The 57033-nt window shown below is 66.2% G+C and carries 52 protein-coding genes and 1 tRNA gene (1 of these 53 only partly in view); 38 read left to right on the forward strand and 15 right to left on the reverse strand.

Features of this window, described 5'->3' with window-relative positions:
* Window positions 1–312: 312 nt before the first annotated feature.
* Window positions 313–747, forward strand: a complete 435-nt coding sequence (locus tag ACH2CY_RS16980; RefSeq protein WP_395020499.1) for a hypothetical protein — start codon at window positions 313–315, stop codon at window positions 745–747.
* 6 nt (window positions 748–753) lie between these two features.
* On the opposite strand, the gene ACH2CY_RS16985 is transcribed toward ACH2CY_RS16980, so the two are convergent.
* Window positions 754–1026, reverse strand: a complete 273-nt coding sequence (locus tag ACH2CY_RS16985; RefSeq protein ID WP_395020500.1) for a hypothetical protein — start codon at window positions 1024–1026, stop codon at window positions 754–756.
* A gap of 278 nt (window positions 1027–1304) precedes the next feature.
* Here ACH2CY_RS16985 and ACH2CY_RS16990 point away from each other — a divergent pair, with 278 nt between their 5' ends.
* From ACH2CY_RS16990 to ACH2CY_RS17085, 20 genes are all read left to right on the forward strand, one after another.
* Complete coding sequence (locus ACH2CY_RS16990) at window positions 1305–2054, forward strand: YebC/PmpR family DNA-binding transcriptional regulator (RefSeq protein ID WP_395020501.1); 750 nt, start codon at window positions 1305–1307, stop codon at window positions 2052–2054.
* Between the two features lie 28 nt (window positions 2055–2082).
* The gene (ruvC, locus tag ACH2CY_RS16995; RefSeq protein ID WP_395020502.1) at window positions 2083–2595 is read left to right on the forward strand and encodes a crossover junction endodeoxyribonuclease RuvC; all 513 of its coding nucleotides are present in this window, start codon (window positions 2083–2085) and stop codon (window positions 2593–2595) included.
* A complete protein-coding gene (ruvA, locus tag ACH2CY_RS17000) occupies window positions 2592–3209 on the forward strand; it encodes a Holliday junction branch migration protein RuvA (protein ID WP_395020503.1) in 618 nt (205 codons plus the stop codon). Before ruvC ends, ruvA begins: the two co-directional genes overlap by 4 nt.
* 11 nt (window positions 3210–3220) lie before the next feature.
* Window positions 3221–4261, forward strand: coding sequence for a Holliday junction branch migration DNA helicase RuvB (gene ruvB, locus ACH2CY_RS17005; protein ID WP_395020612.1), 1041 nt, complete (start codon window positions 3221–3223; stop codon window positions 4259–4261).
* 274 nt (window positions 4262–4535) lie between these two features.
* Entirely contained in the window at window positions 4536–5423 is an 888-nt protein-coding gene (gene ybgC, locus ACH2CY_RS17010; RefSeq protein ID WP_395020504.1) for a tol-pal system-associated acyl-CoA thioesterase, read from the forward strand.
* 124 nt (window positions 5424–5547) lie between these two features.
* Complete coding sequence (gene tolQ / locus ACH2CY_RS17015) at window positions 5548–6270, forward strand: protein TolQ (RefSeq protein WP_395020613.1); 723 nt, start codon at window positions 5548–5550, stop codon at window positions 6268–6270.
* Entirely contained in the window at window positions 6270–6767 is a 498-nt protein-coding gene (tolR, locus tag ACH2CY_RS17020) for a protein TolR (RefSeq protein WP_395020505.1), read from the forward strand. Before tolQ ends, tolR begins: the two co-directional genes overlap by 1 nt.
* 41 nt (window positions 6768–6808) lie before the next feature.
* Window positions 6809–7723 (forward strand): hypothetical protein, encoded by a 915-nt coding sequence (locus ACH2CY_RS17025; RefSeq protein ID WP_395020506.1) that lies wholly within the window; start codon window positions 6809–6811, stop codon window positions 7721–7723.
* Window positions 7720–8103 (forward strand): hypothetical protein, encoded by a 384-nt coding sequence (locus ACH2CY_RS17030; protein ID WP_395020507.1) that lies wholly within the window; start codon window positions 7720–7722, stop codon window positions 8101–8103. Before ACH2CY_RS17025 ends, ACH2CY_RS17030 begins: the two co-directional genes overlap by 4 nt.
* A gap of 209 nt (window positions 8104–8312) precedes the next feature.
* On the forward strand, window positions 8313–9632 hold the full coding sequence (gene tolB / locus ACH2CY_RS17035; protein ID WP_395020508.1) for a Tol-Pal system beta propeller repeat protein TolB: 1320 nt from the start codon (window positions 8313–8315) through the stop codon (window positions 9630–9632).
* A gap of 167 nt (window positions 9633–9799) precedes the next feature.
* A complete protein-coding gene (pal, locus tag ACH2CY_RS17040) occupies window positions 9800–10300 on the forward strand; it encodes a peptidoglycan-associated lipoprotein Pal (protein WP_395020509.1) in 501 nt (166 codons plus the stop codon).
* 246 nt (window positions 10301–10546) lie between these two features.
* Complete coding sequence (gene ybgF / locus ACH2CY_RS17045) at window positions 10547–11656, forward strand: tol-pal system protein YbgF (protein WP_395020510.1); 1110 nt, start codon at window positions 10547–10549, stop codon at window positions 11654–11656.
* 17 nt (window positions 11657–11673) lie between these two features.
* Complete coding sequence (gene tilS / locus ACH2CY_RS17050) at window positions 11674–12987, forward strand: tRNA lysidine(34) synthetase TilS (protein ID WP_395020511.1); 1314 nt, start codon at window positions 11674–11676, stop codon at window positions 12985–12987.
* A gap of 163 nt (window positions 12988–13150) precedes the next feature.
* Window positions 13151–15079 carry an ATP-dependent zinc metalloprotease FtsH gene (ftsH, locus tag ACH2CY_RS17055; RefSeq protein ID WP_395020512.1) on the forward strand — a complete coding sequence of 643 codons (1929 nt, stop codon included), beginning with the start codon at window positions 13151–13153 and terminating at the stop codon, window positions 15077–15079.
* Entirely contained in the window at window positions 15076–16188 is a 1113-nt protein-coding gene (gene folP / locus ACH2CY_RS17060) for a dihydropteroate synthase (RefSeq protein WP_395020513.1), read from the forward strand. Before ftsH ends, folP begins: the two co-directional genes overlap by 4 nt.
* A 15-nt stretch (window positions 16189–16203) precedes the next feature.
* Window positions 16204–17346, forward strand: coding sequence for a hypothetical protein (locus ACH2CY_RS17065; RefSeq protein ID WP_395020514.1), 1143 nt, complete (start codon window positions 16204–16206; stop codon window positions 17344–17346).
* A gap of 136 nt (window positions 17347–17482) precedes the next feature.
* Window positions 17483–18835: a phosphoglucosamine mutase gene (gene glmM, locus ACH2CY_RS17070; protein ID WP_395020515.1), complete on the forward strand. Its 1353-nt coding sequence runs from the start codon at window positions 17483–17485 to the stop codon at window positions 18833–18835.
* Window positions 18832–19257 (forward strand): hypothetical protein, encoded by a 426-nt coding sequence (locus tag ACH2CY_RS17075; RefSeq protein WP_395020516.1) that lies wholly within the window; start codon window positions 18832–18834, stop codon window positions 19255–19257. Before glmM ends, ACH2CY_RS17075 begins: the two co-directional genes overlap by 4 nt.
* 40 nt (window positions 19258–19297) lie before the next feature.
* The gene (locus ACH2CY_RS17080) at window positions 19298–19567 is read left to right on the forward strand and encodes a MoaD/ThiS family protein (RefSeq protein WP_395020517.1); all 270 of its coding nucleotides are present in this window, start codon (window positions 19298–19300) and stop codon (window positions 19565–19567) included.
* A gap of 1 nt (window position 19568) precedes the next feature.
* Window positions 19569–20639, forward strand: coding sequence for a WD40/YVTN/BNR-like repeat-containing protein (locus ACH2CY_RS17085; protein ID WP_395020518.1), 1071 nt, complete (start codon window positions 19569–19571; stop codon window positions 20637–20639).
* Window positions 20640–21346: 707 nt separating this feature from the next.
* On the opposite strand, the gene ACH2CY_RS17090 is transcribed toward ACH2CY_RS17085, so the two are convergent.
* The 3 genes from ACH2CY_RS17090 to ACH2CY_RS17100 are packed head-to-tail and all read right to left on the reverse strand — an operon-like array spanning window position 21347 to window position 23943.
* Window positions 21347–21673, reverse strand: a complete 327-nt coding sequence (locus ACH2CY_RS17090; protein ID WP_395020519.1) for an AzlD domain-containing protein — start codon at window positions 21671–21673, stop codon at window positions 21347–21349.
* A 53-nt stretch (window positions 21674–21726) separates the two neighbouring features.
* A complete protein-coding gene (locus ACH2CY_RS17095) occupies window positions 21727–22527 on the reverse strand; it encodes an AzlC family ABC transporter permease (RefSeq protein WP_395020520.1) in 801 nt (266 codons plus the stop codon).
* A 3-nt stretch (window positions 22528–22530) separates the two neighbouring features.
* Window positions 22531–23943 carry a PLP-dependent aminotransferase family protein gene (locus ACH2CY_RS17100; RefSeq protein WP_395020521.1) on the reverse strand — a complete coding sequence of 471 codons (1413 nt, stop codon included), beginning with the start codon at window positions 23941–23943 and terminating at the stop codon, window positions 22531–22533.
* A gap of 101 nt (window positions 23944–24044) precedes the next feature.
* On the opposite strand from ACH2CY_RS17100, the gene ACH2CY_RS17105 reads away from it, so the two are divergent.
* The 3 genes from ACH2CY_RS17105 to ACH2CY_RS17115 all read left to right on the forward strand — a co-directional run bounded on the left by ACH2CY_RS17105 (window position 24045) and on the right by ACH2CY_RS17115 (window position 25758).
* The gene (locus ACH2CY_RS17105) at window positions 24045–24278 is read left to right on the forward strand and encodes a DUF1127 domain-containing protein (RefSeq protein WP_395020522.1); all 234 of its coding nucleotides are present in this window, start codon (window positions 24045–24047) and stop codon (window positions 24276–24278) included.
* 2 nt (window positions 24279–24280) lie between these two features.
* Window positions 24281–25069, forward strand: coding sequence for a PhzF family phenazine biosynthesis protein (locus tag ACH2CY_RS17110; RefSeq protein ID WP_395020523.1), 789 nt, complete (start codon window positions 24281–24283; stop codon window positions 25067–25069).
* 62 nt (window positions 25070–25131) lie between these two features.
* Window positions 25132–25758, forward strand: a complete 627-nt coding sequence (locus tag ACH2CY_RS17115; RefSeq protein WP_395020524.1) for a LysE family translocator — start codon at window positions 25132–25134, stop codon at window positions 25756–25758.
* Here the strand turns inward: ACH2CY_RS17115 and pstB are convergent.
* From pstB to pstS, 4 genes are all read right to left on the reverse strand, one after another.
* Window positions 25755–26552: a phosphate ABC transporter ATP-binding protein PstB gene (gene pstB, locus ACH2CY_RS17120; RefSeq protein ID WP_395020525.1), complete on the reverse strand. Its 798-nt coding sequence runs from the start codon at window positions 26550–26552 to the stop codon at window positions 25755–25757. The two genes, ACH2CY_RS17115 and pstB, sit on opposite strands and share 4 nt — an antisense overlap.
* Window positions 26549–27397: a phosphate ABC transporter permease PstA gene (gene pstA / locus ACH2CY_RS17125; protein WP_395020526.1), complete on the reverse strand. Its 849-nt coding sequence runs from the start codon at window positions 27395–27397 to the stop codon at window positions 26549–26551. The genes pstB and pstA overlap by 4 nt, the downstream gene beginning before the upstream one ends.
* Window positions 27398–27400: 3 nt before the next feature.
* Window positions 27401–28384, reverse strand: a complete 984-nt coding sequence (gene pstC, locus ACH2CY_RS17130) for a phosphate ABC transporter permease subunit PstC (RefSeq protein ID WP_395020527.1) — start codon at window positions 28382–28384, stop codon at window positions 27401–27403.
* Window positions 28385–28489: 105 nt separating this feature from the next.
* On the reverse strand, window positions 28490–29548 hold the full coding sequence (gene pstS, locus ACH2CY_RS17135) for a phosphate ABC transporter substrate-binding protein PstS (protein ID WP_395020528.1): 1059 nt from the start codon (window positions 29546–29548) through the stop codon (window positions 28490–28492).
* A 340-nt stretch (window positions 29549–29888) separates the two neighbouring features.
* On the opposite strand from pstS, the gene ACH2CY_RS17140 reads away from it, so the two are divergent.
* From ACH2CY_RS17140 to ACH2CY_RS17160, 5 genes are read left to right on the forward strand one after another with little or no spacing between them, the layout of a single operon-like run.
* Window positions 29889–30995, forward strand: a complete 1107-nt coding sequence (locus ACH2CY_RS17140) for an ATP phosphoribosyltransferase regulatory subunit (protein WP_395020529.1) — start codon at window positions 29889–29891, stop codon at window positions 30993–30995.
* A 12-nt stretch (window positions 30996–31007) separates the two neighbouring features.
* A complete protein-coding gene (locus ACH2CY_RS17145; RefSeq protein ID WP_395020530.1) occupies window positions 31008–32297 on the forward strand; it encodes an adenylosuccinate synthase in 1290 nt (429 codons plus the stop codon).
* Window positions 32298–32314: 17 nt separating this feature from the next.
* Window positions 32315–32521 (forward strand): hypothetical protein, encoded by a 207-nt coding sequence (locus ACH2CY_RS17150; protein WP_395020531.1) that lies wholly within the window; start codon window positions 32315–32317, stop codon window positions 32519–32521.
* A 38-nt stretch (window positions 32522–32559) separates the two neighbouring features.
* Window positions 32560–32955, forward strand: coding sequence for a SirB2 family protein (locus ACH2CY_RS17155; protein WP_395020532.1), 396 nt, complete (start codon window positions 32560–32562; stop codon window positions 32953–32955).
* A 43-nt stretch (window positions 32956–32998) separates the two neighbouring features.
* Window positions 32999–34096, forward strand: coding sequence for a hypothetical protein (locus tag ACH2CY_RS17160; protein ID WP_395020533.1), 1098 nt, complete (start codon window positions 32999–33001; stop codon window positions 34094–34096).
* Window positions 34097–34197: 101 nt separating this feature from the next.
* On the opposite strand, the gene ACH2CY_RS17165 is transcribed toward ACH2CY_RS17160, so the two are convergent.
* Entirely contained in the window at window positions 34198–39963 is a 5766-nt protein-coding gene (locus tag ACH2CY_RS17165; protein WP_395020534.1) for a VCBS domain-containing protein, read from the reverse strand.
* Window positions 39964–40266: 303 nt separating this feature from the next.
* Entirely contained in the window at window positions 40267–41889 is a 1623-nt protein-coding gene (locus tag ACH2CY_RS17170; protein WP_395020535.1) for a GMC family oxidoreductase, read from the reverse strand.
* Window positions 41890–41981: 92 nt separating this feature from the next.
* Here ACH2CY_RS17170 and ACH2CY_RS17175 point away from each other — a divergent pair, with 92 nt between their 5' ends.
* The 3 genes from ACH2CY_RS17175 to ACH2CY_RS17185 all read left to right on the forward strand — a co-directional run bounded on the left by ACH2CY_RS17175 (window position 41982) and on the right by ACH2CY_RS17185 (window position 45854).
* The gene (locus ACH2CY_RS17175) at window positions 41982–44000 is read left to right on the forward strand and encodes a hypothetical protein (RefSeq protein WP_395020536.1); all 2019 of its coding nucleotides are present in this window, start codon (window positions 41982–41984) and stop codon (window positions 43998–44000) included.
* Window positions 44001–44007: 7 nt separating this feature from the next.
* A complete protein-coding gene (locus tag ACH2CY_RS17180) occupies window positions 44008–44535 on the forward strand; it encodes a hypothetical protein (protein WP_395020537.1) in 528 nt (175 codons plus the stop codon).
* Between the two features lie 158 nt (window positions 44536–44693).
* Window positions 44694–45854, forward strand: a complete 1161-nt coding sequence (locus ACH2CY_RS17185) for a hypothetical protein (protein WP_395020538.1) — start codon at window positions 44694–44696, stop codon at window positions 45852–45854.
* A 492-nt stretch (window positions 45855–46346) separates the two neighbouring features.
* Here ACH2CY_RS17185 and rpoH read toward each other — a convergent pair whose 3' ends face one another.
* Entirely contained in the window at window positions 46347–47240 is an 894-nt protein-coding gene (gene rpoH / locus ACH2CY_RS17190) for an RNA polymerase sigma factor RpoH (RefSeq protein WP_395020539.1), read from the reverse strand.
* A 222-nt stretch (window positions 47241–47462) separates the two neighbouring features.
* Entirely contained in the window at window positions 47463–48449 is a 987-nt protein-coding gene (locus tag ACH2CY_RS17195) for an RluA family pseudouridine synthase (protein ID WP_395020540.1), read from the reverse strand.
* A 35-nt stretch (window positions 48450–48484) separates the two neighbouring features.
* On the opposite strand from ACH2CY_RS17195, the gene ACH2CY_RS17200 reads away from it, so the two are divergent.
* The 3 genes from ACH2CY_RS17200 (at window position 48485) to ACH2CY_RS17210 (ending at window position 51932) form a co-directional block, all read left to right on the forward strand.
* Window positions 48485–49528: a threonine aldolase family protein gene (locus ACH2CY_RS17200; protein WP_395020541.1), complete on the forward strand. Its 1044-nt coding sequence runs from the start codon at window positions 48485–48487 to the stop codon at window positions 49526–49528.
* Between the two features lie 93 nt (window positions 49529–49621).
* Window positions 49622–49697: transfer RNA gene (locus tag ACH2CY_RS17205), tRNA-Glu, on the forward strand.
* Between the two features lie 330 nt (window positions 49698–50027).
* Window positions 50028–51932 carry a BTAD domain-containing putative transcriptional regulator gene (locus tag ACH2CY_RS17210; RefSeq protein ID WP_395020542.1) on the forward strand — a complete coding sequence of 635 codons (1905 nt, stop codon included), beginning with the start codon at window positions 50028–50030 and terminating at the stop codon, window positions 51930–51932.
* Here ACH2CY_RS17210 and ACH2CY_RS17215 read toward each other — a convergent pair.
* Window positions 51907–52242 (reverse strand): hypothetical protein, encoded by a 336-nt coding sequence (locus ACH2CY_RS17215; RefSeq protein ID WP_395020543.1) that lies wholly within the window; start codon window positions 52240–52242, stop codon window positions 51907–51909. The genes ACH2CY_RS17210 and ACH2CY_RS17215 overlap by 26 nt on opposite strands.
* A gap of 144 nt (window positions 52243–52386) precedes the next feature.
* Between ACH2CY_RS17215 and ACH2CY_RS17220 the strand changes: the two genes are divergently transcribed.
* Complete coding sequence (locus ACH2CY_RS17220; RefSeq protein WP_395020544.1) at window positions 52387–53544, forward strand: YcaO-like family protein; 1158 nt, start codon at window positions 52387–52389, stop codon at window positions 53542–53544.
* A gap of 188 nt (window positions 53545–53732) precedes the next feature.
* Window positions 53733–54614, forward strand: coding sequence for a hypothetical protein (locus ACH2CY_RS17225; protein ID WP_395020545.1), 882 nt, complete (start codon window positions 53733–53735; stop codon window positions 54612–54614).
* Window positions 54615–54632: 18 nt separating this feature from the next.
* Here ACH2CY_RS17225 and ACH2CY_RS17230 read toward each other — a convergent pair whose 3' ends face one another.
* Together ACH2CY_RS17230 and ACH2CY_RS17235 are read right to left on the reverse strand one after the other, a co-directional pair.
* Window positions 54633–54815, reverse strand: coding sequence for a hypothetical protein (locus ACH2CY_RS17230; protein ID WP_395020546.1), 183 nt, complete (start codon window positions 54813–54815; stop codon window positions 54633–54635).
* Window positions 54816–54962: 147 nt separating this feature from the next.
* Window positions 54963–55424, reverse strand: coding sequence for a hypothetical protein (locus ACH2CY_RS17235; RefSeq protein WP_395020547.1), 462 nt, complete (start codon window positions 55422–55424; stop codon window positions 54963–54965).
* Between the two features lie 302 nt (window positions 55425–55726).
* On the opposite strand from ACH2CY_RS17235, the gene ACH2CY_RS17240 reads away from it, so the two are divergent.
* A protein-coding gene (locus ACH2CY_RS17240) for a BTAD domain-containing putative transcriptional regulator (protein WP_395020548.1) crosses the window boundary here: on the forward strand, window positions 55727–57033 show its 5' portion. 718 nt of this gene lie beyond the right edge of the window; only the first 1307 of its 2025 coding nucleotides appear in the window; its start codon is at window positions 55727–55729; its stop codon lies beyond the right edge, outside the window.

Consider the following 57033-nt stretch of genomic DNA (forward strand, 5'->3'; position numbering starts at 1 on the left):
GCGCATTCTTATGCACGTTCATCCGGGCCCCCAGAAAGACGCTGTTTGCTTCGCAACAACCAGCTTCCTCCGGTCGGCCCGGGTGAACAACCTCTATAGCAACGACATCTAGCCCCTGCACAGGTGACTTCGGAGAGCCTGCAGCACGAAGCGGCCAGAGGCATGTGCTATCTCGCCGTCTTGGTTAACTCCGACATTGAAAGCGGTCCATGCCGGGACGCGGCTTCCAGAGCAGAAGGATCGGCGTGTTTCGCGGGCACCAGGAATATGTGGTGCGCAGATGGGCGGATCCCGGTTGCGACGATGTCATGGTTGCTTCTGGCGCTCGCCATGGGGACTGCCTCGATCCGCCTGGCCCGCCAGCCGCGCGTTGCGCGCTCGGCTAAGGAGCGGCATAGCGAGTTGAAGAACGCCTTCGTCGCGGGTGCCTTGGGTGTCTTCCTGCTGATCTGGAGCTACCACGGCCTTCAACTCGATGACGTGGTGATCTTCGATAAGGAGACGGCAGAGGAAGCGAAGCAGTTGAAGAGTGGTCAGTTCGACCAGTCGGCGCTCGACGCACTGCTGAAACGCGGTTGCGCGATCCGCTCCGGACCTTGCGTGTTGAATCTCTCGAGTAAGACGCCGTCCGTCCTGCTGCAGGGGCTGCTAGGCAGTTGGATACTGGTGAACGCGTTGCGGACAGGTGTCCGGAGGCGGCGCGACTTCTCCTATCGGCCGGACACAAGTCCAGAAGAACAGAAATAGCGCGGCTTACGCCGCGTGGCGGCCGTTGGCGATCGCGAGGAAGCGGTCGATCTCGCTCTGCATGACGCTGGCGCGCTCGAGGATCTGGTGCGCGACCTTGTCGGCATCCTTGGGCGCGGTCATCGCGCCCGACGCGGCGACGGCCATAGCGGCATTGATGCCGTCGATCGCGGTCTGGCGCACCACGCCCGAAACCATGTCGGCCATGCGCTGGATCTCGGCGCGCAGCTGCGCCGTCTCGGCATTCTCCGGCAGAATGATCGGGTTCGGTTGGGCCATGATCGTCATCCCAGATTTGGGAGCGTTGAGCCGCTCCATGCGGAGGATACTCCTCCGGAAACCGTAAAGGATCGGTAAATCCTAACCCTTTCTCACGGCGGAAACCCCCGAATTGCAGCGTTTTCGAGGCTGGTCGACGCGGGGACATATGTTAGAAGGCGTCAAAATGCTGCCATATTTGCGGCCCAGCCTCCGCCTGCGCGCGAGGCGGCGAAATCCCCTAGATATGGTAGGATTTAAACGAGAGTCGTCAATTTCTAGGGTATCCGAGGCCGACCATGGCTGGTCATTCACAGTTCAAGAACATCATGTACCGGAAGGGCGCGCAGGATGCGAAGCGCGCCAAGGTCTTCACCAAGATCATCCGTGAGTTAACGGTTTCGGCCAAGTCCGGCCAGGCCGACCCGGCCGCCAACCCGCGGCTGCGGGCCGCCATGATCGCGGCGCGCCAGGCGAACATGCCGCGCGACACCATGGAACGCGCGATCAAGCGCGGCGCCGGCGGCGAGGACAACAACAACTACGATGAGGTCCGCTACGAGGGCTACGGCCCGGGCGGCATCGCCGTCATCGTCGAGGCGCTGACCGACAACCGCAACCGCACCGCCTCGGAAGTGCGCACCCTGTTCGCCAAGGCCGGGGGCAATCTCGGCGAGACCAATTCCGTCAGCTTCATGTTCGAGCGCAAGGGCGTGATCGTCTATGCGGCAAAGGCCGCTTCCGCCGACGCGATGTTCGAGGCCGGGCTCGAGGCCGGCGCCGACAATGTCGAGAGCGATGCGAACAGCCACGAGGTCACCTGCGCGGTCGATGACTTCTCCACCGTGCGCGATGCGCTGGAGAAGAAGTTCGGCGAAGCGCAGGAAGCCAAGCTGCAATGGCGCCCGCTCAACACCACCCTGGTGGATGACGATATTGCCGAATCGCTCATGAAGCTGATCGACGCGCTGGAAGACAACGACGACGTCCAGAACGTCTATGCCAATTACGAAGTCTCCGAAGCGACGCTGCAGCGTCTCTCGGCGTAACCGACTCCGAAAGGACAGCCCGAAAGGGATGCGCATCATCGGCCTCGACCCCGGCCTGCAGCATACCGGCTGGGGCATCATCGACCAGGACGGGTCGCGGCTCTCCTTCGTCGCGGCGGGGCGGATTTCGTCCATCGCCAGCCAGCCCCTGGCCGAGCGCCTGGTCGAGATCCACACCGGCCTGGTGGCGGTGATCGACGCGCATCAGCCGGACACCGCTGCGGTCGAGGAGACCTTCGTCAACAAAAACCCGACCTCGACCCTGAAGCTGGGTGTGGCGCGCGGCGTGGCGCTGCTGACCCCGGCCCTGCACAAGCTCAAGGTCTACGAATACCCGGCCAACCTGATCAAGAAATCGGTGGTCGGCGCCGGCCATGCCGGCAAGGAGCAGGTGCAGATGATGGTGCGCGTGCTGCTGCCGGCCTCGCAGGCCGAAAGCCCGGACGCCGCCGACGCGCTCGCCGTCGCCATCTGCCACGCCCATCACATGGGCACGCTCAATCGCTGGGGTGCGAAGGACTTCCGCGAGGCCCTGCGGTGATCGGCAAGCTGACCGGTGTCATCGACAGTCTCAACGAGGACGGGCTGCTGCTCGACGTCAACGGCGTCGGCTACGTCGTGCATGCCAGTTCGAAGACGATCGGGCGCCTCGGTGCCGCGGGCGCGAACGCCAGCATCCTGATCGAGACCCAGGTGCGCGAAGACGCGATCACCTTGTTCGGTTTCGCCGATCATGCCGAGCGCGACTGGTTCCGCCTGTTGCGCAGCGTGCAGGGTGTCGGCGGCAAGGTCGCGCTGGCCATTCTTTCGACCCTGACGCCGAACGACCTGGTCCATGCGGTCGCATCGCAGGACAAGGCCTCGGTCTCGCGCGCCAACGGTGTCGGGCCGAAGCTGGCGCAGCGCATCGTCAGCGAGTTGAAGGACAAGGCCGCGGGGCTCGAGCTCGGCGCCGGCGCGAATGTCGTGGCGCTGCCGGCCGGCAAGGCAAGCGAGGGCGGCGATGTCGTCAACGACGCGGTCTCCGCGCTGGTCAATCTCGGCTATCGCCGCGCCGAGGCCTATGGCGCGGTCTCGAAAGCGCTCGCTTCCAAACAGGCGCGGGCTGAATTGAATGACCTGATCGTCCACGGCCTGCGGGAGCTCTCGCAGTGACCGAGAACCGGATGATCGCCCCCGAGCAGAAGCCCGAGGATTCGCCGGATCTCTCGCTGCGCCCGCTGCAACTCACCGAGTTCATCGGCCAGCAGAAGCTGCGCGAGAATCTCGCGGTCTTCATCCAGGCCGCGCGCCATCGCGGCGAGGCGCTGGATCACGCGCTGTTCTATGGCCCGCCGGGCCTCGGCAAGACCACGCTGGCGCAGATCGTGGCGCGCGAGCTCGGCGTCGGTTTCCGCGCGACCTCCGGTCCGGTGATCGCGCGGGCCGGCGATCTCGCGGCGCTGCTCACCAACCTGCAGCCACGCGACGTTCTCTTCATCGACGAGATCCACCGCCTGTCGCCCGCGGTCGAGGAAATCCTCTATCCGGCGATGGAGGATTTCCAGCTCGACCTCATCATCGGTGAAGGGCCGGCGGCGCGTTCGGTCAGGATCGACCTGCCGAAATTCACCCTGGTCGGCGCCACCACCCGGCTCGGCCTCATCACCACGCCGCTCCGTGAACGCTTCGGCATCCCGCTGCGACTCAATTTCTACAACGCGATGGAATTGGAAGAGATCGTGCGGCGCGGGGCCAAGCTGCTGAACTTCGATCTGACCTCGGAAGGTGCTGGCGAAATCGCGCGGCGCTCGCGCGGCACGCCGCGCGTCGCCGGCCGCCTGCTGCGCCGGGTGCGCGACTTCGCGGCCGTGGCGAAGAACGGCCGCGTCGATGCCAAGCTCGCCGACGAGGCGCTGAACCGCCTCGAAGTCGACAAGCTCGGCCTCGACGCGATGGACCGTCGCTATCTGAAGGCGATCGCCGACGACTACAACGGCGGTCCGGTCGGCGTGGAAACCCTGGCCGCGGCGCTCTCGGAGCAGCGCGACACCATCGAGGACGCGATCGAGCCTTTCCTGATCCAGCAAGGCCTGCTGCAGCGCTCGCCGCGCGGCCGCCTGCTGACCCTCAACGGCTATCGCCACCTCGGCCTCACGCCCTCGAAAGCGACCGAGGCGCAGCTGGAATTGCTGGCCGCCTCGAGCAGCGAGGACGGCGACGCATGATCAGGGTTGTCAATGCCACCACGCCGATCCCCTCTCCCCTCGTGGGAGAGGGTTGCGCAGGCTTAGCGAGCTTAAGCGAGCTTAGCCGGAGCTGGGTGAGGGGGCGCGTGCCGGAAGGCACGCAGCGCGTAAGCGCTCCCCTCTGCGCTCTGGCGAGCGCGCGCACCTCGCGGTGCGCACCCCTCATCCAACTTCGGCTAGGCTCGGCTGCGCCTCGCCAAGCCTGCGTATCCTTCTCCCACAAGGGGAGAAGGGGTAGCGTTGGAGCGCGGCAATGAGCATTGCACGCGCTAGAGAACTCAGAGCAAGTTCGACAGATGCAGAGCGGCTTCTGTGGCTCAAGCTGCGCGATCGACGCCTGGTGGGCGCGAAGTTTCGGCGTCAGGTTGAGTTCCCGCCGTACACCGTCGACTTCTGCTGCTTCGAAGCGAAGTTGATCGTTGAAGTTGACGGCAGTCAGCATGCTGAACGCGCGAAGCAAGATGCAGTTCGCACGCGTCGTCTGGAAGGTGACGGCTTCTCGGTCATCCGCTTCTGGAACAATGACGTACTGACCAATACCAATGGCGTCCTGGAAGCGATCTTGACCGAGTTGAATCAGCGTGGCGCCCCGTTCGTAACGCCGCTGCCTCGTACTAGACCCGAGCCGGAACGTGCGAAGGCGCAGCCCCGCCGTCGTGTTATGGCTGCAAGAAGCAGCGTCCCCTCTCCCCTCGTGGGAGAGGGACAGGGTGAGGGGGCGCCAGCCAGCGGAACCTCAACCCAGCCGGCGCATGTCCATCCGATCCGTGTCTATTTCGAGGATACGGATGCGGGCGGGATGGTTTACTACGCCAACTACCTGAAATTCGCCGAGCGCGCCCGGACCGAGATGCTGCGCGCGGGCGGGATCAACCACGCCGAGATGGTGGCGCAAGACGGGTTGATGCTGGTGGTGCGACGCTGCACCGCCGAGTATCACCGTTCGGCACGCCTCGACGATGAACTCGCGGTCGAGACGCGGGTTTCTGCCCTGGCTGGGGCATCAATTCTGCTTGATCAGGTCGTCCGTCGCGGGAGCGAGGTCCTGGTCGAGATCACGGTCACGATTGCCTGCGTGACGAAGGAAGGGCGAGCGACCCGCCTGCCGGAACGGCTGCGTGCTGCTATCGCCATAAACTGACCACAATGTTGCGCAAGTTGAAGCAGAAGCGAGACGAGACATGAACGAAGACACACCACCATCAGCCGTTCCGGTGGCGCCGGTCGAGGGCGGGGCGCTGGATCCCGCCGCCGCCGCGGCCGCCATGGAGCAGGGCGCGACCGGGTTGCCGAGTGCCGCGGGCATGCACGACCTTTCGGTCTGGGCCCTGTTCCTGCAGGCCGACTGGATCGTCAAGGCCGTGATGATCATGCTGCTCCTGGCGTCGATCTGGAGCTGGGCGATCATCTTCGACAAGGCGATCCGCCTGCGCGGGCTGCGCGCCAAGGCACGCAAGTTCGAGGAGGCCTTCTGGTCCGGCGGTTCGCTCGAAGAACTGTTCGACCGCATCGCCAACCGGCCGACCGATCCGATGGCCTCGATCTTCGTCGCGGCGATGCGCGAATGGCGCCGCTCCGCCGCCAAGGGCCTGCTCACGACCGACTCCCTCAAGGAGAGTCTGCAGGACCGCATCGAGCGCGTCATGAACATCACGCTCGGCCGCGAGATGGATCAGCTCGAACGCTACATGGGCTTCCTGGCCTCGGTGGGATCCGCGGCGCCCTTCGTCGGCCTGTTCGGCACGGTCTGGGGCATCATGAACAGCTTCGCCGCGATCGCCGGCTCGCAGAACACCAGTCTCGCGGTGGTCGCACCGGGCATTGCCGAAGCCTTGTTCGCGACCGCGCTGGGCCTGGTCGCGGCCATTCCCGCGGTGCTCGCCTATAACAAGCTCTCCGGCGATATCGGCCGCTACGGCAACCGGCTGGAAGCCTTCTCGGGCGAGTTCGGCGCCATCCTCTCGCGGCAGCTCGAGGAGAAGCACTGATGGCCGTCAAGCTCGGCCACGCCGGACGGGCGCGGGGCTACGCGGCGCGCCGCAAGGCGCACCCGATGTCCGAGATCAACGTGACGCCCATGGTCGACGTCATGCTGGTGCTGCTGGTCATCTTCATGGTGACGGCGCCGCTGCTGACGGTCGGCGTGCCGGTGCAGCTGCCGAAGACCAAGGCGGCGGCGATGACCAATCCCGACGAGCCGATCGTCGTCAGCGTCGAAAAGGACGGCAAGGTCTTCCTGCAGGAGACCGAGATCCAGCTCGACGAGCTCGGCCCCCGTCTCGGGGCGATCACCGCCAACAAGCCGGACACCACGATCTATGTCCGCGCCGACCAGGACACCAACTACGGCATGTTCGCCCAGGTGCTGGCCGAGCTGCAGGCGGCCGGCTTCAACAAGGTCGGCCTGGTGACCGATTCCAAGGCCCCCGGCGACACGACGCCTGCCAAGCCGGCCGCCAACACGGACAAGTCCAAGCCGAAATGACCGTCGGAAACGCGCCTTATCGTCTGGGGTTCATCTAGACCATGCAACTGGTCTGGGCCGAACGCAGCTACCCGATCACCGGCGGCATTCTCGCGTCGGTGGTTTTCCACGTCTTGCTCGCGCTGCTGATCGTGCTCGGCGTGCCGTCCTTCTTCGAGCCGGAAGTGCTGGAGGCGCCGCCCACCATCGAGCTCGCGACCCTGGCCGACATCACCGCGGCGCCCAAGGTCGACAAGGCCGGCAAGCCGATGGACAAGCCGAAGCCCCAGCCGCCGGCGCCCGAGACCAAGAAGGAGACCAAGCCCGAGCCGCCGAAGCCCGCGCCGCCGACGCCGTCCACGCCGCCCCCGCCGGCGCCGGAGGAGCAGGCCGCGGTCATTCCCGACAAGCCGATCGAGAAGGCGCCGGACCAGAAGAAGCCCGAGCCGAAGCCGGAAGAGAAGAAGAAAGAGGAAAAGAAGACCGAGAAGCCGAAGCCGGAGAAGAAAGAGCAGAAGAACGACATGGACGCGCTGCTGAAGAGTCTCTCGACCGAGACTCCGGCGCCGGAATCCGAAGAGAAGCCGAAGAAGAAGGCGGCGCCGGCCCCGGCCGAGCCGACCACCGGTCAGCAGGCCGCGCTCACTAACGACGTGCCGCTGACCATGGCGGAGACCGACGGCATCCGCACGGCGATCGAGAAGAAATGGTCGATTCCAATCGGTATCGCGAACGCGGAGAGTTATACGGTGAGCCTGCGTCTCTATCTGACGCCGGATGGCGTGGTGACCAAGATCGAGGTGCTCGACGACACCGGCGACAAGGGTTTCCGGACCATCGCCGAGAGCGCGCGCCGTGCAATTCTGATAGCGCAGAACGAGCTCGGCCGCCTGCCGATTCCGAAGGACAAATACAACCCGACCATCGTCGTGCGCTGGCCGATGAAGCTGATCTGTGAGCAGCGGGGCGGTTGTTGACTCGGCTCTGGCTTGCCGCGTTCTTGCTTCTGGCGGTGGCGTCGTGTGCGAGCGCCCCGTCCGCGGACGATGGCGCGAAAGACGACCTGCGCGCCGCGATCGAGAGGAACTGGAACATTCCAATCGGTGTGTCCGACCTGGAGAAATGCACCGCCAGCCTGCGTCTGCACCTGACGCCGGAGGGCGTGGTGACCAAGATCGACGTGCTCCAGGAGAATGATGATCCGGACTGCAACGCCGTTGCGGAGAGTGCGCGGCGCGCGGTTCTGATGACCCAGAATGAACTCGGCCATCTGCCGATCCCGCCCGACCAATACAAGCCAACCATTACGGTGCGTTGGCCGATGAAGCAGATCTGTGAGCAGCGGGGTGGCTGTTGACCTTGCGGAACCTTAAGGCGCGCTGCGCCATTGCGTCCGCACGGGGTTTTGAATTGTTGCGATTGGACGACAGGGCTCACCTTGCGATGTGAGGTGTTCATACATGGCGGCCGGTGGCAGGAATCAACGATTAATGCTAGGGAATTCGCCCAATTAAGCCGCGCGCCGTCGACTCGGGCCGTGGTGTTCTGGAGGGAAGGTTGAAGCTCATGAAGCGTTTGACTGGATTGTTCGCCGCGATCTTGGTCGTCGCGGTGTCGTTCGGCGCCCGGGCCGAACAGACGGCGGAACTGACGATCGACATCACCGGCGGCCAGGTGAAGCCGATGCCGATCGCGATCCCGGCGTTTTCCGGCGCGGGGCCGGATGCCCAGATCGGCGCCGATGTGGCGCGCGTCGTCTCCGACGATCTCGAGCGCTCCGGCCTGTTCGCGCCGATCGATCCCAAGGCCTTCATCCAGGACAGCGCCTCGCTGCAGAGCGGGCCGCGCTTCCAGGACTGGAAGCTGATCAATGCGCAGGCGCTGGTCAGCGGCCTCGCGCAGTCGCGCGGCAACGGCCAGGTCAACGTGCAGTTCCGGCTCTGGGACGTGTTCGGCGGCCAGCAGATCGCCGGCTTCCAATACACCGCCGCTTCCAACAACTGGCGCCGCGTCGCGCACAAGATCGCCGACGAGATCTACAAGCGCATCACCGGCGAGGACGGCTACTTCGACACCCGCATCGTCTACATCTCGGAGACCGGGCCGAAGGACAAGCGCGTGAAACGCCTCGCCATCATGGACCAGGACGGCGAGAACCATAAATATCTGACCGACGGCGCGGTGCTGGTGCTGACGCCGCGCTTCTCGCCGGCGGCCCAGGACATCACCTACATGTCCTACTTCAACAACAAGCCGCGGGTTTATCTCTTCAACATCGACAGCGGCCAGCAGGAAGTGCTGGGTGATTTCCCGGGCATGACCTTTGCGCCGCGCTTCTCGCCCGACGGCTCCAAGGTGATCATGAGCATGGCGCAGGGCGGCAACACCGACATCTTCGTCATGGACATCCGCACCCGCCGCTCGCAGAAGTTGACGGACAGCCCGGCGATCGATACCTCGCCGTGCTACTCGCCGGACGGCTCCAAGGTGGTCTTCAACTCCGACCGCGGCGGCGAGCAGCAGCTCTACGTGATGGGCGCCGACGGCGGCAACGTCCAGCGCATCAGCAAGGGCCAGGGGCGCTATGCCACCCCGGTGTGGTCACCGCGCGGCGATCTCATCGCCTTCACCAAGATGGCCGGTGGCCAGTTCCAGATCGGCGTGATGCGACCGGATGGCTCAGGCGAGCGCATCCTCAACACCGCCTGGCTGGTGGAAGGCCCGACCTGGGCGCCGAACGGGCGCGTCCTGGCTTTCTTTTCCCAGGACCAGCGCGGGGTTACCAAGCTCCACAGCATCGACCTGACGGGCTATAACGAGCGCATCCTGAAGACCCCGGTGGATGGCTCCGATCCGGCCTGGTCTCCCTTGCTTGACAATCAATAATCCACTATGTTCCGCGCCGATTCAGAGGGTTTTACGGCCCGAAATCGAGTACAATCACCTGTAGAATCGGCGAATCAGGCGGGGGATAGCCCGGAACCCGGCGGGGGTAGGGGGTTTATCCGTGATGCGGCCTGTGGAATTAAAAAGAGGATGAGAGGATAAAGAAAATGCGTCTCCAGATCTTGTCGGTCCTGGCTGCGGGGCTGTTCTTGGCGGCCTGCTCTTCGGACGAGCCGGTCGAAACGGCTTCGACCCAGGGTGCGGGCAGCACCACCCAGACCGGCGCGGCTTCCAGCGGAGCGGTGACCCCGGGCAGCGTTGAAGACTTCAACCAGAATGTCGGCAACACGGTCTACTTCGGCTTCGACCGCTACGACCTGACCGCCGAGGCTCAGTCGCAGCTGCAGAAGGAAGCGGCCTGGTTGCAGCAGTATCCGCAGCACACCCTGACCATCGAGGGTCACGCCGACGAGCGCGGCACGCGCGAGTACAACCTGGCGCTCGGCGAGCGCCGTGCGAACTCGATCGCGAATTACCTGACGGCTCTGGGCATCGACAAGTCGCGGATCAGCACGATTTCCTACGGCAAGGAGCGTCCGATCTGCACCGAATCCAACGAGGCCTGCTACTCGCAGAACCGTCGCGGCGTCTCGGCGATCAACCAGTAATCGTCTGACGTCCGGTTTGCGGAAATGACGCGCCGCCGTCGCCCCGGAAGGGCGGCGGCGGCGCTTGTCACATCTGGGCCGGGCGTTGGCGGGGGTGGAACCGGCCCAAGCGCGGTCGGGTTTTCCCCGAAATGTGTGGAGGCGGTGCCATATTTCCGCCCAGAAGCGACCCAACTATCCTTCGCAGGGTTTCCTGACAGGCGACGCGCCGACCTGGCGGCGTCCCGCAGTTTGAGGCAGCGATCCATGACCAGACTTGAGAATGCTTTCCCCGGTTCCAATTTCGCCGCGCGTCTGCTGGCGGGCATCGCCCTGGCCGGCGTCCTCGCCGTCGCGCAGGCCGTGCCGCTCCACGCCGACGAGGTCGATGACCTCCGGGCGGAAGTGCAGCAGTTGAAGCAGCAGATGAACTACCTGCAGAACCAGATCCCGGGTGCCGGCGCCGCCGGTGTGTCGGGCGGCGGGACTATCGCCGCGCAGCAGGAAGTGCGGATGCAGCAGCTCACCAGCCAGATGAGCCAGCTCCAGGGCCAGATCGAGCAGCTCGGCATCAAGGTCGATGACCTCGCCACCCGCTTGGAGCAGATGCAGAAGGACACCCAGTTCCGCCTCGGCGAGCTGGAGAGTGGCGGCGCGACCGGCGCCATGGCCGCCGGCACCGCCGCTTCAATGCCCGCGGCGGCACCTGCCGCGGCGCCCGCCGCCACGACACCGGCGCCGCTGCCCACGACCGCGGATCAGATGAACGCCGGCGCCGGACTGCCGGGGCCGGAAGGCACCACCCAGGTGCCGGAGCCGACCGCGCCGGGCACGCTCGGCACCATCGCCGCCGGTACCGAATTGCCGGTGGCGCCGGCCGGCGCCGCCGAGGCCGCGGCCGAAGCCGCCGCCCAGAGCCAGGCCACCCAGAACCAGGCGGCCGCCGCCGCCGTCGACCAGGACCCGAGCACCATCCAGCTTCCCGGCAACTCGCCGCAGGAGCAGTATGAATATGCGACCGGCCTCTTGCAGCGCGGCGCCTATCCGGAAGCGGGCCTCGCCTTCAAGGCCTTCGTCGCCCAGCATCCGAAGGACCCGCTGGCCGGCAACGCGCAATACTGGCTGGGCGAGACCTACTACGCCCAGAGCGACTACAAGAGTGCCGCGATCGCCTTCGCCGAGGGCTATCAGAAATACCCGAAGAGCGCCAAGGCGCCGGACAACCTGCTGAAGCTCGGCATGTCGCTCGGCCAGACCGGCCGCAAGAACGACGCCTGCACCGCGTTCAAGCAGCTGGCCTCGCAATTCCCGAAAGCCTCCGCGGCGATCAAGGACCGCGCGTCGCGCGCCCAGCAGCGCTACGGCTGCACCGGCTGATCCAAGCGGCGCCGGCCGTGCTGGCTGCCGCGGCCAAGCCCGCATTCTCGCCGGAGCGTTTCGCCGGATTGATGGCGCGGCTCGGCCCGTTCGAGCGCACGCCGCATCTCGCGGTCGGCGTCTCCGGTGGCCCCGACAGTATGGCCTTGACCTTGCTGCTCGCCGAATGGGCGGCCAGCCGCAACGGCCGGATCGCGGCGCTGACCGTCGATCACCGGCTGCGGCCGGAATCCGCGGCGGAAGCGCAGGCGGTCGGGCGCTGGCTGAAGCCGCTGCCGCACGTCACCCACCACATCCTCCCCTGGACCGATCCGAAGCCCGCGGCCGGCATCCAGGCCGCGGCGCGCGAAGCCCGCTATCGCCTGATGGCCGACTTCTGCCGCGACCAGGCGATCCTGCATCTTGGCGTCGCGCACCATCGCGACGACCAGCACGAGACCCATCGCCTGCGCGCCGGGCACGGCAGCGGCGCGATCGGCCTGGCGGGGATGAGCGCGGTCCGTGCGCTGGACGATGTGCGGCTGCTCCGGCCCTTGCTCGGCGTCGCCAAGGCCGAGCTGATCGCGCTGCTCGAGGCGCGCGGCCAGGCCTGGATCTCGGATCCCAGCAACGACAACCCCGGCTTCGAGCGGGTGCGCCTGCGCGGCTCGGCGACGCCGGAAACCGCAGCGCGCGATGCCGCCGCGCTGCACCGCCTGGGTCTGGAACGGCGGCGCCTCGAGGAAGAGGCCGCACGCCGGCTCGCCGCCGGCCTGGTGATCCAGGACGCCGGCTGGGCCGAGCTCGATCTCAATGACCTCGGCCCGGATGATCTCAGCGAGGACGCCGCATCCAGCCTCGCCTTCGGCGGCCTGCTGCAGAGCATCGGCGGCAACGACTATCCGGTCGCGGAGGATCGGCGGCGGGAAGCCCTGGCGCGGCTCCGGGCCGAAGCGGGTGCCGATTTCACGTTGGGTGGCTGTCATCTGCGCCGGCAGGCCGGGAAGCTGCAGGTCTTCCGCGACTGGGGCGTCATTCGCGACCGCCTGGTCCCGGTCCCGGGAACTTCCGCGCTCTGGGATGGTCGTTTCATGGTCACGGTTGCGCCCGGCCTGCCGCCCCATTCGGACTTCACGATCGGGCGATTGGGCGAGCATGGCCTGCGCCTGCTGGGCGGCCTCGGGCATCCCCAGGCGGCCTCCGGGGTCCCGGAGCCGGCCCGGAAGGCACTGCCGGCCCTCTGGGATGAGGATCGGTTGATCGCGGTGCCCCACCTCGGCTTTGGAGCCGGCCTCGAGGCCCGGTTCAGGCCGGCCCGGGGCGCGGCATCTGGTGGCTTTACAGTTGCTTAATTACGGACGCACACTATGTAAGGTCTTGGCAAAGGACCGCGGAAATTGGCTTCTGGGCGTGCGGAAAAGCCCGCTTCGCCGGGAGCCGATTGGCGTTTAGAAGCCTGATGCTCAAGCTGGGCCGTACCGACTGGACCCATACCGACTGGACGAGGACTGAAAAGTGAATTTGGGCAAGAATCTCATCATCTGGGCGGCGATCATGGTGCTCCTGATCGTCCTCTTCCAGGTCTTCCAGAGCGGCAGCAGCCGGAACGGCCGCACCGAGACCGCCTACAGCGATTTCCTCGCCCAGGTCCAGCAGGGCCAGATCTCCGACGTGACCATCTCGACGTCGCAGAACCAGGGTCGCGCCATCAACGGCCACACCACCAACGGCACCGCCTTCTCGACCTATGCGCCGGAGGATCCCAAGCTGGTCGAGCTGCTGACCGCCAAGAACGTGAAGATCACCGCCAAGGCCGAGGATGATTCGATGAATCCTCTGCTGGCCATCCTGATCAACTGGGCGCCGCTGCTGATCATCGCCGGCGCCTGGATCTTCGTGATGCGCCAGATGCAGGCCAATGGCGGCAAGGCCATGGGCTTCGGCAAGTCCAAGGCGCGCCTGCTGAACGAGCGCGCCGGCCGCGTCACCTTCGACGACGTGGCGGGCATCGAGGAAGCCAAGGGCGAGCTGGAAGAGATCGTCGAATTCCTGAAGGACCCGCAGAAGTTCCAGCGCCTCGGCGGCAAGATCCCGAAGGGCTGCCTGCTGGTCGGCCCCCCGGGCACCGGCAAGACCTTGCTCGCCCGCGCCATCGCCGGCGAAGCCAACGTGCCGTTCTTCACCATCTCCGGCTCGGACTTCGTCGAGATGTTCGTCGGCGTGGGTGCTTCCCGTGTCCGCGACATGTTCGAGCAGGGCAAGAAGAACGCGCCTTGCATCATCTTCATTGACGAAATCGACGCGGTCGGCCGCCATCGCGGCGCGGGCCTCGGCGGCGGCAACGACGAGCGCGAGCAGACCCTGAACCAGCTGCTGGTCGAGATGGACGGCTTCGAGGCGAACGAGGGTGTCATCCTGATCGCCGCCACCAACCGTCCCGACGTGCTCGATCCCGCGCTGCTGCGCCCGGGCCGTTTCGACCGCCAGATCACGGTGCCGAACCCCGACATCAGCGGCCGCGAGCACATCCTCAAAGTCCATATGCGCAAGGTCCCGCTGGGCCCGGATGTGGACGCGCGGGTGATCGCCCGCGGCACGCCGGGCTTCTCCGGCGCCGATCTCGCCAACCTGGTGAACGAGGCGGCACTTCTGGCCGCCCGCTTCGGCAAGCGCGTCGTCACCATGTCCGACTTCGAGCAGGCCAAGGACAAGGTGCTGATGGGCGCCGAGCGGCGCTCCATGGTGATGACCGACGAGGAGAAGCTGGCGACGGCCTATCACGAGACCGGCCATGCGATCGTCAACATCGAGCTGCCCGAGTGCGACCCCTTGCACAAGGTGACGATCATCCCGCGCGGCCGTGCGCTCGGTGTCACCATGGCTCTGCCGGAGAAGGACCGCTACAGCTACACCAAGGGCTGGATGGAGAGCCGGATCGCCATGTGCTTCGGCGGCCGCATCGCCGAGCAGCTGATCTACGGCGAATCGCATCTGAATTCCGGCGCCTCCGACGACATCCGCCAGGCCACCGGCATGGCGCGCCGCATGGTGACCGAGTTCGGGATGAGCGAGAAGCTTGGGCCGCTGCGCTACAGCGAGAACGAGGAAGAGGTCTTCCTCGGCCACTCGGTGACCCAGCGCAAGAATGTCTCCGACGACACCGCCAGGCTGATCGACCAGGAAGTGCGGCGCATCGTCGAGGAAGGCGAGCAGAAGGCCCGCGAGATCCTGTCGAAGAATATCGACGGGCTCCACGTGGTCGCCAAGGCGCTGCTGGAATACGAGACGCTCTCCGGCGACGAGGTCCAGGCCTTGCTGCGCGGCGAGAAGATCCGCCAGGCCAACAGCGATTCCGACAAGCCGAAGCCGCGCTCCTCGGTGCCGACCGCCGGCGCCACGGTGCAACGCCCGACCGGTCTTGACCCGCGGCCGGGTACGGCGTGAGCACGGAAAGAACGGACACGATCGTCCCGAGCCCCGCCGAACGGCGGGGCTTTTCCGTTGCAGAAGGCGGGCGGCGCCGCTACCTGCTGCCGCGCGGGCTGCTGCGCGGTCCCGCGGCCGAGCGCGTGATTGAGGCGGGCGCCGCCTTGCCCCTGGCCGGCGGCGCCTTTGCCTTCTGCTTCGCCGAAAGCGCCGAGCGCAAGCCGGGCGAGGCCGGCATCCGCAAGCCGGTCTGGCTCGGCGATCTCGCCGCGCCGGATCGCGCGCTGCTGGACGGCCTGCTCGAGCCGCGCATGATCTGGGCGGGCTTCGATCTCCTGCGCCCGCTGATCATGGGCGTCGTCAACGTGACCCCCGACAGCTTCTCCGACGGCGGCGATTTCGCGCATGCCGACGACGCGATCGCCCAGGGCGTTCGCCTGGCGGAGCAGGGCGCCGACATCATCGACATCGGCGGCGAATCCACCCGCCCCGGCGCCCAGGAAGTCTCCGCCGAAGAGGAGATCCGCCGCGTCGTCCCCGTCGTCCGCGCCCTTTCCGAGCGCGGCCTCTGCGTCTCGATCGACACCCGCCATGCCGGGGTGATGGCGGCGGCGGTCGCGGCGGGTGCCCGCATCATCAACGACATCACCGCCCTGACCGGCGATCCGGACAGTCCCAAGGTCGCGGCCAAGTCCGGCGCGGCGATGGTGCTCATGCACATGCAGGGCGAGCCCCGCACCATGCAGGCCGACCCGCATTACGCCGACACGACCCTCGATCTCCTCGACTACTTCACCGAGCGCCTGGCCGATCTGCGCAACCTCGGCGTCGATCCCGCCCGCATCGCCCTCGATCCCGGCATCGGCTTCGGCAAGAAGGACCCGCACAACCTGCTGCTGCTCCAGGAGCTGGCCGCCTTCCAGGTCTTCGGCTGCCCGGTCCTGCTCGGCGTCTCCAGGAAGAGCTTCGTCGGCCGGCTCTCCCGCAAGGAGCCGCCGAAAGAACGCCTCGCCGGGTCCTTGGCCGCCGGCCTCGCCGGCCTCGACCAAGGCGTCCAGATCCTCCGCGTCCACGATGTGGCCGAGACCTACCAGGCCCGGGCGATCTGGGTGGCGATGGGCAGGTGACCGAACGAGGTCAACATGAAACGAAGCTTCTGGATGGTCTTGAGTTTCGTGATGCTGGGCCTGATCGTCCAGGTGCACCCGGTAGCCGCACAAGATCCGCCCAACGGGTTCTCGAAGGCGTTCTTCGAAGATATCGAGACGCCCTCTGAGATGACCGGCTTGTGGAATCGCGCTTTCGATCGGTGCGAAGCAGCCGCTCAGCAGCCGGTGGAAGATTGCATACTCGATCGTGCCGCGAAAATCATCGGCCACGGGAGTTTGACGGGTCCTCGCTGTGCGCACGTGTCTTATGCCATTGCCAGGCACTACTGCATCGTGATCGGATCAATCGCCGCGGACCTTATCGTCAAGTTTGAGCTCGATAGCGCTGACGGCTTCATCGAGGCGCAGGGCGATAGGTTGGAATTGGATCCCGCCGGCACGCAGGTGTGGTCATACTTGAACCGGAAGTGCCCAGCGCCCGCAGCTCCTGCCGGTTGTCACTTCGATGAGGTGTCACGCCGTTTAGATCCCGGCGCCAAGGATATTGCCTCGTGCAAGTCCATTGTCGAAGCGCATGGTCAGGTTGACTGCCTGATTGCGCACTGGTTCGCCGCACAAGTGCGCTCTGCCGAGACGGCGGAGAAAGTTGGCATTTCCGGCGACTTCTTCTTTCATCGAGGCGTGAAGCCGGCGATCAACGATCTTGCGCGGCATGCTCAGGCCAATTGCGCCCGGGCAGGGGCCGCCAGTGGCTCGGATTGCCTCGTCTCCAGCGTTGCCGCAGTTCTGCCTTACGGCAACGAGATGATGCCGTACTGCAGAGACATCGCAGACGACGTCGATCGCTATCTTTGTGTCTTGACCGGTGCCCTGGCGACCGACCTTTACGCAAGGATCGGCGTTGGACCTGCCGGCACCTTCTTGACGCAGTATGGGAGCGACCGGGAGCGAACGATTGACCGGGCAGATGCGGAAGTGGCGGTTTTCCTGGCAGAGAAATGTCGGAAGACCACCGACGGCACCCGATGCGGCCCCCAGGAACTGGCGCGCCGGCTTGAAGTCGCGCCCGACGCCCTGAAACAGTGCGATTTTTTGACCGAGGATCGGCAAAGCATAAACTGTCTCATGGCCAGCCATGTGGTCCAAACACTCCAGGCGGCCGACGGCCAGCTATGACGGCGAACCTGCGGTTTCGAATCTCGGAACGCCTAGCAGGGCCATTCGTCCGCGGTGGCAGCCATCGAAACCCCGCCCAAAAACCGCCATCCCCAATGCTATAATCCCCGCCAGGAACTCGAATCGGACCTAACCTATGACGCGCAAACTCTTCGGCACCGATGGTGTCCGCGGCCTCGCCAACAGCGAGCCGATCACCGCCGAGACCGCCCTCAAGCTGGCCTTGGTGGCCGGCGCCCATTTCACCCGCGGCGACCACCGCCACCGGGTGATCATCGGCAAGGACACCCGCCTCTCCGGCTACATGCTGGAGACGGCGATGACCTCCGGTTTTCTCTCGGCGGGAATGGACGTCATCCTGCTCGGCCCAATGCCGACCCCGGCCGTGGGCATGCTGACCCGCTCCATGCGCGCCGACCTCGGCGTCATGATCTCGGCCTCGCACAACCCTTATGAGGACAACGGCATCAAGCTGTTCGGCCCGGACGGGTTCAAGCTCTCCGACGAGATCGAAGCGGCGATCGAGGCGCGTCTTGCCTCGGGCGATCTCGCCAAGCTGCTGGCTCCTTCCGCCGAGCTCGGCCGCGCCAAGCGCGTGGATGACCCCGGCCGCTACATCGAGTTCGTGAAGTCGAGCTTTCCGAAGGGTCTCAGCCTCGCCGGCTTGAAGGTCGTTATCGATTGCGCCAACGGCGCCGCCTACAAGGTCGCCCCGACCGTGCTCTGGGAGCTGGGCGCCGAGGTGATCCCGATCGGCGTCGAGCCCAACGGCACCAACATCAACCGCGACTGCGGCGCCATGCATCCCGATCGCCTCAAGGCCTTGGTGCGCGAGCGCGGCGCCGATCTCGGCATTGCCCTCGACGGCGACGCCGACCGGGTCATAGTGGTCGATGAGCGCGGCCATGTGGTCGATGGCGACCAGCTGATGGGTGTCATCGCCCGGTCCTGGGCGGTGGCTGGCCGGCTCAAGGCCGACTGCGTCACCGCGACGGTCATGTCCAACCTCGGCCTGGAGCGATTCCTCCAGGCCCAGCGCATCGCCTTGAAGCGCACGCCCGTCGGCGACCGCTACGTGGTCGAGGAGATGCGCCGCAACGGCGGCAACCTCGGCGGCGAGCAGTCCGGCCATATCATCCTCACCGACTTCGCCACCACCGGCGACGGGCTGATGGCGGCGCTGCAGGTCCTGGCGGTCCAGGTCCAGGCCGACAAGCCGTCGAGCGAGACCCTCCGGGTCTTCGCGCCGCTGCCGCAGCTCCTGAAGAACGTGCGCTACCGCGCCGGCGCCGGCCTGCCGCTGGAGCAGGCCGCGGTGAAGGCCGCGATTGAGGCCGGCGAGGCGGAGCTCATCGGCAAGGGCCGGCTGCTGATCCGGAAGTCCGGCACCGAGCCGCTGATCCGCGTCATGGCCGAAGGCGAGGACGAGGAACTGGTGGCAAGGGTCGTCGCCGACATCGTGAAGGCGGTCGAAGCCGCCGCCGCATGAGCTTGCTCCGGCGGCTGGTCGTCCTCGCCTTGCTTCTGGCCAGCCCGGCGATCGCCGCCGACCCCCAGCCGCAGCTTCTCCAAGCCGGCTTCGCGGAAGAACGCCCCTGGCCCGAGGCGGCCCGCCGCGGCGGCTATGACCAGGCAGCGCTCAGCCTCACCAGCCCCGGCCTCGCCTTCTGGGTCGACGTCGCCCATCTCCAGCAGGGCGACCATCTGGTGCTCAGCCTGAAGAGCCCAGACCGCGGTATCATGGCGACGCGCGACATTCCTTTCAGTCGACCGACTGATCGCTTCTTCGCCTTCGCCGGTGCCAACCACCCGCAGCGCGGCTGGCAGTCCGGCCCCTATGTCGGGCGGGTTCAAGTCATCCGCGGCGACCAGATTCTCATCGAAGCGACACGCCAAATCGCCTTGCCATAGATCAATCGGTGAATAGAGTCCGCGGGCAGGGAGTGCCGCCATGCCTTCGGTCCAGTTCACGTCGCATCTCAGGAAGGTCGCACCGACCGGCAGCATGACGGTCGGCGGCGCGACCCTGCGCCGGGCGCTCGACGAAGTCTTCGCGCTGCATCCCAAAGTGAAGTCCTACGTGCTCGACGACCAGGAACGTCTGCGCAAGCATGTCGTCATCTTCGTCGACGGCGAACGTATTTCCGGCGGCAGCGACTTGATGCGGCCGGTCAGTCCCTCTGCCCAAATCTATGTTCTTCAAGCATTGTCGGGAGGATGAGATGGCGTCGCGTTTGCTGGTCGGCAGCCGCAAGGGACTCTTCGTCCTGGAACCGAAAGGCAGCGAATGGAAGATCGCGCAGCAGGCCTTCATCGGCCAGCCGGTCTCCCAGGTGCTCCACGACCCGCGCGACGGCAGCCTCTACGTCGCGCTCAACCTCGGCCATTTCGGCGCCAAGTTGCACCGCTCCGATGACCAGGGTACCACCTGGACCGAGGTCAGCGCGCCGGCCTTCCCCAAGCAAGAGGGGAAGGAAGATGCACCTAGCGTCGCCATGATCTGGGCATTGGAAGCGGCGGGCCTGGACATGCCCGGGGTGATCTGGGCCGGCACCATGCCGGCGGGCGTCTTCCAGTCCAAGGACAAGGGTGTCACCTGGACCCAGAACACTGCTTTCGACGCGATCCCCGGCAAGGCTGAGTGGTTCGGCGGCGGCAACGATGCGCCCGCTTTGCATTCGATCTCGATCCACCCGAAGGACAGCCGCAAGATGGTGGTCGGCATCTCCTGCGGCGGCGCCTGGGTCACCGAGGATGCGGGACTCACCTGGGGCAATGGCTGCAAGGGCATGTGGGCGGCCTATATGCCGCCCGATCAGAAACAGAACCCGGCCGCCCAGGACCCGCACCGGATCGTCCGGTGCCGCGACCATCCGGAGACGCTCTGGACCCAGCACCACAATGCCCAGTTCCGGTCCACCAATGGCGCCGCCGAGTGGAGCACGATCTCCGAGACCTTCGGCTTCGCCGTCGCCGCCCATCCGCGGAATGCCGAGACCGCCTGGTTCGTCCCCGCGCAGAAGGACGAGTTCCGCATCCCCGAGAACGGCGACTTCTGTGTCCTCAAGACCGAGGACGGCGGCAGGAGCTTCCGCCGCATCACCGCCGGCCTGCCGCCGAAACCCTGCTACGACCTCATCTACCGCCACGCCCTCGACGTCGATGAAGAGGGCCGCGCGCTCGCCTTCGGCTCGACCACGGGAAACCTTTGGGCAAGCGGGGATAGCGGCGAAAGCTGGCGCGTCGTCTCAAACCATCTGCCGCCGATCTACGTTCTTAAGTTCGCGCTTTAGGACGGAGCTGAGTCTCCACGTGAACTGCAAGAGATGCCCCTAAGAATCTGAAATTGAATTAATTTATCCTCTCTCCTCGTGGGAGGGGGTTGCGCAGGCTTATCGAGGCGCGGCCGACCCCCGGGTCGAAGAGCCGGGGGCGCAGCTGGGTGAGGGGGGGGGCGCCGGCAGGCGCGCAGCGCGTAAGCGCTCAGGGACGTGTTTGCTATCCAGGCGCTCTGACCATCGCGCGCGCCGGCGGCGGCTCTATGGTCCCGAGCAAATGAATCGCGCCGCCGAGATCGCGAGCCTGCAGCGCTTGGTCTCGGTATCGCGGAGATCAGCCGGAGCCGCGCCGCGGGGTTGGAGTTGGCGCTTGCCGTCCAGCAGGACACGCTCCAATCCCGCAACCGCTATCTGGCGAAGACGTCGGCAAAATTAGAACTCTGCGCCGCGGCCGGCCCAGTCCGGCGCTGGGCCGGCGAGCGCTTGGAGTTCCGTGACCTACCGGCTCGCACCTACATCACGGGTCGCTTGTCTTGGAACAAAAAGTGAACTATACCCGTCGCTTCGCTGCAGACACTCGCGTGTGTAAGTGAGATCTAGCCTCTGAACCCCGACGGGACCCCGACAGAATCAGCGGACCCCGACGGGACCCCGACGTCAACCAACCCCCACGGGACCCCCACGGAACCCGTCGACCCGGACGGAGACCGGCGGGACTGCTTTCAGACCGGCAGCAGCCAGCGCAGCAACAGGAAGGCGACGACCCCGGCGCCGATCGTGGCGAACAGGTTCTTGGCGAGATAGCTGACCGCGCAGGCGACCAGGGCGGCGAGCAAGGCCGGGTTGCTCCAGCTGATGTCGAGCTTGGTGCCGTCTCCCGGATAGAGCACGGTCGGCACGATGATCGCCGTCAGCACCGCGACGGGCACGAAGGCCAGCGCCCGCTCGATGATCGGCGGGAAGCGGAAATGGTTGGCGAAGAGATAGACCGGCCAGCGGATCACCAGGTTGATCAGCGCCATGCCGGCAATCATGAGTGCGGTGTTCATGCCCCAACCCTCATGCCCCAACCCTCATGCCCCAACCCTCATGCCCCAACCCCTCATGCCCAGGTCTTCTTTTCTTCAGGCGCGAGGTGGGCGGCATCTTCCTCGGTGGTGAGCCTGAGGCCGCGCTTGCGGATATCGAGGACCACGCCGACCACAATCCCGGCCAGCGCCGCCAGCATCAGGCCGAGCTTATAGGGCAGGGGATTGGCGATGACCGCCACCAGCCCGGCGGTGACCGCCGCGGCGAAGTAGGGCATCGAGGTCAAGAGCGGCACGACGATGCCGATGAAGGTCACCACCATGGCGAACTCTAGGCCCCAGTTCTGCACCTGCGGGAATCTTTGGCCGATGGTGATGCCGAGGAAGGTCCAGGTCTGCCAGTTGAGATACATGCCGATGCAGGAGGCTATGTAATACCAATGCGCATTAGCCCCACCGCCTTGCGTCCGGTACCGGCGCTCCATCACCGCGAAAGTTTCGTCGGTCAGGAAGGCGGCGAGCGGGAAGCGCCAGGCCTGGCTCAAGTGCCGCACGTGATCGACCAGGGTCGCGGCATAGAGCAGGTGCCGGAGGTTCAAGACGAAAGTCGCGAACCAGACGACCCAGATCCCCGATCCCGCACCCAGCAGCACGACGGCGATGAACTGCGCCGAGCCGGAGAAGACGAACAGCGACATCGCCATGGTCGCGAGCGGGCTCAGACCCTCGCCGGTCGCCAAGGTTCCGAACAGCAGGCCGAACGGAATCGAGCCGAACATGAAGGGCAGGGTATCCCTGAGCCCATGCCAGGCCTCGTCCAGCGGCGTCTGAGACTTCGGCGCATCGCTGCGCTCGAGCACTTCGGTCGCGGTCATGCGTTAGACCACGCCCATGTCGGCGCCGACGCTCACCCCCGGTGCCGAGCGTGCCGTCTGCGCGATGATGTTGAGACCCCGCTCCAGCACGCTGCGCTCCGGCGGTTCGCAGAGGCAGAGCCGGACCGCCGCCGGTGCGGTGCGGGTGGTGGCGAAGGCGCCGGCCGGCGTCACCGCCACGCCGCGCATCCGGAGCTCGAGCGCGAAGGCTTCCGCCGACCAGGGCTCGGGCAGCCGCATCCAGAGATGATAGGCCCTGAGCTCGGCCGAAAGATCATGGCCGGCCAGGATCTGCCGCGCGATCTTCTGCCGCGCGATCGCCTCTTCGCGATGCCCGTCGGCGAGCTCGCGGCCGATGCCGTTGCGGATCCAGTCGGCGCCGATCTCGGCGGTCAAGGGCGTCGCCATCCAGGTGGTCGAGCGCACGACCTGGGTGAAGTCGTCGCGGCTGCCCACGGGCAAGGCGAGGTAACCGACCCGGAGGCCCGGCGCCATCGACTTCGAGAGCGCGGTGAAATAATGGCCGAGCTCCGGCGCGAAGCTGGAAAGCGCCGGCGGCGTGTCGGCGCCCAACAGGAATCCGTAGACGTCGTCCTCGACGATCTTCACGCCATGGCGCTGGCAGATCGCCGCGATCTCGCGGCGGCGTTCGGCCGGCACCACCAGGGCAGTCGGGTTCTGCAGGTTGGTGACGCAGTAGAAGACCTTGGGATTGAGCGTGCGGCAGGCGGTCTCAAAGGCCTCGGGCTCGATGCCATGCTCGTCCATGGCGACGCCATGCAGGCGCACCCGCAGGAAGTCGGCCAGGCGGCGCAGGCCCGGATAGGTGAGGCACTCGGTGATCACCACGTCGCCGGGTTCGGTCAGTCCGCCGAGCGCCGCGGTCATGGCATGCTGGCCGCCGGCGGTCACGATCAGCCGCTCGGGCTCGATCGGGAAGCCGCACTCCGTCAGCCACTGCGCGCCGGCCGCGCGATGCGCCGCGACGCCGGCATGCGGGTGATAATCCATCAGCCGCGCGATGCCCGGCCGCGCGACGATGTCGGACAGCGTCTCGGCCAGAATCGAATCGCTGGTCATCGGCGTCGGGATGTTGACCGAGAGGTCGATGATCTGCGGCACGCCCAGCGGCGCCTCGATGTCGATCACCGATTGCGCCTTGCGGCGCCGCGCATCGGGACGCACGAAAGTGCCGCGCCCGACCTCGCCGCCGATCAAGCCGCGGCGCTCGGCCTCGGCGTAGGCGCGGCTCACTGTGCCGACCGTCACACCCAGGCGATATGCGAGATCGCGATGGGTGGGCAGTCGATCTCCAGGATTGAGATTTCCGCCCCGGACATCGACCGCAAGCGCTTCCGCAATCGCCAGATAGCGCGGTCCTTGGATTGATTCTATTTCAGGTCGCCACATTGTCATGGTGTCAATGTACCGATTGACTTCATCTGGCGTCAAGACATTATGACGTCAATCGCGACATTGAATCGGAAGTCGCGGGATTGCTCAGGAAAATGTCACAAATGGAGATCCAAATGTATCGATACAATTCTGAACACGGCAGCTTTCGACCGACCACCGGCGAGCGGCTGTCCACTTCCGGAATGCTCGTTCGCCTCGCGGAGACCATCGCCGTCGGGCTCGAGCGCCGTCGGCAGCGACTTGCTCTCGGCCGCCTGGATGACCGCATGCTCCGCGATATCGGTCTGACCTCGGCGGATGTGGAGGGCGAGGTTTCAAAGCCGTTCTGGAAGTAAGCATGCAACTCGACGTGTACCAAATCGACGCCTTCAGCGACCGGCCCTTCGCGGGCAATCCCGCGGGGGTCGTGCCGCTGAAGTCGTGGTTGCCCGACGCCACGCTCCAGTCGATCGCGGCCGAGATCAACCAGGCGGAAACCGCCTTCTTCGCGCCCGAAGGCGACCACTACCGCATCCGCTGGTTCACGCCGACCACCGAGGTGAAGCTCTGCGGCCACGCGACGCTCGCCAGCGCGCATGTCCTGCACTCGCTCGGCCAGGCGAATGGCAAGCTGGTCTTCGACAGCCTGTCCGGACCGCTCTCGGTCACGAAGTCCGGCGACAAGCTGGAACTGGATTTCCCGCGCCATGACGTCCGCCCGCAACCCGAAGCGCTGGCCAAGGTCGCCGCCTGTTTCGACGTGAAGCCGGTCGAGATGCATGTCGCCGAAAGCTACGACGCCTATCTGGCGCTCTACGAGAAGGCCGCCGATGTCGCGCGCCTCGTGCCGGATTTCGCGCGTCTCAACCAGGTCGACCGCACCGTGCTGGTGACCGCGCGCGGCGAGAACGGCATCGACTTCGTTTCCCGCTATTTCGCGCCCACCGCCGGCATCCCCGAGGATCCGGTCACCGGCTCGACGCATTGCGTGCTCGCCACCTTCTGGTCGCGGCTCCTGAACAAGAACACTTTCCACGCCAGGCAAGTCTCCAAGCGCAGCGGCGACCTCTGGCTGAAACTCGAAGGCGACCGCGTCAAGATCGCCGGCTTTGCCACCGCCGTGATGAAGGGCCAGATCACGGTCTGATCTCGGTGCGCCCCTCCCCCGACTTCGGGGGAGGCTGGGAGGGGGCCACAAACTCGCTACCCATGTTGATCGACCCCGAAACCTTCCTGCTCTTCCTCGGCGCGGTGATGATCCTGATGATCACGCCCGGCCCCAACATGGCCTTCGTGCTGACCAGCGGCGCCGCCTATGGCTGGCGCGGCGGGGTCGCGGCGGCCCTGGGCATCGGCGTGGTCGATCTCATCTTCACGCTGGTCTGCGCCTTCGGCCTCGCCGGCCTGCTTTCTGAATATCCCGATATGTTCGATGCGATCCGCTGGGCGGGTGCGGCCTACCTCATCTATCTCGCGATCAACTGCCTGCGCAGTGCCGCTGAAAAACCCGCGACGGCGGCGGTCCGCGCCGAGCCTTCGCGCTGGGCGATCTTCGTGCGCGGCCTCGCCTCGAACATCGCCAACCCCAAGGCGATCCTGTTCTTCCTGGTCTTCATCCCGCAATTCATCGATGCCGGGTCGGGCTCGGTCTTCGTGCAGTTCGTGGCCCTGGGTTGCGCGCTCGCCGTGATCGGCACGCTGTTCCACGGCTCATTGGGCGCGCTCGGCGCTGCGGGTGCCGCGCTCGCCGGGCAGGGCGCCAAAACAAAACGCGGCCTGCACTATCTGCAGGCCGCGGTGTTTCTCCTGATCGCCGGTCGCTTGCTGCTCGGTTAGCCGAAGCGGCCGGTGATGTATTCCTGGGTCTTCGGCATCGAGGGCGAGGTGAACAGCTTCTCGGTGGTGTCGAACTCGATCAATTCGCCCAAAAACATGAAGGCGGCGAAGTTGGTGCAGCGCGCCGCCTGCTGCATGTTGTGGGTCACGATCGCGATCGTGTAATCGACCTTCAGCTCGTCGATCAGCTCTTCGATCTTCGCGGTGGAGATCGGATCCAGCGCGGAGCAGGGCTCGTCGAACAGGATCACCTCGGGCTTCACCGCCACGGTGCGGGCGATGCAGAGGCGCTGCTGCTGGCCGCCGGAGAGGCCCTGGCCGCTGGTGTGGAGCTTGTCCTTCACCTCGTCCCAGAGGGCGGCGCGGCGCAGCGCCGATTCCACCCGCTCGTCCATCTCTGCCTTCGAGAGCTTCTCGTAGAGCCGGATGCCGAAGGCGATGTTCTCGTAGATCGACATCGGGAAGGGCGTCGGCTTCTGGAACACCATGCCGACCCGGGACCTGAGGCTGTCGGCGGATTCCTTCGAGGTCAGGATGTTCTCGCCGTCCATCAGCACCTCGCCCTCGGCGCGCTGCTTCGGATAGAGCTCGTAGATCCGGTTGATGATGCGCAGCAAGGTGGACTTGCCGCAACCCGACGGGCCGATGAACGCGGTCACCGCCCGGTCGTAGAGCGGCAGGTTGATGTTCTTCAGCGCCTTGGTCTGGTCGTAGTAGAAGTTGAGGTTGCGGATCGAGATCTTTTCCTTGCCGGCCGCGTTGCGGACGGTTTCGGGGAGAAATTCGGCGTTCATCGCTGCGCCTTCTTTGCAGTGAGCATGCGGGCAAAAACACTGAGGGTCAGCACCGAGAGGGTGATCAGCAGGGCGCCGGTCCAGGCGAGCTGCTGCCAGTCCTCATAGGGGCTGAGCGCGAACTGGAAGATCACCACCGGCAGGCTGGCCAGCGGCTGGTTCAAATTGGCGCTCCAGAACTGGTTGTTGAGCGCGGTGAACAGGAGCGGCGCGGTCTCGCCGGAGATGCGGGCGACCGCCAGCAGCACGCCGGTGGTGATGCCGGTGCGCGCCGCCCGATAGGCGATCGAGACGATCATCTTCCAGCGCGGCGTGCCGACCGAGGCAGCGGCTTCGCGGAGCGTATCCGGCACCAGCCGCAGCATGTCCTCGGTGGTGCGGACCACGATCGGGATCACCAGGATCGCCAGCGCCAGCGCGCCCGCGATGCCGGAGAAATGTCCCATGGTTGTCACGAGGAGTTCATAAACGAACAGGCCGACCACGATCGAAGGGGCCGAGAGCAGGATGTCGTTGATGAAGCGGACGATATGGGCGAGACGGCGGTAGCGGCCGTATTCGGCGAGGTAGGTGCCGGCCAGGATGCTGATCGGCGTGCCGATGAGGATGCCGATCACGGTCATCACCACGCTGCCGAAAATCGCGTTGAGCAAGCCGCCTTCCTCGCCCGGCGGCGGCGTCATCTCGGTGAAGACCGCGAGGCTGAGGCCGCTGATGCCGTTGTAGAGCAGGGTGCCGAGGATGATCGCCAGCATGGCGAGGCCGAGCAGGGCGGAGCCGACCGAGAGGCCCATCATGAGCCTGCTGCGGGCGCGGCGGCGGACGGGGAGTACAGCGTTCGCCATGGCTTACTTCCCCTGCTTTTCCATGCGGTGGAGCATCCAGCGCGCGGCGGCAAGCACGATGAAGGTGACGACGAAGAGGATCAGGCCGAGGGCGATCAGCGACGAGGTGTAGATGTCGCCGGTCGCCTCGGTGAACTCGTTGGCGATGGTGGCCGAGATCGTGGTGCCCGGCGCCATGATCGAGGCGGCGATCTTATGCGCGTTGCCGATCACGAAGGTGACCGCCATGGTCTCGCCGAGGGCGCGGCCGAGCGCCAGCATGACCGCGCCGATGACGCCGGCCCGGGTATGCGGGATGACGACCCGGCGCACCACTTCCCATTTGGTGCAGCCGAGGCCGTAGGCCGCTTCCTTCAGCACCGACGGGACGGTCTCGAACACGTCTCGGGTCACCGAGGAGATGAAGGGCAGGATCATGATTGCCAGGATGAGCGCCGCGGTGAACACGCCGATGCCGTAGGGCGGCCCGGCGAACAGGCTGCCCAGCACCGGCACGCCGTGGAAGAAGTCGATGACGGCAGGCTGGAAATTGCGCTGCAGGAACGGCGCCAACACGAACAGGCCCCAGATGCCGTAGATGATCGAGGGAATGCCGGCCAGGAGCTCGATCGCGATCGCGATCGGGCGCGCCAGCCAGGCCGGGCAGAGTTCGGTCAGGAAGACCGAGATGCCGAGGCCGACCGGCACCGCGATCAGGAGCGCGATCGCCGAGGTCAGCAGGGTGCCGTAGATCGGCGCCGCGGCGCCGAACTTGTCGGTCGCGGGATTCCAGCTCTGGCTGACCAGGAACTCGAAGCCGAAGGTCTGCAAAGCCGGGATCGAGCCGTGGATCAGCGAGACGAACACGCCGCCGAGAACGAGAAGCACCAGGCACGCCGAGCCGAAGGTCAGGGCGTGGAGCACGCGGTCGCCCATCGGACCGGGGCTGGTTCTGGGTCTGGTTTCGCCGGTCGCAGTCAAGGTTCCGCTCAGGGACATCTCGGTCATCTCGACGCTTGATCCATAGCAGGTTGGAGGTGAGGCGGGTAGCGAACGAAACGGGGAGCCGGTTGGCCGACTCCCCGCGCGTTTGTCTTCCTGCGGGCGGTGGACTTACATCCCCGCGTAGACCGGCTTGCCGCCGGAGGTCACGTTCTCGGACCAGCTCTTCTTGATCAGGTCCACCAGGCTGTCCGGCAGCGGCACGTAGGCGAGCTCGTCCGCCATGGCGTCGCCGTTCTTGTAGGCCCAGTCGAAGAACTTCAGCGCTTCGGCCACCGCGGCCGGATCCTTCGGCTCCTTGTGGACCAGGATGAAGGTCGCACCCGAGATCGGCCAGCTCTCGGCGCCGGGCTCGTTGGTGAGGATCATGTAGAAGCCCTTCGCGTTGGCCCAGTCGGCCGCACCGGCCGCCGCCTGGAAGGCCGCCGCCGACGGCGCAACCGCCTTGCCGTCCTTGTTGACCAGCTTGGCGAAGGTCATGTTGTTCTGCTTGGCATAGGCATACTCGACGTAGCCGATCGAGCCGGCGGTCTGCGCGACGTTGCCGGCGACGCCTTCGTTGCCCTTGGCGCCGATGCCGGTCGGCCATTCGAGCGCCGAGTTCGCACCGACCTTGTCCTTCCAGTCGCTGCCGACCTGCGCAAGATAGGTCGAGAAGATGAAGGTGGTGCCCGATCCGTCGGAGCGGTGCACGACGGCGATCGCCTGGTCGGGCAGCTTCAGCGACGGGTTGTGCGACTGGATCTTCGGGTCGTTCCAGGTCGTGATCTTGCCCTGGAAGATGTCGGCCAGGGTCGCGCCGTCGAGCACCAGGTCACCCGGCTTGATGCCTTCGAGGTTGACCACCGGCACGACGCCGCCCATCACGGTCGGGAACTGGGTCAGGCCGGCCTTCTCGAGCTCTTCCGGCTTCAGCGGCATGTCGCTGGCGCCGAAGGTCACGGTGTCGGCTTTGATCTGCTTGATGCCGCCGCCGGAACCGATCGACTGGTAGTTCAGGCCCACGCCGGTCTCCTTGTGGTAGGCGTCAGCCCACTTGGCGTAGATCGGATACGGGAAGGTCGCACCGGCACCCGAGATGTCGGCTGCGGTGGCGGCCGCCGGGATGGCGAGCGCCGCGGAGCTGAACAAAGCAGCTGCCGCGATAAAGCGGGTCAAATCCAGTTTCATAGGAGCCTCTCCTCCGTTTCGGAACGCAGAAATCTGCGCGCCGGTCCCCATCAACGACCGTCGTTTTCCTACGACGTTGCTAAAAAGCGACCCACGCGATGGGCTGGAAGCTAGGCAGGATCGGTTGCACTTTGATGACAGTGATCGAACGGAAATATGTCAAATCGGGGAAGGTTGGGTGTTGGCTGGGGATGCCCAGGGGGATGGCCCGGCTTGCCGGAGGGCGGGAAATCGGCTACCACCCAGCCGATATCCACCGGCCCATAATATTGGGCATTAATGCCAACCCCTGACCCCAGAGATCGGGCGCCCGATGTCCTCACCCGGCGAAAGATTCCTTTTGCCTGCAGGCCTTTCCGACGGCCTGCCGCCGGAAGCCGGCTTCGAGGCGGCGATCGTCGAACGGTTAATGGCGGCCTTCGCGGCCTGGGGCTACGAGCGCGTCAAACCGCCGCTGATCGAGTTCGAGGACAGCCTGCTCTCCGGCCCGGGCGAGGCCATGGCGGCGGACACCTTCCGCCTGATGGACCCGGTGTCGCAGCGGATGATGGGGCTCCGGGCCGACATCACCCCGCAGGTCGGCCGAATCGCCGCCAGCCGCCTCACCAACGCGCCGCGGCCGATTCGCCTCTCCTATGCCGGCCAGGTCCTGCGGGTGAAGGGCGAGCAGATGCGCCCCGAGCGCCAGATCGGCCAGGCCGGCGTCGAGTTGATCGGCACCACCGCCGCCGCGGCCGATGCCGAGGTGATCCTGCTTGGCGCCGAAGCGCTGAACGCGGTCGGCGTGAAAGAGCTGGTGGTCGATCTCAACGTGCCGACCCTGGCGCCGGCGCTGCTGTGGGAAGCCGGCATCGGCGATGCCAGAAACCTGATCGCGGCACTGGATCGCAAGGACATGACCGCCGTGCGCCAGGCGGCCGGCGAGCTCACGCCCTTGCTCGAGGCGCTGATCCATGCGGTCGGTCCGGCGGACACCGCCATCGAGGCGCTCGACGCGCTGCCGCTGCAGGGCTCCGCCGCGAAGCAGCGCGAGCGGCTGCGCGAAGTGGTGATGCTGATCCGCGCCGCGCGGCCCGACCTCACGCTCACCATCGATCCCACCGATCACCGCGGCTTCGAGTATCACACCGGCGTCACCTTCTCGCTGCTGGCGCCGGCGGTGCGCGGCGATTTCGGGCGCGGCGGCCGTTATGTGAACCAGGCCGGCGAACCTGCGACCGGCTTCACGCTCTATCTCGATACCCTGCAGCGGGCGCTGCCGGCGCCGGCGGCGCCGAACCGCGTCTTCGTGCCGAACGGCACGCCGGCCACGCAGGCGCAGAAGCTGCGCGGCGAAGGCTGGGTGACGATCCAGGGCCTGGAAGCGGTGAAGGATGATGCGGTGGAAGCGTGGCGGCTCGGCTGCACGCGGCTCTGGCGCGACGGCGAGTTGGCCGAACTGAAGTAGGAGTTTAGAGGCGTGGCGAATGTTGCAGTGATCGGCTCCCAATGGGGCGACGAGGGCAAGGGCAAGATCGTGGACTGGCTCTCGGAGCGCGCCGACGTGGTGGTGCGCTTCCAGGGCGGCCATAATGCCGGCCACACCTTGGTCATCGGCAACCAGACCTACAAGCTCTCCTTGCTGCCCTCGGGCATCGTGCGCTCCAAGCTTTCGGTGATCGGCAACGGCGTCGTGGTCGATCCCTGGGCGCTGCTGAAGGAGATCGACACCCTGCGCGGCCAGGGCGTCACCGTGACGCCCGACAATCTCGCACTCGCCGAGAATGCCGCCCTCATCCTGCCGCTGCATTCCAAGCTCGACATCCTGCGCGAGGAAGCGCGGGGTGCCGCCAAGATCGGCACCACCGGCCGCGGCATTGGCCCGGCTTATGAGGACAAGGTCGGCCGCCGCGCGATCCGCGCCTGCGACCTCCAGGATCTCGACAGCCTGGCCCCGAAGGTCGAGGCCCTGCTGCTGCACCACAACGCGCTGCTGAAAGGCATGGGTGCGCCGGAAGTGGACGGCCGCGAGCTCATCCAGCAGCTCCGGGAAGTGGCGCCGAAGATCACGCCCTTCATCCGCGTGGTCTGGAAGGAGCTCAACGACCGCCGTCGCCGCGGCGACCGCATCCTGTTCGAAGGCGCCCAGGGTGTCATGCTGGACATCGACCACGGCACCTCGCCCTACGTGACCTCGTCCAACACCGTGGCCGGCCAGATCGCCGCGGGTGCGGGCATCGGCCCGCGCGCGGTCGGCTATGTCCTTGGCATCACCAAGGCCTACACGACCCGCGTCGGCTCCGGTCCCTTCCCGAGCGAGCTCTTCGACAAGATCGGCGAGACCATCGGCGAGCGCGGCCGCGAGTTCGGCACCGTCACCGGCCGCCGCCGCCGCTGCGGCTGGTTCGACGCGGCCTTGGTGCGCCAGTCGGCGAAAGTCTCGGGCATCGACGGCATCGCGCTCACCAAGCTCGACATCCTCGACGGCTTCGAGGAATTGAAGATCTGCACCGGCTACACTATCGACGGCCAGGAAGTCGATCACCTGCCGGCGGCGACCCAGCTTCAGGCCAAAGCGAAGCCGGTCTACGAGAGCATCGAAGGCTGGAAGGAATCCACCAAGGGCGCCCGTTCCTGGGCGCAGCTCCCGGCGCAGGCGATCAAATACATCCGCCGCGTCGAGGAGTTGATCGAGGTGCCCGTCGCCCTGCTCTCCACCAGCCCGGAACGCGACGACACCATCCTGGTGACCGACCCCTTCGCGGATTGAGGCGAAGGCGGTGGATCATGGATGATCCGACCCATTCGCTCTTCTTCTACGCTGCAGTCGCGGCGATTGTGCTGCTGGCGCTGTCGCTCTGGTCGCTCAAGCAGCGCGGTCGCATTCCGATTCCGCGGCTTTCTCCGCGCGGCAAGCTGTTGCTGATCGCCGGAGCGTTCCCCCTCACGGTTCTCATAGCGCTCCTCCTGCAGTTCCTTCAACGATACCGTTGAGCGTAATACCGGCCATGGAGGTGCCGCGAGGAGAGGACGTGACGGAGCTCTATCCCTGGATCAAGCTGGTGCACATCGCCGCGGTCGCGGCGAGCGGCAGCCTGTTCGCGCTGCGCGGCTTGCTGCTGATCCTCGATCGACCCTGGGCGATGGCGCGGCCGGTCCGCACCTTGAGCCAGGCGATCGACACCCTGCTGCTGGCGGCGGCCATCACGCTGACCGTCATCATCGGCCAGTATCCTTTCGCGGACGCTTGGCTGACGGCGAAGGTGCTGCTGCTCGTGCTCTATATCGCGCTCGGGGTGATCGCCTTCCGCAAGGAACGCAGCAAGGCCGCGCGTATCTTCTATTGGCTGGCGGCGCTCGCCGTCTTCGGCTTCATCGTCTCCGTCGCCTTGACGCACGACCCGCGCGGCCTGTTCAGCTTGCTCTAGTCTAGCATTTGGCTGCCATCACAACCCCGGCTAGAATGCACCGATGAGACTAAGGTCGCGCCAGTACTTCTTAGGCGCGCTTGCCGTCGGGCTGCTGGCGGCCAGCGCCTATTGGTATGCCCTCATGCACCAGGACAATGTAGCTCTGGCGCAGAGATGGATCGACGCGGGCCGATCGCTCCAACTGCTTGCGGCGGAGGCCAACGAAACCTCAGTCGGCCCGGATCGGTTGAGTTACTTTCGCACGGCCTATCTGAATGCCCTCGATATCTATCCCGGGCTGGCTTTCGCAGACCGCAAACTCCTCAAGGATGCGCACACGGAGGCGGAGCGAATTGGGACGACAGGGCACCACTTCGTCGTTGGAATCGATTCCACGACGCTCGAACTGCGCAGTGGCCAATTCTTCCGAAGGGCCTTGGAAATTGATCCGAACAATTCTGCGGCAAAGGCCGGCTTGCGTGAAGCGGTGGGTTACCTGCTTGCCGTCACTCGAGGCTGTGGCGAGCTATGCGGTCCAAGCCTGATCTATCAGCGCATCCTGGAACTGGACCGAGAACAGGTCGAGGCGGACCGGCGGGATCCAGAGGCGCAGTTCGCTCGGGATGCCGAAGTCCTGATCCGGAACGGCGCAGTATATGATGCCGCCGTGCTGCTGCAGGTCGTGCAAGAGCGGGCTCCGGGCAACAGCGAGGCTGCCGTGCTCCAGCCCGAGATATTGCGCCGCGTGCTCGAAAGGGGATGGCGCGAGATCAAGCTCGGAGACTCTGGATATGGAGCTTTGCAGTGGCTGAAACAGGCAAGGGCGCTGGACCCGGCTGGCGCCGAGACGAAGCAGCTCGGTGTTGCAGTGGCCGACAGCATCGCCGTGGCGGGCGATCGGAAATTCTTGCTGCATATTCGCGGGCGGGGCGGCGATCCGCTGATGACCTATCACGACGCGCTGGAGATCGACCCAGACAACGCCAATGCCAACGGAGGCATCGCCGCGCTTCTGCTCTATTGGGAGGTCAGCCGCGACATGGATAATGGCGCGACTGCCGACATCAAGCGGGCGCTCGAAACGGTGGCCGCCGAAGATCCCGAGCGGCCAGGCTTGGCGAAGCTGCGTCAGCTCATGGGGCAATCGGCCGCAAACTAGCCGGCATCCTCCAGGAAGCGGGTTGACGGCGGAGGTTCTGCTGCTCGTCCTCAATATCGCGCTCGGCATTCGCGCCTTCCGGAACGAACCACGCGCGGGCGTTAGACCGCGACGTCGGTGTCGACCGCCAGCACGGCTTGGCCCTGGGTGTAGAGCTGATAAAGCTGCCCTTCCAGGGTGGTCGTGCCGTCGCCGTTCGAGCCGCCGGCACCGGCTTCGGTCCAGCCGTCGCCGAAGACCAGGGAGTCGCCGGCGTCGCCGGCGACGATCAGCGCGTCGCCCGCGCCGGCCGGGTGCGGGCTTGCGCCCGGGTCGACATCGGAATGGTGCAGAGTGCCGATGCCCAGCACATCCGACGCATGCAAGGTGAGGGTGTTGTCGCCGGAGCCGGTGAGGTCGATCTTCTCGATGCCCGTGACCCGGATGCCCGCGGTCAGGTCGAGATGCAACCCCGCGCCGTCGATGAACAACGTGTCGAAGCCGCCGCCGCCATCGACCTCGAGGGATTCGGTCGTGGCGACATGGAAGCTGTCGTTGCCAGCGCCGCCCTGGAAGACGTTGTCGCCGTCGTCTTCGCCGAAGAAGAGATCGCTGCCGCCGGCACGCCCTGCCAGCAGCAGCTCGTCGCTGCCGTGGATGGAGATCTTGACCTGCTGGCCGTGCCCGTCGGCGGTCATGACGGCGAAGCTGTCGGCGAGCGTGCCGCCGGCGCCGAGCGCCTGCACGTCGGGATCGGCGTTGTTGAGCACATAGGTCCAATGGCCGGCGCCGTCCACCGACCAGCTGCCGTGCAGCGCGGTGCCGGCGGCGTTGGGCTGGGTCCCGGACTCCCCGTTGTCGAGATCGGACACAACGAGCGTGCCGGAAACCGAGGAGAGACTGCCGCCGTCCTCGGTCACAGTGCCGAAGATGTCGCCGGACACGCTGGGGACGTCGTTGACGCCGTGCAGGGTGATGGTGACCGCCTGGCCGGCCGAGCCGTCGGCGCTGGTGACGACGAAGCTGTCGGTCGCCGTGGCGCCGGCGGCGAGGGCCTGGACGTCGAGCAGGAAGTCGTTGCGCGTGTACGACCAGAATCCATCGGCATCGACCGTCCAGCTGCCGTATTTCGCGGACCCGCTTTCCGCCTTGGTCCCGGAATCGCCGAGGTCGGGGTCGATGACGATCAGCGTGCCCGAGGCGGTCTTGACGGCGGCATCCTCGGTGAGGTCGCCGGTCGAGACTCCGAAGAAGAACGGCACGCGGTTGCCGTCGATGGTGATCGAGACGGTCTCGCTCGCGGATCCGTCCAGGCTCTTCACCACGAAGCTGTCGCTGAGGGTCGCGTCCTTGGCGAGGATCGCAACCGCCGGATTGGTCTGGTCGACGGTGTAGCTCCAATGCCCGTCGGCATCGACCGACCAGCTGCCATAGGTCGCCGTGCCGCTTGCCGCCTGGGCGTGCGACTGGTCGTGGTCGAGATCGGTCACGGTCAGCGTGCCGGTCGCCGCCACGCTGCTGTCCTTCGTCACCTCGCCCGCCTTGTCGCCGGAGATCGCGGCCAGGTCGTTGATGCCATCGACAAACACGTTCACGTCAACGACGTTGCTGTAGGCCTCGCCGTCGAACACCTTGTATTTCAGGCTGAATGCCGCCTCCTCGCCTGCCGCCAGATAATCGAGGCTCAGGCCGGGGTCGAAATGCATGAGGCCATCCGGATCCAAGATGAGCCCGGCCGAGGCCGTTCCTTCGACGACGAAAGTGAAGCTCGTATTGTCCGGATCGCGAAGCGTCGGCCCGATCTTCGTAAGATCGAATGAATTTGCAGCATCCTCAAAGGTGCCGATGTTGATGCTCTCGAACAGCTTTCCGGTCGGACCGACAAGCGCCGGCGCGTCGTTGTGGCCGTGGATGGTGACGGTGACCTCCTGGCCGGCGGTGCCGTCCAGGCTCTTGACGACGAAGCTGTCGGTCAGCGTGCCGCCGGTCGCCAGCGCATTGACCGTCGCGTTGCCGTCATCGACCGCGTAGTTCCAATTCCCGTCGGCATCGACCGACCAGCTGCCGTAGGTCGCCGTGCCGCTCTGCGCAAGCGCCTGCGATTGGTCGTGGTCGAGATCGGTTACCGTCAGCGTGCCGGTCACCGCGATGCCGCTGTCCTCCGTCACCGCCCCGGTCTTGTCTCCGGTGATCGAGGCCAGGTCGTTTATGCCCCCGATAGCGAACCTGATGGTGACGATGTTGCTGTCCGCCTCGCCATCGGAAACCTTGTAAGGCAGACCGAACTCTACGGTCTCTCCGTCGGCCAGGTAGTCGTAATTGCCTGCAACATTCACATGCCAGGTGCCGTCCGGATCCAAACTGAGCCCGACCGGCCAAGTCCCTTCCTCGGCAAAGGTGAAACTTGTGCTGTCCGGATCGACGATCGAGGTGGACGCCGCCAAGTCGTCCGAACCCGCGATGTCCTCGCTGATTCGGATCGCGAGCAAGCTCGTCGAAATCACCGGCGCGTCGTTGTGGCCGTGGATGGTGACGGTGACCGCTCGGCTCGCCGTGCCGTCCAGGCTCTCGACGGTGAACGTGTCGGTCAGGGTGTCGCCGGTCTTCAGCGCGTTGACCGTGGCATCGCCGTCATCGACCGCGTAGCTCCAGTTTCCGTCGGCATCGACCGACCACTTGCCGTAGGTCGCGGCGACGTCGTTCGCAGCCTGGGTATGCGCCTCGCCGTTGTCGGGATCGATCACCGTCAGCGTCCCGGTCGCCGCCGCGCCGCTGTCCTCGGTCGCATCGCCGGTCTTGTCGCCGGAGATCGAGGCCAGGTCGTTGTCGCCGTGGAGCGTGATGGTGAGTTCCTGGGTGGTGCTGCCGTCCAGGCTCTTGGCCGTGAAGGTCTCGACCAGCGTTTCGCCGGCCCCCAATGCCACCAGCACCGGGTCGCCGCTGAACGGAACATAGGTCCAGCCGCCGTCGGCCAGCACCTGCCAGGCGCTGTGCGCGCCGATGAAAGTGTCCGCCTGGAAGGAGGACTGGCCGGGATCGGGATCGCTGATGGTCATCTGCCCGAAGAACACGCCCTCATGGACCGCAAGCTCGCCCGTGGTCGTTCCACCGATCGTCGGCACGCCGTTGAGGTGATGGATCGTCACCGTCACCGTCTGGCTGGCGCTGCCGTCCAGGCTCTTGACCTTGAAGCTGTCGGTCAGCGTGTCGGTCTCGCCCAGACCGGCGACGGCGGGATTGCCGGCATCGACCGCGTAGGTCCAGTTCCCGTTCTTGTCGACCGCCCAGCTGCCGTAGGTGCCGAGGCCTGAGGTCGCCTGGGCAAAGGCCTCGTCGTGGTCGGGATCGGTGACGGCCAGCGTCCCCGCGGTGAAGGGCAGCAGTCCCACGTCGCCGGTCTTGTCGCCGGAAATGCTCGCGGCGTCGTCATGGCCGTGGATGGCGATCTGGATGATCTTGCTCGCCGTGCCGTCCTTGCTCTTGACCGTGAAGCTGTCGGTCAGCTTCTCGCCGTCCTTCAGCCCGTTGACCGCCGCGTTGCTGTCGTCGGCGGTGTAGCTCCAGTGTCCGTCGGCATCGACCGACCAGGAGCCGTAGGTCGACGTGCCGCTCTCCGCGAGCGTCTTCGATTGGTCGTGGTCGAGATCGCTCACCGTCAGCGTGCCGGTCGCGGCGCTGCCGCTGTCCTCGGTGGTCTCACCTTCCACGTCGCCAGAGATCGAGGCGGCGTCGTTGGCGCCCAGCACCAGAACCGAGAAGGTCAGTGTATTGCTGTCCGCTTCTCCGTCGGAAACCTTGTATTGCAGCACCGCGTGCGTGGTCTCCCCGCTCGCCAGGTAGTCGTAGTTTCCCGCCAGGTTGATGTGCAGGGCGCCGCCGGGATCGAGCGTAAGGCCGGCCGGCGCGGTGCCGTCGACTTCGAAGGTGAAGCTGGTGCTGTCCGGATCGACCACCTTCACTTCGTTCGAAAGATCGAGTCCGGAGTTCAGGTTCTCGTCGATAACGGCGCCCCCGGCTTGCGTCGTAATCACCGGCGCGTCGTTGTGGCCGTGGATGGTGACGGTGACCGCCTGGCCCGCCGTGCCGTCCAGGCTTTCGACGGTGAAGCTGTCGGTCAGGGTGCCGCCGGTCTTCAGCGCGTTGACCGTGGCGTTGCCGTCATCGACCTGGTAGCTCCAGTGGCCGTCCGCATCCACCGACCACTTGCCGTAGGTGGCGGCGACGTCGTTCGCAGTCTGCGTATGTGCCTCGCCGTTGTCGGGATCGATCACCGTCAGCGTCCCGGTCGCCGCCAGGCCGCTGTCCTCGGTGGCATCGCCGGCCTTGTCACCCGAGAGCGAGGCCAGGTCGTTGTCGCCGTGCAGCGTGACGGTGATCTCCTGGGTCTTGCTGCCGTCCAGGCTCTTGGCCGTGAAGGTCTCGACCAGCGTGTCGCCGGCCCCCAATGCCACCAGCACCGGGTCGCCGTTGAACGGAACATAGGTCCAGCCGCCGTCGGCCAGCACCTGCCAGGCGCTGTGCGCGCCGACCACGCTGTCCGGCTGGAAGGAGGACTGGCCGGGATCGGGGTCGCTGATGGTCATCTGCCCGAAGAACACCCCGTCATGGACCGCGAGCTCGCCGCTGGTCGTGCCGCCGATGGTCGGCACGCCGTTCTGGTGATGGATCGTGACGGTGACCGTCTCGCTGTCGCTGCCGTCGAGGCTCTTGACCGTGAAGCTGTCGGTCAGGGTGTCGGTGGGGCCGAGATTGGCGACGGCGGCATTGCCGGCATCGACCGCGTAGGTCCAGTTGCCGTCGGCATCGACCGACCAGCTGCCGTAGGTCGCGAGGCCCGAGGCGGCCTTGGTGTGGGCCTCGCCCGCATCCCGGTCGGTGACGGTGAGGGTGCCGTGGACCGGCTCGCCGGCATTGACGGCGCTGCCGCTGTTCTGGCCGGCGATCCGGGCGAGGTCGTTGGTGCCGTTGATGGTGACGCTGATGACCTTGGAGGCGCTGTGGTCCTGGCTGAAGATGGTGAAGCTGTCGGTCAGCTTGTCGCCGACCCCCAGCGCCTGCACCGCCGCGTTGGCATTGTTGAGCTTGTAGCTCCAATGGCCGTCGGCATCGACCGACCAGGTGCCGTAGGTCGCGGCCGCGTTGTTCACGACCGCGGTGTGGGACTGGCCGGGATCCTTGTCGACCACCGTGACGGTGCCGGTCGAGGTCAGGACTCCGTCTTCCTTCACCGCCTTCACGAAGGTCACGCCGGTGAAGCTGGCGCCGCCATCGCCGTGGATGGTGATGGTGACGGTCTTCGACGCGCTGCCGTCCTCGCTGCTGACCACGAAGCTGTCGGTCAGGGTCTGGCCGCCGTCCAGCGCGATGACCGCGGCATTGGCGGAATCGAGATTGTAGGTCCAGTGACCACCGGCATCGACCGACCAGCTGCCGTAGCCGGCGCTGCCGGCCGCCGCCTTGGTGTGCGCCTCGCCGGCGTCCTTGTCGCTGACATCGAGCATGCCGGAGGCGCTGAACGTCGTGGTCTCGGTGACGTCGCCGCTGCTCTGCCCGCTGATCGAAGCGAGGTCGTTGGTGCCGTTGATGACGATAAGGACCGTCTTCGACGCGCTGCCGTCCTGGCTGGTGACCACGAAACTGTCGAAGAGCTTGTCGCCGGCGCCGAGCGCCTGGATCGCCGGGCTGGCATCGTTGAGCCTGTAGCTCCAGTGGCCGTCGGCATCGACCGACCAGCTGCCGTAGGCCGTCGTCGCGTTGGTCACGACTATGGCTTGCGCCTCGCCCGGATCCTTGTCGCTGACCGTCAGCGTCCCGGTCGCCGTCAGCGCCCCGTTTTCCTTGACGTATTTCGACGCCGTGCCGCTGATGCTCGCCTTGCTGTTCGCCATGTCGCTCCCCATCCTGGTCGCTAATGAGGCGAAGGCTTGGCGCCCTTCTTCAACCTCCGGCCGCAGCCGTCATCATCCTTGCAATGGCCGCCGCTGTCATCCTGTCTTTGGCCCCGCGGGCCCCATTTAACCAAAGAAGCTTCCACGACAGCGGCCCGGGAACCGGCCTGCTGTGGAAAAACGGAATCCAATCCTTGCCGGGCTGGCAACGCTGACCGCAAATCGGATCCGCTCCGAGCGCAGCCGGCCGCGCTCCGGTTCAGCGGCGCCGAAGGCGACGGCGTCCTCTGCGACGGAAGCGGCCTAGCCGGCGGCATCCTCCAGAATCATCGCCGCCGCCTTCTCCGCGATCATGATCGTGGGCGAGTTGGTGTTGCCGGAGGTGATCGTCGGCATGATCGACGCATCGGCGACCCGCAGGCCCGCCAGCCCGCGCAGCTTGAGCCGCGCATCGACCACCGCCATCGGGTCGTCGCCCATCCGGCAGGTGCTCACGGGATGGAAGATCGTGGTGCCGATCTGCCCGGCGGCATGCACCAGCTCGTCATCGCTCGCATAGCTCGGACCCGGCATCAGCTCCTTCGGGCGATAAGGCGCGAAGGCGCGGCTCTCCAGCACGATGCGGCGGGTCAGCTTGATCGCATCGACCGCGACGCGCCGGTCGGCCTCGGCGGTGAGATAGCGTGGCTGGATCGCCGGCGGCTCCATCGGATCGGCGCTCTTCAGGCGGATATGGCCGCGGCTCTGCGGGCGCAGATTGCAGACCGAGGCGGTGAAGGCGGGGTAGGGATGCAGCGGCTCGCCGAACTTGTCGAGGCTCAGCGGCTGGACGTGATACTCGACATTGGCGGTGGCATGCTCTGGCGACGATTTCGCGAAGGCGCCCATCTGCGACGGCGCCATGGTCATCGGCCCGCGGCGGAAGGCGGCGTATTGCAGCCCCATGCCGAGCTTGCCCAGCAGCTTGTTGGCCGTGTCGTTCAGGGTCGGCAATCCGGTGACGCCGAAGATCAGCCGGAGCTGCAGGTGATCCTGCAGGTTCTCGCCGACGCCCGGCAAAGCATGCAGGACATCGACGCCATGGCGCTGCAGCAGTTCCGGCGCGCCGATGCCGGAGACCTGCAGCAGATGCGGCGAGTTGACCGCGCCGGCCGAGAGCACGACCTCGCGCGCGGCGCGGACGCGGTGGACCTTTCCTTGATATAGAATCTCCGCGCCGACCACGCGCGCCCCCTCGACCAGCAGCCGCAGCACCTGCGCATGGGTCCAGAGCGTCAGGTTCGGGCGCTTCAGCGCCGGTTTCAGGAATCCCTTCGCCGCCGACCAGCGGATGCCCTTGCGCTGGTTGACCTCGAAATAGCCGACGCCTTCGTTGTCGCCGGTGTTGAAGTCGTCGACCGGCGGGATGCCCTGCTCGCCGGCGGCGTCGCGGAAGACGTCGAGGATCTTCCAGGAGAGGCGCTGGCGCTCGACCCGCCATTCGCCGCCGCGCCCATGTTTCGGATCGGCGGGCGAGCCCTCGCGATGCTCGCTCTTGATGAAATAGGGGAGCACGTCGTCCCAGCCCCAGCCGGGATTGCCGAGCTGGCGCCAGTGGTCGTAATCCGCGGCCTGGCCGCGCATGTAGATCATGCCGTTGATGGCCGAGCAGCCGCCGATCACCTTGCCGCGCGGATAGTTGAGCGCGCGGCCGTTCAGGCCTTCCTCCGGCTCGGTCTTGAAGCACCAGTCGGCCCGGGGATTGCCCATGGCGTAGAGGTAGCCGACCGGCACGTGGAACCAGATCCAGTCGTCCTTGCCGCCGGCCTCCAACAGCAGCACCCGGTGCCGGCCGGACTGGGTCAGCCGGTTGGCCAGGGTGCAGCCGGCCGAGCCGGCGCCGATGACGATAAAGTCGAAGGGGGAGGCGGGGGATTCGGGCGGCACGGGGTTCCTTTGGCCCAGGATCATAGGGTCATAGTTACCCCCTGTTAACCATCACCGGTCAAGATGTCCGCTGGATTCGATAGGCGTGGACGATGGCGGAAGACAGCGACTTGGTGATGCTGCGGGACCGGTTTGAGATCAAGCCGGGCACCCGCTTGTCCCAATTCGACCAGGGCGCCGCGCTGGCCTACGCGGCCGAGGATCACAGCCAGACCGGCCGCAAGCTTTTTGCGCTGATCTGCCCCGGCACCGTGCCTTGCCGCGGGTTGAACCTGCCGGAGCGCCGTTCGCAGATTCCGATGCTCTGGCCCGAGGCCTCCGGCGTGGTCGATTGGCCGGTCCCCGTTCAGGGTGGCGGGACCGTTTGGGGCCGGCGGCCGGTCCTGGTCTATCCGCAGCCGGCCGGCGAGCGGATGCTCAAGGACCCGAGCCTGCCGCTGCCGACGCTGACCGAGCAGCTGATCGCCCGCAACATCATCAAGCCGGCGCTGGCGGTGCTGAAGGAGCTCAGCAATCTCGGCGTCGCGCACCGCGCGATCCGGCCGAGCAACATCTTCTACGCGCTGGGCAGCAGCGGCGAGATCGTGTTCGGCGAGTGCTTCGCCACGCCGCCGGGCAGCGAGCAGCCCGCCGTCTACGAGACGGTCGAGAACGGCCTCGCCAATCGCATGGGCCGTGCCAGCGGCAGCCAGGCCGACGATCTCTATGCCTTGGGCGTGCTGGTGCTGTTCCTGCACATGGGCAACCCGCTGCACGCGATGAACGACGAGCAGGTGCTCGCCGCCAAGATCAACTTCGGCACCTTCTCCGCGCTGGCCGGTGGCGAGAAGGTCTCGCCGACCATGGCGGAGATGCTGCGCGGCCTCTTGTCGGACAAGGTCTCCGACCGCTGGACCCTGAAGAATCTCGAGATGTGGATGCTGGGCCAGTACTTCAATCCGGTGCTGCCGAACCTGCCGCAGCGCGCGACCCGCCCGATCCGGCTGGGCGGCGGCGAGCATATGAACCGGCCCGCGGCGGCCAACGCCATGGCCTGTCATTGGGACGATGCGCTGGCCAACCTCGACAACGGCACCTTGGAGAGCTGGCTGAAGCGTGGCTTCAACGACGACAAGGTCGCCGAGCCGCTGCACCTCATCAAGGGCCTCTCGATGAGCTACGGCCCCTCGACCGGCGCCAAGCACCGCATGGTGTCGCGCCTGATCCAGTTCATGGGGCCGAACCTGCCGATCTGCTACAAGAGCATCCGCGTCAATCCCGCGGCGATGGGCAACATGCTGGCCGCGGTGATCGACCAGCCGCCGCTGCGCACCGAGTTCGTCGAGATGCTGCGCGGCCGCCTGCCGCAAGGCTGGCTCGACCAGCAGCCGAAGCTCACCTCGGAGCTGGCCTCGCTGCGCCGTACTCTCGACAGTATCGAGAAGGTGGTCGAGCGGCCGGGGCCGGGCTACAGCGTCGAACGCGTGCTCTACGACCTCGACCCCGCGATGCCCTGCCGCAGCGAATTGATCGGCGACTACTACGTCACCAGTTTGAAGGACCTGTTGCCGGCGATCGACGCGGCGCTGCCCGGTGCCGAGGCCGGCACGCTGCCGATGGACCGGCACATCGCCGCCTTCGCCGCCGCGAAGATCGCGCGGCCGGTCGAGCGCGAGCTGACCTTGATCGGCAATCCCGCCGACCAGTCCGGCTATCGCATGGGCATCCTGCGCCTGATCGCCGCCGTGCAGCGCCAGCACCCGAGCCACGACCTGCCGCGCCTCGCCGAAACCCTGCTGGAGCTGACGAAGCCGGTGGTGGAGAGCTTCCACCGCATCCAGGCGCGCAGCGATCTCAGGGTCAAGCTGGAGCGGCTGGCCGCGCAATCGGACTTCGTCGAGATGGCCGACCTGCTCGACGAGGACGGCGCGCTGCGGCAGAGCGATATCCAGGGCTTCGACCAGGCGCAGCAGGCCTATGCCGCGCTGGAGAAGGAAGCGCAGTGGCTGGAGGGCGGCGGCCTCACCGATCCCGCCAAGGTCCAGGCCTCGGCGCGGGTCAGCTCGGCGATCACCTCGGCCTTCATCGCCAGCGGCGCGGTGGCGGCCTTCACCATCGCCATGGTCCTGTGAGGCGCTGATGGCCGCATCCAACGCCGCCGCAAAAGCCGGCGCCAAACCGAACGCGAAGGCCGCCGCGGCTCCGCCGGCGCCGAAGAAGCGCGGCCCCTGGCTCTATATCTGCCTGGCGATGCCGCTGGCCCTGGTGCTGCTGCCCTCTACTCTGGTCATGCTCGCCGCGATGGTGCCGACCTTGGTCGCGCGCATCGTCGATCCGGCCCCGGGTCGCCAGCTCACCGTCACCGTCGGCAGCCTCAATTTCGCCGGCGCGCTCTGGTTCATGCACGACCTCTGGTCGGCCGGGCAGAGCTTCTCCGCGATCATGCCGACCCTGAGCGACATGATCGGCTGGCTGGCCGCCTTGGTCGGCGCCGGCATGGGCTGGGCGCTCTATTCGCTGATGCCGATCGTCACCCGCTCGATCGCCACGACGAAAAGCAACCTGCGCCTCTCCCGCCTGCGCAAGAGCCAGGAAGCATTGGTCGAGGAGTGGGGCGACCCGGTGCGCGGCGGCCTCACCCTGCCGACGACGACGCCGGGGCCGTGAGGCGCCGCCGCCGCTGCGCCATCGAACCCCTTCCCCCTCGGTGTCCGCCGAAGCCTTGGCGAAGGCGGATCAGGGGGAAGCGGCCATCTAACTCCTTCCCCCTTCAGGGGGAAGGTAGGGATGGGGGGACGTGCCGCCGGTGATGCAACAGAAAAGGTATGCTGGGCGATCCAGCGCGCCATTCGTTCAATCCGCCGCGCATTCTCCGCACTGGTCGGAATTGCGGTGCCAGTTTACCAAATGCACCGATTGATCGACGCTCCGCGCGGGTCGATAAATGCCGCCGAACCGGGGCCGAAGCCCGCAGCGCGGTGCGTGATGGTTTCGTGTATCTGGTAAACTGGCACCGAAATTTGGACTGTCACTGCAATCTTGATGTGGATGAAGGACGAGTCAGGAAGGGATCGGTGAACAAACTGAGTTATGTACGGCTCGTGAAGGGGCGGGGGCTTTGGCTCGGAATCATTCTTGTGATCGCGCTCGCAACGCTTGCGATCAGCCTTACTGGTTCCCGAACTATCCCTCGGAGCTGTTTCGATCATACCCCATCAATTTCCTGCCTAGAGGCGTTGAGTGAAGAGTATTCGCTCGAAGCCATGCCATCGGATCAGAGCGCTACTGAGGACTCCGGTGCGCAAAAGGAGCTGCTTATCCAGCTATCTTCCAGGAAACTGAACATTCGTTTGTCCAGGCGTGCCACCGTCGACAAGGAGCAGGCGCTTGAAGCAGACATACAAGCGCGCGCAGCCGAGATAAGTGCGCGATGGGAAACCTCACTGAACAAATCGGCACCCGAATCCGGGCTACCCGACGCTGTCATCGACCTGGACTATTCGCGAAGCAAGGAGATGCCGACGACCGGTGTCGCCCCCCTTATGATTGATCCAAGCGCCTCGCCCTTGCCACAAGATGGAGCGCTATCGCTGGACCCAGTTTGGATCAAGATCCGTCCAGGAGACCAGGGTGTCGGTCTTCTTGCCACGCCGAGCATGCTCTTGTGCCAGCCACAAGTCCTCTATTCAGGGCCTACTGTTGTCGGCGTTGTAAGTATTGCTGACTTCGCACCGCCTCATGCAGATCGTGGTGCCGACCTTTCCCGAACGGAACAAGCGCTCCTCAAGGCCTGTTTCTATTACTCCATCGGGTTACCCATTATGTCGCAGCATGAGCTGTGCGCAGCCGAGAGCGCCTTGCAAATGCTGGACCTATTCAGAACATGTCTATCGCAGTCACTGGGGGGCACCGGAAGGCGGACGATCGACATGGCTCAATTTGAGAATTGCTTTCGCAGCGGTCACCGAAATCCTTCCTTGCCCTGATGCAGAATTCTCTACGTCACCCCGTGCCGCCGTAATGGGGACTAGCGGCGCCGATCATGGTATAATCGCCAGGCTGTTTGAAATCGTGAAAGCTGCACGCTGAGCCGCGTTCCACGCGACGGCGGCGACGCTGTGTCTGCAACCCGGACAGGACCCGGACGGAGCCCGTGCATAGCAGAGTTTGCGCTGAAAGATCGGCGTGGACACGCCGTGTCGTCGGCTTCTGCGAAATCCAGCTAAATCAGGGGAGTGGTGCACCCTGAACCCGGACAGGACCCGGACAGAATTGCGCAACACGACACACCGCATCGGGTCGATCAACCCCGACCGGACCCCGACAGAATCACGCAACCCCGACAAGACCCCGACGGAATCGCGCAACGCAGACCGGACGCAGACAAGAACGAAAAAGCCCTTCCGGTTTTTCGCCGGAAGGGCTTAAACGACTTGGTGTTTCGCGATGATCGGCGGAAAAGCCGTCTGCTTCGGCGCTTACTCCGTCGTCAGCCGCTCCTCGATCGCCGAGTTGCGGATCGAGCGCTGGATCTTCTCGAAGGCCCGCACCTCGATCTGGCGGACGCGCTCGCGGGAGATGTTGAACTCCTTGGAGAGGTCGTCCAGCGTGGCCGGCTCTTCCTTCAGGCGGCGCTCGACCAGGATGCGGCGCTCGCGCGGATTGAGGACGCCCATCGCGCGCTCCAAGAGCTTCGAGCGGCGGCCGAACTCCTGGTCGTCGGCGAGGCGCGTCTCCTGGCTCTCGGTCTCATCGACCAGCCAGTCCTGCCATTCGCCGTCGCCATCGATCCGGAGCGGCGCGTTCAGCGAGTGATCGTGGCTGGAGAGACGACGGTTCATGTCGATGACGTCGTTCTCCGGCACGTCCAGGCGGGTCGCGATCTCCTTCACTGTCTCCGGCGGCAGGTCGCCTTCCTCGATCGCTTTCAGCTGGCCCTTCACCTTCCTGAGGTTGAAGAACAGCTTCTTCTGCGCCGCGGTGGTGCCGATCTTCACCAGGCTCCAGGAATGCAGGATGTATTCTTGAATCGACGCGCGAATCCACCACATGGCGTAGGTGGCCAGGCGGAAACCGCGGTCGGGATCGAAGCGCTTCACCGCCTGCATCAGGCCGACGTTGCCCTCCGAGATGATCTCCGAAATGGGCAGGCCGTAGCCGCGATAGCCCATGGCGATCTTCGCCACGAGGCGCAGGTGGCTCGTCACCATGCGATGCGCCGCCTCGGAATCCTGATGCTCGGCATAGCGCTTGGCGAGCATGAACTCCTCGTCGGGCTCCAGCATGGGGAACTTGCGGATCTCCGAGAGATACCGCGAGAGGCCGCTGTCGCTGCTCAGTGCAGGTAGGGTACGCAATGCTGTGGTCGCCATTTCTTCCAATTCCCCGTACTAGCCTCGGCACGTCCTATCCAACTGATACGAAGATAGGGCCGTTTCCGTGCGGTCTCCTATCTTATGGTCAGGCAGTCGATGGATACCTGACTAAGACGGTCAACCACTCAGTTAAAATAGGTTAACGGGCCGGCAATTCAAGGGGCGGGTCCGAATTGCCGGCCCGCTTCGCTAAGCCATTCGTTGGTAAGGCTGATTTAGTTACTCAACGGCGGCACGGAGGGTCTGTTCCAGCCGGCGCAGGTCTTGCGGCGATTCGGACGCCCAGCGGAGGTGTTTGCCGGTTCTCGGGTGGTCGAAGCCGAGCAGGGTGGCGTGCAAGGCCTGGCGTGGAAAGGCCTCGGCGGCCTGGCGCGCCTCAGGGGGAAGCCGGTTGCGCCGCGCCGCGGTCGGCTTGCCGTAGGTCGGGTCGCCGATCAGCGGATGGCCGATCTTCGCCATATGCACCCGGATCTGGTGGGTGCGGCCGGTCTCCAGCCGGCATTCCACCAGCGCCGCGCCGAGGCCGAAGCTCTTCAGCACGCGGTAATGGGTGACCGCGTGCTTGCCGCCGCGGCTGACCACCGCCATGCGTTTGCGATCGACCGGGTGCCTTCCGATATTGCCGGTGATCTCGCCGGCGGTCGGCGAGGGCAGGCCCCAGACCAGGCAGAGATAGGCACGCTCTATATGATGCGCGGCGAAGGCGGCGGAGAGCGCCTTGTGCGCGGCGTCGTTCTTCGCGGCGACGATCAGGCCGCTGGTATCCTTGTCGATGCGATGCACGATGCCCGGCCGCTTCTCGCCGCCGATGCCGCTCAAGGATTCGCCGCAATGGGCGATCAGCGCGTTGACCAGGGTGTTGTCGGGATTGCCGGGGGCCGGATGCACCACCATGCCGGCCGGCTTGTCGATGACGATGAGGTCGTCGTCCTCGTAGACGATGTTGAGGGCGATCGCCTGGCCCTGCGGCCCGGCCGGGGCGGCGGGCGGGATCTCGAGTGCGAAGACCTGGCCCGGTTTGACCCTCAACGCCGGGTCCTCTACTGTCCGGCCGCCCGATTTCAGATGTCCCTGTTCGATCAAGGCCTTGATCCGGCTCCGCGACAGCTCGGGCCGGGCCGCGGCCAGGGCGCGGTCGAGCCGCTCGCCGCCCGCGGTTTCCGGGATGGCGATCTCGATCCGGGTGCTTTCAATCGGTCCCGTCATGGGCCGGGAGACTATAGATTTCGAGGTGAGAGGCGATGGATTTTCGCAGCGACAACGTGGCCGGCGCGGCGCCGGACATCCTGGAAGCGGTGATCGCGGCCAACCGCGGCACGGAAACCTCCTACGGCAACGATCCTTATTCCGAGCGGGTCGAGCAGCGCCTCACCGAGATCTTCGAGAAGCCGGTCAAGGCCTTCGCGGTCGGCACCGGCACGGCTTGCAACGCGCTGGCGCTCTCGGCGCTGACGCCGGCCTATGGCGCGATCCTCTGCCATGAAGAGGCGCATATTCAGCTCGACGAATGCGGGGCGCCCGAGCTCTTCACCGGCGGCGCCAAGCTGGTGCCGCTGAAAGGCGATGCTGGCAAGATCACGCCGGAGGTGGTGCGCCCGATCCTCGACACCACCTTGGACGGCGATCCGCACCGCGTGCAGCCGGCGGCCTTGAGCCTCACCCAGTCGACCGAGGCCGGCACCGCCTATCGCCCGGCGGAGATCGCCGCGTTGGCCGACGCCGTGCGTGGTCGCAAGATGAAGCTGCATATGGACGGCGCGCGCTTTGCCAACGCGGTCGCGCATCTGGGGCTGGCCCCCGCGGAGATCACCTGGAAGGCCGGCGTCGATGTGCTCTCCTTCGGCGCCACCAAGAACGGCGCGCTCGGCGCCGAGGTGGTGGTGTTCTTCGATCCAGCCCTGGCCGAGATGTTCCTGGTCCGGCGCAAGCGCGGCGGGCAGCTCTTCTCCAAGATGCGCTTCATCTCCGCCCAGCTCGAAGCGTACCTCAAGGGCGACCGCTGGCTGGAGCTGGCGCGCCACGCCAACGCGATGGCAACGCGTCTCGCCCAGGGCCTGCAGCGCCTGCCGCAGGTCAAGCTGGTGCACGCCGTCGAGGCCAACGAGGTCTTCGTCGTCCTGCCGCAGGCCGTGATCGCGGGCCTGCGCGCCGCCGGGTTCAAGTTCTCCGACTGGGTCGATGGCGCCCCGGGCACGGTGCGGCTGGTCGCCGCCTTCAACACCGACCCGGCCGATGTCGACGCCCTGGTCGCCACCGCCACCAAACTGACCGCCGCGGCGGCCTGATTTCCCGGCGATTTCTTCGCGTTAGCCGGTGCGAGACAGGGCTTGATTGCGGCGGCGGCTTCCTCTATCAAGGCCGCCGCAAGCCTCCCGGACGACCCCATCGTCTAGTGGCCTAGGACAACGCCCTCTCACGGCGTGAACAGGGGTTCAAATCCCCTTGGGGTCGCCAACTTCCTCGCCCTCGATTCCCGATCGCGCGTACCACATCCGGGGCATCCGCTTGCCGGCGGCTGCAACCAGTATTCACAATATCGCGATATGCTGCCATTTTTGCACGCAACTCATCCAAAGGTAGCGTAGAAGCCGCAATTTTTAGTCTTTTGCCGGAGCGGCGGTTATACTGGCGCCCACGGGGCGGCTGTCAGATTGGGGACCGATTGTTTTCGGTGCGGCGCGCCCACTCAGCGAAAAGCGGCGTGGTGTGATGGCGCGCGCAGTGTTGAATGTGTTGGGGGCCACGTCCGTCACCGGTCAATCCGGGCGCGACCTTGGGCCGAAGTTGCGCAAGGCCCTTTGCCTGCTCGCCTTCCTCGCGCTGCAGCCGAATGGAAGGGCGACCCGCGACCGGATCCTGGCACTACTCTGGAGCGACCGCGACCAGGGCCAGGCCCAGGTCTCGCTGCGCCAGGCGCTGGCGGAGATCCGCCGCTGCTTCGGCGAAGACGCCGACGATCTGCTGCAGACGACACGCGATGCCGTCACCCTGGTCGTCTCCCGGTTCTCGATCGATATCCTGCGGGCGGAAGAGCTGCTCGCCGCGGGCACGCCAGAGGCGCTGCTCGAGGCGGCTTCGCTCTGGCGCGGGCAGATCCTGGCCGATGTCTCTCCGCCCGATCCGGCGTTCGAGGATTGGCTCTCGGTCGAACGGATCCAGCGCCAGGAACAGATCTCGCAGTCGCTGATCGCGGCGATCGCGGCGGCCGAGCGGTTCTCGTCCGATGCCGATGTCGTGCCGCTGGCCGAAGGGCTGCTGCGCATCAACCCGTCCGAAGAGATCGCCTTCCGCGCCCTGATCGCCGTCGACCTCAAGCGGGGCGAGCGCGGCAAGGCGATGCAACGCTACGCCGCCTGTTGCGAAGCGCTGGCCCGTGACCTCGACGCGAAGCCTTCCGCCGCGCTCCGCGCCCTGATCGGCGCGATGCCGACGGCCGTGCCCAGCCCGCGACCGGTCCCGCTCGAGCCGCCGCGAGCCACCGCACCCCGGCGCAGCATCGCCATTCCGTCGGTGGTGATGACGACGCGCCCGCCGCTGGGGCCCCCGGAGCAGGTGCGCGACCTCGCCTTGCTGGTCGCGGAGGAGTTTGCGATCTCGCTCGGGAAGCTGCGCAGCATCGCAGTCTTGCTGCCGCGCAACCTCGGCGCCGGCGAGGACGCGGATTACGAGCTGACCACGTCGGTGCGTTCCCTGGGCGCGCGCGTGCAGGTCACATTCCAACTGGTCAGCCGGGCCAGCGACCGGCTGTTGCTGGCCGACCGGCTCGAGCTCGATCCGCGGGCGCTGGAGCGGATCCACCTGGAAATCGCCCGCATGGCGTTCGAGGTGGAGCTTGCGATCGGGCGCGACCGCATGGCGGAGCAGGCGGCCCGCGACGGCGCGCGGGCGCCGGATCCCTACGCGCTCTGGCTCGAGGGCGATCGGCTGACGGATAGTTTCGACGCCGAAGACCTGAAGCGGGCGATCCCGATCTTCGAAGCGGCGGCGGCGGCGGATCCCGGTTTTGCCAGGCCGGTCGCCAGCCTCGCTTCGATCAAGCTGTCGCTGCCGATGATCGAGGGCACCGGCTCACTGGCCGCCGACGTGTTCGACGAGGCGCTGATCCTGGCGAAGAAGGCCGTCAACATCGATCCCTGGGATCCGAAGTGCCGGATCATCCTGGCCTGGGCCTACATGCGCAAGTCGATGTACGCGCAGGGAACCCGCGAATTTGAGAAGGCCCTCACCTTGACCCGCGACGATCCCAGCGTCCTGGTCGCGGCCGCCGAGGGCCTGTCGTATCTCGGTGAAACCAGTCGGGCGGTCGCCTATGGCGAGCGCGCGCTGGCGCTGCACCCGGTGGCGCCGGACTACTATCATCATTATCTCGCGGTCTCCTACACCGCGGCCGGGGCCTACCAGCGCGCGTTGGAGCAGTGCCAGTCCGCGCCGATGGGCATCCCGGAGCACGCGGCGCTGCGCGCCGTCATCCTGAACGAGATGGGCAACAAGAACGAAGCCCAGGCCGCCGCCAACGAGTTCATCTCGCGGGCGGAGGGATCGTGGACCGGCCACGATCCCTTCCAGCCGACCAAGGCGCTCGAGTGGTATGGACAGATCCTGGTCGTCGCCGACAGCCGGCGGCGCCAGAGATACACCACCCAGATAGCGAGGCTGCTGTCGCTTACCTCTTACAAGCTCGTATCGTGACGGTCGCTATTTGCACGAGGTAGGCGTTGAAGTCGGCATCCGAGCCGAACTGGCTGCGGTCCTTGACCTCGGGCACGACGAGGTTGAGCAGTGCCGGATCGTCCTTCATCACGTAGAACTGCAGGCCCTCGATCGAGGCATCCGGCACGCCGGCCTCCACCAGCCGGTCCGCCGTGTTCGCTCGGAAGTCCTGGAAGTCTGCGGGATTCTTGGATGCCTTGTAGATCAGGTTGCCGATACGCTGGTACACGGTGAGATCGCAATCGGCGAAGGTGACCGGATCTTTCCCCGGAACGACAATGCGCGACATGAATGGGTCCCCATTTTGATGGTTGTTGCAGCGCTCTCACTCTAACGAGAGAGCGACGCTCTCGACACGAAATTCCATGTGGAAATGCAATTTTGAAACGTCCCTCCTGTTGCTGTTGAAGCGGTAAGAGCCGGGTTTGCGGGAATGGATTTCGTCAACTTCGCGATAAGCGGCTGTCCCGCGGTTTTCATCGTCGCCATGCAGCGCGCACCCGACGGCAAGCCGGAGATGGCGGGCGCGGGGCGCGGGCTCACCAAAGAGGCCGCGATCGCCGGCTGCGTCGCCGAAACCGTGGAGCGAGCGGCCGCGGCGCGCCGCGACGGTCTCAACGTGATCGAGGCGGCGGCGGCCGCATTGCCGCTGCCACCCTTTTGCCTGCCGAATGACATCTGGTGTCTTTCCGAGCGGCAGTTGGTCCACGGCCCGCATCCCGCGGAGGATGTCGCGCCGGAGGCCTGGCGGGCGTCGCTCGATCTGCATGCCGCATGTCGCAGTTGGTGCGAGGGCCGGACCGCGGTCTCGGCGGCAGCCGCCTTCGTGCCCCTGGCCAATGTGCTGATCGGTGGGACTTTGACCGACAGCAACGGTGTTGCGGCCGGCCGCAGCCTGCAGGCGGCCGAGACTTCCGCGGTGCTCGAACTGGTCGAGCGCGATGCGGTTGCGGTCTGGTGGTACGGCCGGGTCCAGCGCCCGGCGGTTGCTCTCGAGCTTCTGGACGACAGCGGGGGATCGTTGCTGCGAGAGTGGCTGCAGTCCCGCGACCGGCGGACCTGGCTGCTCGATCTCACCCACGATCTCCATACGCCGGTGGCTGCCGCCGTTTCCTGCGGGCCGGACGGACATGACATCGCCTATGGCTTTGCCGCGCGTCTGACCTTGGCGGAGGCAGCGCTTTCGGCGAGCCTGGAGATGCTGCAGACCGAGCTCTCGCTGAAGTTGGCGCGTTCCGCGGCGAGCCAGGGGGCGCTCGATGGTCATGGCGCGCGCCTGCTGGGCTGGTCGCAGCGGAGCAGCGTCGCACGGCTGCCGTTCCTCGCGCCGCATGAAGACGCCGTCGCGGTCGAACCCGTGTCGGGCGATCCCGTCGCGGCAATCACCCGGCTTATTGGCAGAGAACCGGTCTTCATCGATCTGCAGCGGTCGGATGCAGGTCTCGCCGTGGTCCGTGCGGTGGCGCCCGGCTTGCGGCCGTGGTGGCCCCGCTTCGCGCCGGGCCGACTGGCAACCGTTCCCGGCCGATTGGGCTGGGTGGCGCAGTCGATCGATGAGGAAGTCGTCGGAGATGATGTCATTCTGATCTAGGCTCACAAGGATCGCGCTCTCTCGGTCAGAGTTCATCGATCCCGTGAGAACATCGTGAATATTTCCGGCATCCTGTGGGGTGTGAGCAGCGGGGTCCCCCGCGCTTGACTCAGCCCCTCGCGCGAGGCTTCAATCAAGTTCGCCCAAGAGTGGAACAGGGACCACCGGACACTGTCGGGGTGAGGACGATGCGGGCCAAGTCATCGGCGCGTGGGCTGCTGCTGGCGGTCGCGTGTCTCAGCGCTTTCGAGGCGGGGTGCACGACGGATGGCGGCGTCATCGGCATGGCGCCCGCGGGGAGCGGCAGCAGCGCGCGCGCCAGCACGAGCAGCGCCGGCGACGACGTCTCCGCCACCAGCGCCGCCGTGGTCTCCGGAAACTACAAGCCGCTGATCAACAAGTCGGGCGTCTCCGCCTGCATGGCGATCTCGGCGGACGACGTGCCGACGAACTATTGGGAGACGGTGGCGCTGGGCGCCGCGGTCGGCACCGTGCTGCTGGCGGTGCTGGGTGCGGCGGCGGGCGCCGTGCTCTCCGGCGGGCGTGCCGACGGTGCCGCCTATGGCGCGGCGGCGGGTGCGGCCGTGGGCCTCGGCTTCGGCTCGGCCGACGGCGCGGCGACGGCGGAGCAGAAGCAGAATTATGCGGTGCAGCTCGCGCGCTATGAATGCCAGACCCAGGCCGCCGAGATCGAGAATGCGAGCCTGCGCGGCACCGGCGATCGGCTGACGACCTCGGTCGCGAGCCTCACGCAGCAGCTCGACCAGCTCGAGGCCGACTATGCCAACAAGCGCATGAACCGGGTGCAGGCGCAGAAGGAGCTGAATGACATCGACGACGCCGCGGCGGATGTGAAGCGCCGGATCGGCGGCCTGAAGGAGGGCGCCACCCAGTTCCGGCAATATGCGGCCTCGACCGAGAGCATGTCGCGGGGCGTGGAGATGGCGCTCGATGACGCGCGGGCCGGCGTGCTCGAACGCGAGATCACCGAGATGGAGACCCGTTACGCCGCGCTCGAGCAGCAATATGCCGAGCTGGTCGAGCGCCGCAAGGCGCTGGTGCTGCAATAGACAGCGCGTGAGTTCTTCTCAAAGCGCGTGATCGGCACGCCGCAGCAGGCGGTTGATCCAGGTCTTTTCTTCCGCGCTGTCGCGGGTGGCCGGCGGGGTCGGTGCAGGCCGGGCGCGCTGTTGCAGGCGCTCGATCCAGCGCACTTCGCCGGACTCGACAGGCTCGGTCGGCGGCTCAGGGATGCCAGGATCGCGCTGCATTGCCTCTCACTCCCATCTAACGCCCGTTTCACTCCCATCTCGCTCCTTAGTTAGCAAAAACAGTGCCCGGCGACCGCGGGTGGGGGCGGCGCCGGGCGAGTGGTCTCGAGATGTGCGGTTCTTCGCGCGAACCGTCGTGCCGTTTCGTCAGGCGTTGCCGGCCGGGGCGCCGCCGATCGCGGCCCAGCCGAGCTCATGGTCGATGTAGCTCAAGAGGCCCAGGGCCGAGAACAGCGACTGGCTCTCGCTGGCCAGCTCGGTCGCGGCCTCGGCCAGGGAGCGGATCTGGTCGGGCTCGCCGAAATCGGCGCAGGCATAGGCCATCACCGCCGGCTCGGCCTCGAGATAAGTCTGCACCAGGCGCCGCCGGTCGACGATCCAGCCATAGCTGGCGCCGATGGTCGCGAGCTCGCCGAGATCGGAACTGCCATGTTGCAGCCGGTCGCTCAATACATTGCCGACCTTGGCGTAGGCGGCGCTCAGCGCCTGCAGCGCGCGCCGGAAGCCCTGCGCCTCCGCCACATGGCGCACCGAAATCCCAATCGGGCTCAACCGTGATTCAGCCTGCTTCTCGGTCGTGTCGCCCGTCACCGTCCTGAACATCTGCATTTCGTCCGTCCCCTCGCTCGCCCGGCGGGCCACGACCCCGTGTCGTTTTCGCCCGCGTGACCAGCAGAGCAACACCCGCGTGACTGCAGCGTGAAAGCTGGGCGATTAACTGTTGTTGACTGGAATCAAAGGATTATGGGCAACTAGGAACTAAGTCTAAGGTGCAAGGCTGTATGAAGGCAGAGACACCGGCGGCGCAGGACGCTGCGGTCTCCGGGCGGCAATGCCTCGCGCTGTATACCGATGCCGGTCCTGATGCCCCCGGTATTGACAAGGCATCGCCCCCCGATCATTCGAGAGTGATGGGGATTGAAACACCGCCCAATTCCACGGATTTGAAAGCCGAATCGACCAAGGTCGAGGTGCGGCTGTTCGGGCCGCCGCGTTTCGTGGTCGGCGGCGAGGTGCAGTCGCTGCCGGACAAGGCCTTCGTGCTGCTGGCGATCCTGGCGGCCTCGGCGAACAAGGCGGCGAGCCGCAGCCAGATCCGCTCGATCCTCTGGGGCGATTTCGACCGCGAGAAGGCCAATGCCAATCTGCGCCAGCTGATCGCCCGCATCCTGAAATTCGGCCAGAAGTTCGACCTGACCCTGCTCGACATCCGCGGCGACATGGTGAGCGTCAACGAGAATGCGGTCACAATCGACTACGGCGCCTTCATGGCTCTGCAGCGGGGCGGGATCGACAAGCTGCCTTCGGCCCAGCGCTGCGAGACCTTGCTGGCGCTCTGGACCGGGCGGCTGCTCGACGGCTTCGGCTTCGACGAGGCGGCGGTCGACGAATGGATGGAGGCCAACCGCGAGGAGATGCGCGACCGCTTCGTCGACGCGGCGCGCGAGGCGCTTGACGCGGCAGTCGATCCGGAAAGCGCCGACGCGGCCTGGCGGCTCGCCCTCAAGGTGCTGGATGTCGATCGCACCGAAGAGGCCGCCTATCGGGCGATGATGCGGATCTGCGCCGCGAAAGGCGATCGAGGCTTCGCGCTCCGGATCTTCGGGCGCTGCAAGCGCACCATGGCGACCGAGCTCGGCGTGCTGCCCAGCGCCCAGACCATGGAGCTCGCGGCCGCACTCCGGCACCGCGACGCCGACGCGCTGGAAGAGGCCGTGCTCCCGGCGGTGCCGCGCGAACGCGAGGCGCCGGTCGCGGCGAAGAAATCCGACCGGCAGATTCCGGTCGTGCTGATCCTGCCGCCGATCAGCGTCGTCTCCGACGAGATGACGCGAACGATGTCGCTGGGCTTCGTCGAGGACCTGACCATCGGCCTCAGCCGGTTCCGCCGCTTCGCGGTGATCGCCGCGCATTCCGGCGCCTCGGTCGCGTTCGGGACCCGCGGCCTTTCGGACGCGCTGGCGGTGCTCGATGTCGATTACGCGGTCGCCACCTCGCTGATGCCGGCGACCCATGGCCATCGCTTCGGCGTGCGGCTGACCAATGTCAGCAATTCCGAGGTGCTGTGGGCGACCGAGACCGACTTCACCTTCGCAACGCTCGGCGGCACCTTCGAGCGGGTGACCGGGCTAATCCTGCGCTCGATGGTGAATGCGATCGACGATGCCGAGGTCCGGACGCCGATCCCGGTCGGCGAATACACCGCCTATCGCAACCT

Origin of the sequence: Dongia sp., from assembly GCF_041905885.1 — a bacterium.
Lineage (GTDB): Bacteria > Pseudomonadota > Alphaproteobacteria > Dongiales > Dongiaceae > Dongia.

Bases quoted from the DNA above. Each gene is read 5' to 3' on its own strand.
- ACH2CY_RS17195 (WP_395020540.1), bottom strand. From the start codon at position 48,449: ATGACGGGACCGATTGAAAGCACCCGGATCGAGATCGCCATCCCGGAA.
- ACH2CY_RS17225 (WP_395020545.1), top strand. From the start codon at position 53,733: ATGCGGGCCAAGTCATCGGCGCGTGGGCTGCTGCTGGCGGTCGCGTGT.
- ybgF (WP_395020510.1), top strand. From the start codon at position 10,547: ATGACCAGACTTGAGAATGCTTTCCCCGGTTCCAATTTCGCCGCGCGT.
- ACH2CY_RS17100 (WP_395020521.1), bottom strand. From the start codon at position 23,943: ATGACAATGTGGCGACCTGAAATAGAATCAATCCAAGGACCGCGCTAT.
- ACH2CY_RS17025 (WP_395020506.1), top strand. From the start codon at position 6,809: ATGCAACTGGTCTGGGCCGAACGCAGCTACCCGATCACCGGCGGCATT.
- tolB (WP_395020508.1), top strand. From the start codon at position 8,313: ATGAAGCGTTTGACTGGATTGTTCGCCGCGATCTTGGTCGTCGCGGTG.
- ACH2CY_RS17235 (WP_395020547.1), bottom strand. From the start codon at position 55,424: ATGCAGATGTTCAGGACGGTGACGGGCGACACGACCGAGAAGCAGGCT.
- rpoH (WP_395020539.1), bottom strand. From the start codon at position 47,240: ATGGCGACCACAGCATTGCGTACCCTACCTGCACTGAGCAGCGACAGC.
- ACH2CY_RS17105 (WP_395020522.1), top strand. From the start codon at position 24,045: ATGGAGATCCAAATGTATCGATACAATTCTGAACACGGCAGCTTTCGA.
- ybgC (WP_395020504.1), top strand. From the start codon at position 4,536: ATGAGCATTGCACGCGCTAGAGAACTCAGAGCAAGTTCGACAGATGCA.
- ACH2CY_RS17150 (WP_395020531.1), top strand. From the start codon at position 32,315: ATGGATGATCCGACCCATTCGCTCTTCTTCTACGCTGCAGTCGCGGCG.
- pstC (WP_395020527.1), bottom strand. From the start codon at position 28,384: ATGACCGAGATGTCCCTGAGCGGAACCTTGACTGCGACCGGCGAAACC.
- glmM (WP_395020515.1), top strand. From the start codon at position 17,483: ATGACGCGCAAACTCTTCGGCACCGATGGTGTCCGCGGCCTCGCCAAC.
- ruvB (WP_395020612.1), top strand. From the start codon at position 3,221: ATGATCGCCCCCGAGCAGAAGCCCGAGGATTCGCCGGATCTCTCGCTG.
- ACH2CY_RS16990 (WP_395020501.1), top strand. From the start codon at position 1,305: ATGGCTGGTCATTCACAGTTCAAGAACATCATGTACCGGAAGGGCGCG.
- ruvC (WP_395020502.1), top strand. From the start codon at position 2,083: ATGCGCATCATCGGCCTCGACCCCGGCCTGCAGCATACCGGCTGGGGC.
- ACH2CY_RS16985 (WP_395020500.1), bottom strand. From the start codon at position 1,026: ATGGCCCAACCGAACCCGATCATTCTGCCGGAGAATGCCGAGACGGCG.
- ACH2CY_RS17090 (WP_395020519.1), bottom strand. From the start codon at position 21,673: ATGAACACCGCACTCATGATTGCCGGCATGGCGCTGATCAACCTGGTG.
- ACH2CY_RS17065 (WP_395020514.1), top strand. From the start codon at position 16,204: ATGAAACGAAGCTTCTGGATGGTCTTGAGTTTCGTGATGCTGGGCCTG.
- tolQ (WP_395020613.1), top strand. From the start codon at position 5,548: ATGGAGCAGGGCGCGACCGGGTTGCCGAGTGCCGCGGGCATGCACGAC.
- ACH2CY_RS17095 (WP_395020520.1), bottom strand. From the start codon at position 22,527: ATGACCGCGACCGAAGTGCTCGAGCGCAGCGATGCGCCGAAGTCTCAG.
- ACH2CY_RS17165 (WP_395020534.1), bottom strand. From the start codon at position 39,963: ATGGCGAACAGCAAGGCGAGCATCAGCGGCACGGCGTCGAAATACGTC.
- ACH2CY_RS17220 (WP_395020544.1), top strand. From the start codon at position 52,387: ATGGATTTCGTCAACTTCGCGATAAGCGGCTGTCCCGCGGTTTTCATC.
- ACH2CY_RS17175 (WP_395020536.1), top strand. From the start codon at position 41,982: ATGGCGGAAGACAGCGACTTGGTGATGCTGCGGGACCGGTTTGAGATC.
- ACH2CY_RS17080 (WP_395020517.1), top strand. From the start codon at position 19,298: ATGCCTTCGGTCCAGTTCACGTCGCATCTCAGGAAGGTCGCACCGACC.
- ACH2CY_RS17085 (WP_395020518.1), top strand. From the start codon at position 19,569: ATGGCGTCGCGTTTGCTGGTCGGCAGCCGCAAGGGACTCTTCGTCCTG.
- ACH2CY_RS17075 (WP_395020516.1), top strand. From the start codon at position 18,832: ATGAGCTTGCTCCGGCGGCTGGTCGTCCTCGCCTTGCTTCTGGCCAGC.
- ACH2CY_RS17110 (WP_395020523.1), top strand. From the start codon at position 24,281: ATGCAACTCGACGTGTACCAAATCGACGCCTTCAGCGACCGGCCCTTC.
- tolR (WP_395020505.1), top strand. From the start codon at position 6,270: ATGGCCGTCAAGCTCGGCCACGCCGGACGGGCGCGGGGCTACGCGGCG.
- pstA (WP_395020526.1), bottom strand. From the start codon at position 27,397: ATGGCGAACGCTGTACTCCCCGTCCGCCGCCGCGCCCGCAGCAGGCTC.
- ACH2CY_RS17115 (WP_395020524.1), top strand. From the start codon at position 25,132: ATGTTGATCGACCCCGAAACCTTCCTGCTCTTCCTCGGCGCGGTGATG.
- ACH2CY_RS17185 (WP_395020538.1), top strand. From the start codon at position 44,694: ATGCTGGGCGATCCAGCGCGCCATTCGTTCAATCCGCCGCGCATTCTC.
- ACH2CY_RS17180 (WP_395020537.1), top strand. From the start codon at position 44,008: ATGGCCGCATCCAACGCCGCCGCAAAAGCCGGCGCCAAACCGAACGCG.
- ACH2CY_RS17230 (WP_395020546.1), bottom strand. From the start codon at position 54,815: ATGCAGCGCGATCCTGGCATCCCTGAGCCGCCGACCGAGCCTGTCGAG.
- ACH2CY_RS17160 (WP_395020533.1), top strand. From the start codon at position 32,999: ATGAGACTAAGGTCGCGCCAGTACTTCTTAGGCGCGCTTGCCGTCGGG.
- pstB (WP_395020525.1), bottom strand. From the start codon at position 26,552: ATGAACGCCGAATTTCTCCCCGAAACCGTCCGCAACGCGGCCGGCAAG.
- ACH2CY_RS17200 (WP_395020541.1), top strand. From the start codon at position 48,485: ATGGATTTTCGCAGCGACAACGTGGCCGGCGCGGCGCCGGACATCCTG.
- pal (WP_395020509.1), top strand. From the start codon at position 9,800: ATGCGTCTCCAGATCTTGTCGGTCCTGGCTGCGGGGCTGTTCTTGGCG.
- ACH2CY_RS17215 (WP_395020543.1), bottom strand. From the start codon at position 52,242: ATGTCGCGCATTGTCGTTCCGGGGAAAGATCCGGTCACCTTCGCCGAT.
- pstS (WP_395020528.1), bottom strand. From the start codon at position 29,548: ATGAAACTGGATTTGACCCGCTTTATCGCGGCAGCTGCTTTGTTCAGC.